Below are 57671 nucleotides of genomic sequence, written 5' to 3'. Positions count from 1 at the left end.
AACCCGGAGCCGGTCACGCAGGCGGGCGTCAAGGTTGGAGAGCGGTTCGTCGAGCATGAGCACGCTGGGCCGCATGACCAGGCTGCGTGCCAGGGCCACGCGCTGCATCTGGCCACCGCTGAGCAGGCTGGCGCCGCGGTCGGCGTAGGGCTCCAGGCCGACCAGCGTGAGCGCCTCCATGACGCGCTCATCGATTTCGCTCTTGGAGAGTTTTTTCTGCTTGAGCGAATAGGCAACGTTCTGGGCAACCGTCATGTGCGGCCATACCGCGTAGGACTGGAAGACCATGCCGACGTTGCGCTTGTTCGGGGGCAGGTTGATGCCCTTTTCGGAGTCGAAGACCACAACGTCGTCGATGATGATCCGCCCCGAGGTGGGCTCCTCCAGGCCGGCGATGCAGCGCATCGTGCTGGTCTTGCCGCAGCCCGACTGGCCCAGGAGGACCAGTGCCTCGCCGTCTTCAATGTCGAGGTTGAGGTTTTCGATGGCAGTGAAGCTTCCGTACTTCAGCTGCAGGTTTTGAATGCTGATTTTCATGGCTGATTCCTTGGGCTGGGTTTTCCTGTAGGGGTTTCTTCAGTCACTTGGCACCAGGATGGTGCTTTCGCTGATGACGCGGGCCGAGCGTTGAAAGGAGACTTCAGCGGGATCGGCTGCATCCAATGCCAGCGCCGTCTTGCCTTTCAGTAAGTGGATAAAGAGTCCGGCCTCCGCCGCCGGAACCACGTTGCGCTGCACCACGCTGCCTGCGGTCCCCGAAGCAGCCGCGACGGCGACCGCGCTGGTGAGGCCGATGGCGGGGTGCAACGCGCTCATCGAGATCATCCGGACCGAAACGCCGGTTGCGCCTGCGGGCGGAGGCCCCACGACGCCAACCTTCGGAATGGAGCTGAGGTTCTGCGGCAGCCCCATCCGGCGGGCGGCCGCAGCGCGCAACTGCGGAGCGATCCGGACCAGTGCCTCCAAGGCTTCCTCGCTGGCGGTTGCGTCCAGCCCCAGGTCCTGTGCGGCAAAGAGTGCAGCCGGGGCGCCCGCGTCGATCAGTGTCGCCTGGTACCGCTTCCCGTCGACCTCGATGTCATCCGTGGCGTTGCCTGTGGGGAACTGTGCACCGTAGCTGGACCAGGAGTACTTCTGGAAGATGACGTCGATGGGGACGCCGGGGTAGTGCTGGCCGTCGAGGCGCCGCCCGCCGTAGGCCGGTACCTGCGCCCCCGGTGTGGGGATCTCGCAAACGAGGCGCAGCCCGGTCACGGTGTTCAGGATGGGGACCCGGGTGACTTCCCCGGTGGGAGCGACCAGCCCGGCATGGAGCGCGTAGAGGCCCAGCGCTGTTGCGCAGTTGCCGCAGTTGCTGGCCCACTCGACTGCCGGCTTGTCGATGGCCACCTGGGCGAACCGGTAGCGGACCGTTCCGTCCCGGTCGGTGCCGGCCACGGTGATCGCCTTGCTGGTGGTCGACGAGGCGCCGCCTACTCCGTCGATCTGGCGGAGATCCGGCGAACCGAAGGTGCGGATGAGGAGACGGTCCGTCTCCAGGGCGTCAGCCGGAAGGTCCTTGTCCCGGAATATCCAGCACTTGCTGGTGCCGCCACGGACGAGGGTGGCCGGCACCGGGGTGACCGGGAGGGTGCCGGCGTGCGGCTCTTCCCTGAATAGAAGCGTCATTGGTTCTCCTGAAAAACCCCGGGCTACCGTGTGCAGCCGCCGGATGAATGTTCAAAGCTGAGCAAACCAGAATCCGGTTATTACCCTGCTGTATGGCGTTGGTCACAAACGGTATACCGTTCATATGACTTAAGCAACAGTCTTCAAAAGATGAATACCGAAAGGGGAGTGTGGGTGCCTGGTGCTTTTGGGAGAGTGTGCGAAATATCGGCACGGTGTTCACAGCCCGCCGGAACGGTATGCAGTGCGCTAGAATTACGGCTAAAGGTATGGCGCCGGCGCGTCCTGCCGCTTGTTTGCATGAAGACCGGAGGCCGCCCGTGGCGTCGCAACCAGAGACAAGCCCCTACCTGATGATCAGGAACGCCATCATCTCGCAGGAGCTGCCTCCCCGTGCCCAGCTCGTTGAAAGCGCCCTGGCCAAGAAGTACAACGTCTCCCGGACGCCCATCAGGGAAGCCTTGCGGCGCCTCGAAACCGAGGGGCTCGTGGAGCGCTACGGTTCACGCATGCAGGTGCGGGAGTACCGCCCGGAGGAGATGCTGGACCTCTATGAGGTGCGGACCTTCCTGGAGGAGGCGGCCGCAAAAACTGCGGCTCTCCGGCACACGGACATGGACCTGATGCTGATCGACCGCGCGCACCAGGCCATGGTCACCCTTGATTTCGATGCTGCCACTCCGGCTGAACTGGCCGCCGCCAACCGCACCTTCCATGAGCGCATCTGGGCCGCCAGCCACAGCGCCGCCCTCCTTGACCTGCTCGACCGGATCCTGGTCCACTTCATCCGCTACCCCGGCACCACGCTCTCCACCAAGGAGCGCTGGGACCGCGTGCTGAAGGAGCACGAGGAGCTGCTGGTTGCCATCCGCGCACGGAACGCGGAGGAGGCCGGCCGCATCGCCAGCGCCCACATGGACGAAGCAAAGAACATCCGCATCCAGATGTACATCGACGCCCAGGAAATCAGCCACCCGCGCCTGGGGTAGCCACCACCTCCGGCACTCACCCTCTCCTGCCATGCCCCCAAGCATGTGCCGCCACCCCATTGCATGCGACGGCATACTTATGTATACAATCGTGTACAGCGATGGAGCTGAGGAGATTGATGATGATCAAGAGCGACGTTTTGGTAGTGGGCGGCGGCAACGCCGGATTTGCGGCAGCACTTGCAGCCGCCGAGCGTGGACGCAAAGTTGTCCTGCTGGAAAAGGCGCGGGAAGCCGCCTCGGGCGGCAACAGCTTCTACACCGCCGGTGCCACGCGCATCTCCCACGACGGGCTCCAGGAGCTCATCGAATTCGTGGAACCGGATGAGCGGCACGCCGCCAGCGAAGTCCCCGCGTACACCGCTGCCGAATACCTTGCCGATCTGTCCAAGGTCTCTGAAGGGCGCAACGACCCCGAACTGTCCGCGGTCCTGGTCAACGAAAGCAACCCGACCTTGCGCTGGCTTCAGGGCATGGGACTCAAATACCGCCTGATGTACGAACGCCAGGCGTACCGGACCCAGGACGGCGGGTATCTGTTCTGGGGCGGACTGCACGTGGGCAACGTGGGCGGCGGCAAGGGACTCATGGCCGACCACCGCGCCGCCGCGGAGCGCATGGGCGTGGAGGTCATCTACGACTGCGCAGCCACCGGCCTCATCCAGGAGGACGGCCGCGTGCGCGGCGTCCGGTACCGCACGTCAACCGGGGAAGGCGAGCTCCGGGCCGAGTCGGTCATCCTCGCCTCGGGAGGTTTTGAAGCCTCACCTGAACTGCGCCGCCAACACCTGGGGGAGGGCTGGCAGAACGCGAAAGTACGCGGCACGCCGGGCAACACGGGGGAGATGATCCTGGCCGCCCTCGACGCCGGGGCGGCCAGGGGCGGCGACTGGTCCACGTGCCACAGCGTGGCCTGGGACGCCTGGCACCCGGAGAACGAGAGCAACCTGGCGCTCACCAACCAGCTCACCCGCGGCGGGTACCCGCTGGGCATCGTGGTGAACAGCGACGGGAAGCGGTTCGTGGACGAGGGCGCCGACTACCGCAACTACACCTACGCGAAGTACGGCCGGGACATCCTTGCCCAGCCGGGCTCGGCCGCCTTCCAAATCTTTGACGCTTCTTCCCGCCCCATGCTGCGCGCCGAGGAGTACGACATGCCGGGCGTCTCGGTGGTCACCGCTCCAACCCTCGCCGAGCTGGCCCAAAAGGCCGGTATCAGCCCCGAGGGTTTGGAGGAGACGGTGCACAACTTCAATGCTTCGATCACCGGCAGCTCGCCCTTCGACCCCAACGTCAAGGACGGACGCCGGGCCGACACCCAGCCGCCGAAGAGCAACTGGGCCCGCAGCATCGCCACCGGCCCGTTCTACGCTTTCCCGGTGACCTGCGGCATCACCTTCACATTCGGTGGCCTCAAGACGGACACGTGGGGCCGCGTGCTCACGGAAGACGCGGAGCCGCTCGAAGGGCTGTATTCCTGCGGGGAAGCGCTGGGCGGACTGTTCAGAGGAAACTACCCCGGCGGCTCCGGGCTTGCGGCGGGCGCCGTCTTCGGCCGCCGTGCCGGCTCCATCGCCTAGGCAAGACAGCAGCCCCCACCAGCAACGGAAAAGAGGAAAAAGTGGCCAGTCCCATCCATCAGCGGCTCCGCGAGGACGTTCTCGCGAGCGTCTTTGCCCCTGACGAGCCGCTCACGGAGGCCAAGCTCACCGAGCGCTACGGGGCTTCCCGGACACCGGTGCGGGAGGCGCTGCAGCGGCTGGAGCAGGACGGGCTGGTGGAACGGCGCGGCAAGGCGGTGGTGGTCCGCACGCATTCGGCCGAGGAGATCATCGACATCTACGAGTCGAGGATCATCCTGGAGCAGGCCGCGGCTGCCAAGGCCGCCGTCAAGGCAACCGCCCTGGACCGCCAGCTGCTCGCGGGGCTGCTGACGCAGATGCAGCAGCTGGACCCCAGCGACGGCCGGGCGCTCGCCGAAACCAACCGCGCCTTCCATGCCCAGCTGTGGCACGCCACCCACAGCCCGTCGCTGATCGGACTGCTGGAACGCCTTGACCAGCAGGTGCGCCGGTACACCCTCACCACCCTGACCTACCCGGGGCGGTGGCCGGTGGTGCTGGCGGACTACGCCGAGCTGCTGGCCGCCATCGGGGACGGCGACTCCGAACGTGCGGGTGAGATCGCCGCCCGCCACATGTCCGACGCCTTGAACATCAGGCTGAAGATGTACGCCGACGATCCCAGGACGCTCTAGGCCGCCGGCGACCGCGGGCGTCCGCACCAGACCCGCCGGCAGATGTTCCTGCATACTCCATCGCAACAGGAAACCCGAAAGTCGGGCGCAGGGCGTCAGCCGGTGCAAAGAGGCGGGGCAGGCTCCAATGGGCCTGCCCCGCCTCGCTTTTCCGCGCCTTATGCGCCGGGCCGGCTTCGCTGGAAGGGACGACGACGGCGGCGGGTTACGTGCCGCCGTCGTACTATCTGCGGGGCTGGTTTCCTGCAGGGAAGCGCGCGTCCGGACGCACAGGAACGGCACAGCAGCAACCGGCCCACGACATAGCCCCGTGCGGTTTCCTTGCATCATGACCACTTCACGCACACCCCGCCAGCCCGACCTTGACCAGCCGCACCCCGACCACGACCGGGGGCTGGAGTTCGACTTGAACACCCTGGTAAGCCGCAGGTCCCTGGGACTGTTCCTGGGCGCAGGCGGTGCTGTGGCCGCGCTCGCCGCCTGCACGCCGGCCGGAACCTCTGGCTCTGTCTCCCCGGCATCAAGCACGGCGGCGGCCGCCACATCCTCCGCGTCTGCCACGACCACTGACTCCGCCGTCACTCCGACGCTGACCCGGGCCATCGCCGAGTGCGGCGTGGAAATCCCGCAGGAGACCGCAGGCCCCTATCCGGGGGATGGCTCCAACGGACCGAATGTCCTGGAGGCATCCGGGGTGGTGCGGAAGGACATCACGTCGAGCTTCGGGACTGCCTCCGCAAAGGCGGAGGGCGTTCCGCTGACCTTCATCCTGACCCTCCTGGACAACGCCAAGGGCTGCACCCCGATGGCCGGTGCCGCGGTGTACGCCTGGCACTGCGACCGGGACGGAAAATACTCGATGTACGACTCGAGCCTGAAGAACGAGAACTACCTGCGCGGCGTGCAGGAAGCCGACGCCAACGGGCAGGTCACGTTCACGTCGATCTTCCCGGCCGCCTACTCCGGGCGCTGGCCGCACATCCACTTCGAAGTGTTTGAGTCCATGAACAATGCCACCGCCGCCGGGCAGGTATTGGCCGTCTCCCAGATCGCGCTGCCGCAGGCGGCCTGCGACGACGTCTACGCCACCCCCGGATACGAGAAGAGCATCACCAACATGACCCGCACCACCCTGAAATCGGACAACGTCTTTGGGGACGACGGCGGCATCTACCAGCTGGCAACAATGAGCGGTTCAGCCGCTGCCGGCTACACAGCGGGACTCAACGTGACCATCTAGGCTGCCCGCAGCTCCCCGTTCCGAGCCACTGCCTCCGGTTTCGTCATGTGGGCCTGGTAGTAAGGGACAATCGAGAGGTCAACACCTGAGGAGCGTGCGGATCGATGGGGCTGGGTATGGGGCGCACCCGCGGGAGCGTGGCTGTTGCCTGCCTGCGTTTGTTCGTTGCCTCGCTCTGCGCAGCGGCGGTGCTGGCCAGCGGTGCTGGCAGTGCGGTGGCCCCTTCCCTGCTGCAGCCCCATGACCGGGTTTCCAGCCAGCCGCGGGTGGTGCCGATGCCACCGCCATTGTCGGACATGCTGGATCAGCCGGCCGCTGTCCCTGGCGGGTACCCGATGGCCTTGACGGCCCAGGTGGGAAACCACCACGTCCATGCGTCCTGGACCTACGTTGACGGGCTGCCCGCCTTCAACGCCCGGATTGACTCGTGGCTGCTGGGACTTCTGGATGCGGCGGCTCCGGCGGGTGGCCGCTACCGGCCCGCGATGGCACTGAACGCCGGCCAGCACCAGGGCCGGGAAATGGTCATTTCGGCCAAACCCGTCCAGGCCAAGGGCAATGTGCTCGTGGTCCGTCAAAGAGTGTCGGACGCCGGGCCGGACGGAGTCAGTGCGATGGCGGCCGCCACCGTTTATATCGACCTGGCCTCCGGCGCGGTCCGGAGCGGCACCGACCTGCTAAGGCCTGAGTCCATCCCCGCCATCCAGGCACGCGCGACGGGCATCCCTGCCGACATCGCCGCCCGCGCCCCTCAAGGAATCCCGACCGACCTTGTCCTCAGTCCGGAAGGCGAACTAACCGTCTCCGCAGGGCAGCCCGGCATGCCCGGCCGGGAGGTGACGGCCACGATGAATGCCGCAGACACGGCGGCTGCCCTCAGCGATTACGGCCGCCAAGTGCTGGGGCAGCTGAACGCCGCCGCAGCACCGCGCCCGGCAAGCGCCCCGGCCCATAGGCACGTGAACTGCGATATTGTCCCCTGCGCTGCACTGACCTACGACGACGGGCCCGACCCCCGCACCACGCCCCAGTTACTGGACATCCTGAAGGCCAACGACGCGCAGGCCACGTTCTTCATGACCGGGTCCAACACCACCGCCAACCCGGCCACCGCCAGGCAGGTTGCCGAGACCGGGTACGCAATCGGCAACCACACCTTCAGCCACCCCTACCTGACCAAGCTGTCACCGCCCGCGATCAGGAAAGAGATGGACCGGACGGATGCCGCGATCCTGGCCGCCACGGGTTCCACACCGGCCCTGATGCGTCCGCCGTACGGCGCGGCCGATGCAGCGGTCCAGGCGGCAGTGGGCAAACCATTGATGATCTGGGCAGTGGACTCGCTGGACTGGCAGAGCAAGAATCCGGCGGCCTTCGTGCCCAAGGTGCTGAAGGAGATCACGCCCGGCGCGATGGTGCTCATGCATGACGTCCAGCCCTCGACAATATCCGGGCAGCAGGAACTGATTGCGGGCCTGCAGGGGCAGGGCTACAAGCTGGTGTCCGTCCCCCAGCTCTTCGAGGGGATTCCGCTGCTGCCCGGGCACGTTTACCGGTCCCGGCCGGCGCGGCCGTAGGGCTGCGGCGGCCGGGCTGGCTGCTCAAGCCGGCTTTTGCCGCGAACCACCGGTGGGCGATGGCGCGCGGTCAGGAGGCGCTGGCCCTGGAACTGCGCCGACGCCGGCCAGGCGCCGACCCAGCCAAAATCCCTCCGCCCACTGGGCCCACGTTCGCACGCCTGTCCCGCTGGCGGCGGAAGGCGACACAGGCCTGACGTACCGGGCTGCCTTTGCTGGAAGGTTCGACGACGGCAGCGGGTGATTTCCGCCGTCGACCATTGCTGCGGGTGCTTTTCTCCGGGGCCATCAGCCTGCAGCTGACGGTACGGGGGAGTCCTTCCAGGGCTGGACCCTGCAGGCCTTTAGCGCGCGACCGGGGCGGTAACGGGCGCGCAGCTGTTGCGCGGCAGGTAGTCCGCTTTGACTTCGATGCGGCGGGCACCCTCCGGGAGCTTCCCCTGCATCCGTCCGAGCACCAGCTCGATGGCGTGAACGGCGAGCATGTCGAGCGGCTGGCGGATGACGCTCAGCGGGGGAGAGGTAAGTTCAGTCCAGGGATTGTCGTCAAAGACAATGAGCGAAAGCTGATCGGGGATGTCAGTGCCCATCTGGACGAGCCTGCGGACTGAACTTTGCACCTGTGCCGTGTTGGCAACGATGAGTGCTGTTGGCGGCTGGCGCATCGCAAGCAGCGATCCTACGGCGTCCCCGCCCGCGTCCCCGCGAAAAGGTACGTCACGTATCAGCGTGGGGTCTACTGGCAGGGAGGCGTTCCGGTGTGCAGCCCTGTAGCCGTTCAACCTCGCACTCCCGGTGGAGGTGGTTAGCGGGCCCGTGATCAGCCCGATCCGGGTATGGCCCAGGCTGATGAGATGCTCGGTTGAGCGTTGTCCCGAGTCAAAGTTTTCGATGCTGACAACATCGACATCTTCGAGTTCTTCGATGGCACGGTCGATGAAGACGACATTGACGCCGAGGTCGCGCAGGCGCCTCCATTTTTCGATGTTGCCCCCGGTGGGAGTGGCAATGACGCCACTGACCGACCGGTCCAGCAACGTATCCAGGGAGTCCGCCTCCAGGTGCGGATCCTCCTGCGTGGTCATCAACACCACCTGCACGCCATGGCTGCGCGCCTCCCAGACGATCCTGTCCGCCAGGCGGGCGAAGAACGGATTGGAGAGATCGGTGACCACCAGGCCGATGGTGAGGGCATGCCCGGCGCTGAGTTCACGCGCTGCCGCCCTGGGCCGGTAACCCAGTTCATCGATGACCCTCAAGACCTCTTGCCTCTTTGCGGGTGCGACCGGTCCCGACTCCGGGTTCAGTACCCGTGAGACCACAGAGACGGATACTCCCGCAGCAGACGCTACGTCGCGAATGGTAGGCGCTTTGCGCACCGCTCCTCCTTGAGACACAAGACCTTCGTGGTTATGACCTACGCGATTTCTTTCAGCCGTTTGCTTCATGACGCCGGGCTGGAAGGTGATCGTTGACACAGCTTATCAGCAGCTGGTACAAAAGTGGAACCGGTTCCACTCCGGACGGTTTTCCCACAAAACGCGACAAAGAAGTTGTGCCATCCGGCAAGCCGGAGGTGCTTTTCTTTGGCCAAGCACCCCCTAGAGAGATTCCCGTGAACCTTCATAAACTCCTCAGCGAGCGTGAGCAGCAGTCCCGTCCCATCCGCGTTGGACTGATCGGCGCCGGCCGCTACGGGACCATGTACCTGGCGCAGGCCAACAACATCCCCGGCATCCACGTTGTTGCCATTGCCGACATCAACGTCAAGCGGGCGCAGGGGGCCTTCGAGCTGGTGGACTGGCCTGCCTCCCAGGTAGCTCCCGATATCGCTACGGCGCTGAAGGACCGCTCCACCGCCATCGTCGCCAACGCTGACGAACTGTTCGACGTGGACATCGACGTCATTGTCGAAGCCACCGGTAACCCGATCGTCGGCATCAAGCACGCCCTGAAGGCAATCGAAACCAAGAAGCACATCATCATGGTGACCGTCGAAGCTGATGCCCTTGCCGGCCCTGCGCTGGCCAAGCGGGCCGAGGAAGCAGGCGTGGTCTACTCCATGGCCTACGGGGACCAGCCGGCCCTCATCATGGAACTCGTCGACTGGGCCCGCACCAGCGGCTTTGATGTGGTTTGCGCCGGCAAGGGCGCAAAATACCTGGAGCACTACCACGAGATGAACCCGGACAACGTCTGGGAGAACTGGGAGTTCTCCAAGGAATTGACCGACTCCGGCCAGCTCAACCCCTACATGCACACCTCGTTCCGCGACGGCACCAAGGCCGCCATCGAAATGGCGGCGGTGGCCAACGGCGCGGGGCTGGCCCCCTCCGATTCCGGCCTGAGCTTCACACCGGGCAACGTTGAAGAGATCGCCACCATCTGCCGCCCCGCATCCGTCGGTGGATCCCTGGCCCACGAAGGAAGCGTCGACGTCATGTCCAGCGTCAACCGCGACGGCAGCTGGATCAGCCACAACACCCAGGAGGGCGTCTTCGTCGTCGTCAAGGCAACCAACAATTACGTTTCCGGCTGCTTCAACGAATACCCCTGGCACCCGGACCCCACCGGCCAGTACGCCGCCCTGTACCGCCCCTACCACTACGTAGGCCTCGAACTGAACATGTCCATCGCCAACGCAGCCCTCCGCGGCATCCCCACCGGCGGGCCCGTCGGCTTCTATGGCGATGTGGTCGCTACCGCCAAGAAAGACCTCAAGGCCGGTGAATTCCTCGACGGCGAAGGCGGCTTCACGGTGTGGGGCAAGCTGGTTTCCGCCAAGCACTCGGTCTCCACCGGCGCCCTCCCCGTCGCCCTGGCCCACCACGTGGAGCTGCGTAACGATGTGCCCAAGGGAGCGATCGTTGGTTGGGACGATGTCATCATTGATGACTCCCTGTCCCAAGCGCTGGAACTCCGCCGCGAAACCGAAGCGCTGATTTCCGCCCCCGTCACCGTCTCCTGAACCAGTACCACCGCATCCTTCCAATGAAGAAAGGCATCGAATGAACCTCAAGACCCGCGCCATCACCGGGGTACTGGCAACCAGCCTGGCCGCCGCCCTGCTGTCCGGCTGTGCAGGCGGAACCCCCGCCGGCCAAAGCGCCCCGGTGGCCAAGATCCAGCTCTCCATCCCCGATCCGCTGACGTCCTCCGTCGGCGTCACCGCCCAGCACTTCGCCGACCAGGTCAAGAAGACCTCCAACGGTTCCGTCCAGGTCACCGTGGTACCCAACGGCACGAGCTTCAGCGGGGACCAGAACGCCGCCGTCACCCGGCTGCAGGGCGGATCACTCGACGGACTCATCCTGTCCACCTCCGTCTACGCCTCGGTGGTGCCGGAAATGAACGGCATCAGCATCCCCTACCTCTTCTCGGACACCAAGGAAGAGGCAAAGTTCCTGGCCGGAGAACCTGGAAAGGTCCTGAAGGACAAGCTGGCGGCAAAGGACACCGTGGCACTCGCCTTCCTGACCCGGACCGGCCGCGAGATCACCAACTCCGTGCGCCCGATTGAACAGCCGTCCGACCTGAAGGGGCTGAAGATCCGGGTGCCGGGCAACACCCTGTGGACCGACTTCTTCGGCAAGCTGGGCGCAAGCCCCACCACCATGGCCTTCTCGGAAGTCTTTACCGGCCTGCAGACCGGAACGATCGACGGCCAGGAAAACCCGATTGAGGTCCCTTGGACGAACAAGTTCTCCGAGGTGCAGAAATACGTCTCAATGACCAACCACATCAACGACGCCTGGGTCCTGGCACTGTCATCGAAGAAGTGGGATTCCCTCACGGAGGACCAGAAGAAGGCACTCACCGCCGCTTCAGAGGAAACGGCAACCTTCAAAACCGGTTATGACGAGGAACAGTCCAAGAAGCAGCTGGATGAGCTGGCGGCCAAGGGCATGAAGGCCAACGAGCTCAGCGCGTCCGGGCTCGCCGAGTTCAAGGCGACCTCCCAAAGCCTCTACCCGGAGTTCTCCAAGCTCATCGGCAAGGAGTTCTTCGATCAGGCCATCGCCTTCGCCGGCAAGAAGTAGCAAGGACGGGTGGGAGCCCACAAGGCGGCTCCCACCCGTACCACCACCCCACTCCCCACACACACACATCCCGCTCTCAATGTCGACAGTCTGGAAAACCATGAAACCCACCGTTGCTCCCCAGGACTACGAGGAAGTCCTTCCCCTCGAAGCGGAGGAAATCCTTCACCACGACCACGTGCCAGACCGCTGGAGCGGCGCAGCTTGGCTCGACAAGACGCTCGAAGGGATTGTGGGAGCGGCGATTCTCGCGGAACTCGTGGTCATCCTCCTGAACATCACCGTCCGCCTCATTACCGGTGATTCAGTGCTCTGGACACAGGAAGTGTCCGAGATTGCCCTGCTGACCATTGCCTTCATCGGCGGCGCCATCGCCTACCCGAAAGGCGCACACATGTCCGTCCAGGCGCTCATCATGCGCCTGCCCGCAACCTGGAAGCCGTACCTCGCGGCGCTGGTCGACTGGCTCGTCTTTGTCATGAGCGCCGGCGCGCTTGCCCTGTTCGTGCCCACCCTCGTCCAGCAGGTCGAGGAAAAGACTCCAATCCTTCAGCTGCCTGTGTTCTGGGTCAACCTGCCCTTCTCGGTGGGCATGGTCCTCATCGCCTGGTTTGCCTTGGTCAAGCTTCGGCGCCAGGCCTGGCGTCCCGCCGTCGTCGGTGCCGGAATCGCAGCCGCCCTCGTCGCCGTCGTCCTGATTTCCCCGCCGCTGTTCTACTACGCCTCACCTAACGTCCTGCTCGTGGTGGTCCTCGTGGCCCTGTTCGGCCTGCTGTTCCTGGGACTGCCCATTGCGTTTGTCCTGGCCCTCGCCTCCGGCATCTACCTGTACCTCGGCGGCATTTCCGACGTAAGCGCCATCCCCATCGGCATGGCGTCCGGAGCCAAGGGATTCGTCCTGCTGGCCATCCCGTTCTTCATCCTGGCCGGCACGGTCATGAACTCGGCCGGCCTTACCCTGCCGCTGGCCAAGCTCGTCGATGCGCTGATCGGGCATCTCCGCGGAGGCCTGCTGCAGGTGGTGGTGGTGACGATGTACATCTTCTCCGGTATTTCCGGCTCCAAGGTCGCCGATGTCGCAGCAGTGGGCACCACCATGCGCGGCATGCTCGAAGAGCGTAAGTACCCGCGCGGCGAAGTGGTCGCCGTGCTGTCGGCGTCGGCCATTATGGGCGAAACCATCCCGCCCAGCATCGTCCTGCTCATCCTGGGCTCCATCACCACCATCTCGACCACCACCCTCTTCCTTGCAGGCTTCGTGCCGGCAGCCTTCCTGGCCCTGGTGGTCATGGCACTGGTGTTCCTGAGGGCGCGCAAGCAGGGCGGCGTGCCAAGCGCCAAGGCCACGTGGCGGGCCCGGGGCTCAGCCACGTTCTTCGCCCTGCCGACGCTCCTGCTGCCCGTAGGCATGGTGGTGGGGATCCTCAGCGGATTCGCCACCCCCACGGAAGTTTCCTCGGTCGCCGTCGCCTACGCCTTCGTGCTCGCGGCAGCCTACCGCCGCGCCAGCCGGCGCCTGCTGGGCGACACCCTGCGTGAAACAACCACGACGGCGGGCATGGTGCTGTTCATCATCGCCGCGGCGTCGCCCCTGGCGCAGACTCTCGCCCTGGCCGGCGTTTCGCAGCAGATCCACGACCTGATGTCCGGGCTGGGCGATTCCCCCATCCTGTTCATGCTCTTCACGGTGGTGCTGCTGATCATCATGGGCCAGCTCCTCGAAGGCCTGCCAGCGGTGCTCATCTTCGCGCCCCTGCTGCTGCCGATCGCCACCGACTTCGGCGTCAACCCCGTGCAGTACGCCATGGTCCTCATCATCTCCATGGGCATCGGATCCTTCGCCCCGCCGGCAGGGGTTGGCTTCTACGTCGCCTGCGCCACCGCCCGCGAAACCGTGGAAAACAGCCTCAAACACTTCTGGCCGTACCTGGTGGCGGTGTTTGTCGGCCTCCTCGTCCTCGCCGCCGTGCCCTGGTTCAGCACCTTCCTTCCCGCCCTCGCCGGCCTGATCCCCTTCTAACCGATGACAGAAACCAAACCTCCCTCGCCGCTCGATCCCGGTGTCTCCGTCTCGCTGCTCGGCACCGGTCCCATGGGAGCCCCCATCGCCCGGAACATCATCAACGCCGGGGTAGCCCTGACGCTGTGGAACCGCACCCTCCAGAAAGCCGAAGCCATCGAAGGGGGGACAGTAGCGCTCCGGCCGGCGGATGCCGCGGCGGATGTGGTCCTCACCGTTCTGCCGGACCTGCCCCAGGTCGAAGCACTCCTGGAAGGCGAGGACGGCCTGCTCGCGGGGTGGGCGCGGGCAGGCGTGGCTGAACCTGTCCTGGTCATCCACGGCACCGTGTCCCCCACGGCGGTCACCGCCTTCGCAGCCCACTGCAAGTCCCGTTACGGGGTGGTGGTCATCGACGCACCGCTCAGCGGCGGGACCATCGGGGCGGAGCAGGGGCGGCTGAGCATCATGACCGGCGGCCCCCGGAGTTCGGTCGAGTGGCTCACTCCGCTTTTCAAGCTCTACAGTTCCACCGTCATGTGGTTCGGGGAGTCCGGGGCCGGGGCCATCGTGAAAGCCTGCAACCAGATCGTGGTGGCGGCAACGGTTACCGCCCTGTCGGAATCCATGGCGCTGGCGAAGGCGTCCGGCCTGGACCTGGAAAAGGTCCAAGCCATCCTCAAAGGCGGGCTGGCCAACTCCGAAGTCCTCCGGCAAAAAGGCAGCCGCTGGATCACGGGGGACTTCCACGGCGGTGGCTCTGCCAAGAACCAGCTCAAAGACCTGCGCTTTGTCACGGAGGCGGCCGCGGAGGCCGGACTCGCACTGCCGGTCGCCAACACCCTCACATCGGCATTCCAAACAATGGTCACCGAGGGCCTCGGGGACCTTGACCACACAGGCATTTATCTGAGCATCACCAGCAATCGAGTAAAGGAACCATCATGACCATCGTCGTCACTGCAGTCTTCACGCCCAACGACGGCGCCCGCGACCAGGTTGCCGCGGCCCTCAAGCCCGCCATCGCCGAGGTCCACGAAGAACCCGGATGCCTCCTGTACGCCATCCACGATGCGCCCAACGGCCAGATCGTCATGATTGAGAAATGGGAGAGCGCCGAGCTGCTCGACGCCCACGGAGTGGGGGACGCCGTCAAGAGGCTCAACGCCTCCCTCGAAGGACTCCTGGCCGAACCCGTCGAGGTCACCCGCCTGACGCCCATTCCCGCCGGCACCCCCCGGCAGGGCGCCCTGTAATGCCCCAGAGCATCGTGGTGATGGGGGTCTCCGGTGCAGGGAAATCCTCCGTGGGCCAGGCGCTCGCCACCCGGCTCGGCGCCAGTTTCGTCGATGGCGACACCCTGCATCCGGAAGCAAACGTCAGGAAAATGGCTTCGGGCGTTCCCCTCACGGACGATGACCGATGGCCGTGGCTGCACCTGGTGGGTACCAAGCTGTCCGCCAGCACCGAAAAACCAACCATTGTTGCCTGCTCAGCACTGAAGCGAAGCTACCGGGACGCCATCCGGACGGCCGCGCCTGCCACCACGTTCATCCTGCTGAAAGCCGACAGGCCGGCACTGCAGGACCGCCTCACCCAACGCCCCGGACATTTCATGCCGGCCTCGCTGCTCACGTCCCAGCTGGAAACCCTGGAGGAGCTGCAGACCGACGAATCCGGCCTGATGGTCGAGTCAACAGGGGGCATCGACCCAACCGTCGAACGCATCCGACGGCTGCTGGAGCAATCAGCAGCGGACTGAGCCTCCCCTTGCTGGAAGGTACGACGACGGCGGCGGGTGAGTGCCGCCGTCGAACCTTCCAGCGGGGTGCTTTTCTCGGGGACCGTCAGCCTGCAGCTGACGGTGTGGGGGAGTCCTGCCGCTGGGTGACACGCTGGATGAACTCGACCGTCTCGCGCTCTGTCTCTGCGCGGGTGGTGGGTTCGTTGTGCACTTCATGCCGGACGCCGGGGAAGACGCGGGTGCGGACGTCCGCGTGGCCTGAATCGGCAAGGCGGTTTGCCACGTGGTAGGCGCCTTCGCCGTAGTTGGTCACGGGGTCCTGGTCGCCGGCGAGGATCAGCACGGGGAGGTCCGCGGGGAGCTGTTTGTACCAGTCGTCCGAGGTGACCTGATCGTAGAGGTCCACGAAGCCCTGCAGGAACCGTGCGCTCAGGGGTGCGCCGAATTTGTTGAAGGGGTCCCTACCGTGGTCCGTGACGACGCCGGCGTCCAGCGCCACCCAGGCGGTGGGGCCGGCGTTTTCTCCCAGGCGGCCCAGGAAGCCGTCGAACAACTGGCCCACCAGTTCCTCGGGCGCGGGGTCCGCGGCGCGCTCGCCGGAGGCAAGCCGTGCCAGTTCCGGCCGGTCGACCATTTTCTCGATGCCCCGCATCTGGGCGGCGATGCCGCAGAGGACCAGGCCGGAGAGCTGCGCTTGCGGGTCGGTGGCCATGCCGCGGGCGATCATGGAGCCCCAGCTGTGGCCGAACACCACGTACGGAAGCTGGGGGAGTGCCTCCCTGGCTTTGGCCTGGAGGGTGACCTCGTCCGCCACCACCACGCTGGCTGCGTCCTCACCGGCATCGCCCCACGTGCCCTGCTGCATCGCGGTGCGCCCGTGCCCGGAATGGTCGCCTGCCACCACGATGAATCCCGCGTCCACCAGGGTGGAGATGAGGTGGAGGTAGCGGCGGGAGTGCTCGCCGAGCCCGTGGATCAGCTGCACGATGGCCTTGGGTTGGCCGATGGGCTCGTAGACCCACGCCTGGATTTTGTCGCGGCCGTTGGCGGACGTGAATTCGATTTCCTGCAATGACATGTATTCCTCCTGTGGCGGCGCCGTCGCTGGCTCGTGGTGAGCCTAACGCCTTGATGGACGGCGCCGTCAAGGTTGTCTTTGCATGCGGCGCCGGGCCGTGGGACATGTTGGTTCATGCTGTGGTTGAGCGCCTAGTCTGAACACCAGCCACGTCCCCGGATCCTGGAGGAAGCCATGCCGCAGCCCGACCGTCCTTTGCGCAAGCTGGGCTTCCTCACCATTGGGCTGTTCGATCCGCTTGATCCAGCCGCGGGGCATGAGTCCACGTTGCAGATCATCGAGCTGGGGGAGCGTTTGGGATTCGACAGTGCCTGGCTGCGCCACCGGCACCTGCAGTTCGGGATTTCCTCTCCCGTGGCAGTGATGGCGGCGGCGAGCCAGCGCACCTCCCGGATTGAGCTTGGCACTGCCGTGACGCCCCTGGGCTGGGAGAACCCGCTGCGCCTGGCGGAGGATCTGGCCACCGTGGACCTGCTCGCGGGAGGGCGCATCAACCCCGGGATGAGCGTGGGGGAGCCGATGCACTTCGACACGGTGAAGCATGAGCTGTACCCCGATACGGCGGACGTGGAGGACTTCAGCTACGCGCGGGTGGAGCGGTTTGCGCGGTTGGTTGCCGGGGAGCCGGTGCGGGAATTCTCCGGCAAACAGGTCGTGGTGGAGGAATTCTCCAACCGGGTGGAGCCGCACTCGCCCGGGCTGCGGGACCGGCTTTGGTATGGGGCGGGCAGCACGAAGTCAGCTGTATGGGCTGGTTCGAACGGCTTCAATCTGCTGTCCAGCAGCGTGATCTTTCCGGACAAGGACCAGGATCCGGACTTCGCCCTGGTGCAGCAGTCGCAGATCCGGGCGTTCCGCGATGCGGCTGATGCTGCCGGCCACGCTGGGTCTCGGGTGTCGCAGGGACTGGTGGTGATCCCCACCGATTCGGCGACTGCTGCCCAGCGGGAGAAGTACCAGCGGTACGTGGACGAACGCACTCCACGGACCGCTGCGCCGCAGGGGCCGAGGGGCATGATGTTCGCGGCTGATCTCATCGGCACCAGCGAGGAGATCGCCGAGCAGCTGTACGCCCATGCCGGTTTCCAAGAGGTGGATGAGGTGGCGTTCGCGCTGCCCTTCAGCTTCGACCACGAGGATTACGTCCAGATCTTGACGGACATTGCGGGGAAGCTGGGGCCGGTTCTTGGTTGGGCTCCGTAAATCAACCAGCCTCTCTTTAACACAAGGAGCCAAGTTTCGGGGCGCAGTTCATTGCCGGGCTGATCATGCCGGCCATGACGTTCATCGGGAACCTGGTGTACGTAGGGATCGCGGTGGTGGGTGGGTTGCAGGTGGCGTCCGGTGCGATGCAGCTGGGCGACGTGCAGGCGTTCATCCAGTACTCGCGGCAGTTCACCCTGCCGCTGGCGCAGCTGGGGTCCATGGCGAACGTGCTGCAGTCCGGGGTGGCGTCCGCGGAGCGGGTGTTTGAGTTGCTGGATAAGGACGAGGAGTCTGTGGAGCCGGCGCCGTCTACGGGTCCTGTGTTTGGACGTGTCCCTCTCGTACTCGCCGGACAAGCCGCTGATCTCCGGGCTGTCCCTGGTGGCGGAGCCGGGCCAGACGGTAGCGATTGTGGGGCCCACCGGTGCCGGGAAGACCACGCTGGTGAACCTGATGATGCGGTTCTACGAGCTGGATGCCGGGCGGATAACGCTCGACGGCGTGGACGTCACCTCGGTGCCGCGGCGCGAGCTGCGCTCACGGCTGGGCATGGTGCTGCAGGATACGTGGCTGTTCGGCGGGACCATCCGGGACAACATCGCATATGGGCGGCCTGGGGCTACGGAGGACGACATTCTGGAGGCGGCCCGGGCGACGTATGTGGACCGGTTCGTACGGTCACTGCCCGACGGGTACGACACCGTGCTGGACGACGAGGGCGCCAACGTGTCCGCGGGGGAGAAACAGCTGCTGACGATTGCCCGGGCGTTCCTGGCCCGGCCGTCGGTTTTGATCCTGGATGAGGCGACGTCTCGGTGGATGCCCGGACTGAGGTGCTGGTGCAGAAGGCGATGAGTGCGCTGCGGTCCGACCGGACGTCCTTCGTGATCGCCCACCGCCTCTCCACCATCCGCGACGCTGACCTCATCCTGGTGATGGAGGCCGGCCAGATCGTGGAGCAGGGGACGCATGCTTCACTGCTGGCCGCAGGTGGGGCTTATGCGCGGCTGTATGAGGCGCAGTTCGCAGCGCCGGCGGCGGAGGTTTAGCCGCCTTGAAGAGGGTATCGTCGGAGGCTAGGTGGTCCTTCGACGTCTTGATGTTCCGGAACAGCGAGACATGACGGCGTATTTGCCGTTGGGGTCTAGTAATGGACCTAGGAGCGGGCAAACCTTGAATAGCTATTGTGGTCAGCGGCAGCAAAGGGAGTCAGGGGTGGCTAAATACATCGTAGGAACAGTGGAATATACATCGAAGAAGCAGCTCAAGCAGGAGCTCTCGAATGCCAAGCTCGAGAAAGAACATCTTTCGGTGGTAACTGATCCGGTTATCGTAGAGACCCTAACGGCCTTACTTGAGCTTCATCCAGACGCCGATGACAAGATTGGAGATGGCATCGACCACTGGGTGGTTTTTGATAACAGTGTCGACACCGCTTACACAAGCACAGGATTTCGACCAGTAAGGGTGGACGGCAGCGGTCCCATCAAGTTTAGTTATACCGACGTAATCGATAAACCCAGCCACAAGCAGCTTGTACAAGAAGCGCTCACCCTGGAAGCACTGCCCATTACGCTGGACTACCGTAAATCCAGGTTTGGCAACGGACCAGTCGTGTGCTGTAGAACCGGCGAAGAAATCTACGACTACAAAGATGCCCAAGCTGTTCATCTTGACCCCCCGAGGCGAATCTTGCATGCCGACTTTTTGAAGCGGGTGGGACTTAGCTATGGCGAAGTGGCCTTAGAAAAGCATCCAACGGACTCCGGATATCGTCTCCGCGACCGTGTACTCGCCGAGCGATGGTGCGATTACCAGGCACACCACCTTGATGGCATGGCTATTGCCAAGCTTCAGCGGCGCGCACCGGCCAAAGGACAGTGAGTGCTGTGTGATGGGATCGAATGAAAAATCTGCTTCAGATGCTTTGCGGTGACGAGAGCTTCACTAGATACTGGGCGTCGGCTGCTCGTGGCTTCGAACCTAGGGCAGCGGCGTCAAGCATGATAAATCGACGGCTGCGATTGCGCTGAAGCATACGACAGCAGCGGCCAAAAAAGGCGCGCGGAAGTGGGCAGGTGTACCGGAACCTGACGCGGCACCTTCCCCGGGCAACTCGAACTCGTCGCTTTGGATAGGCGCGCAAAGCCGGAGGAACAAGCACGGCCGTGCCAAGAGGAATTTGCCGCATCCCGGGCGACTACCCCCGCCAACGAAACGCAAGTCCGGGGACGGGCAGTCGCGGAATGCAGCGATGGCACCCACATGGAGGCTGTCTCCATGGACAAAGGGGCAGCTAAAGCCCGCAAGTCTCGAAGAGGTGCAGCGGTGGGCGCGGAACATGGCAGCACCAGGCTGAGTCGTTAGCGGACTATGCTGCGTACCGCCCAAGTACCTACGACGGGTGCCCGGAGTGAGCGCGCTTCTGTAAGTCGTCTAGCACCGACGGAACTGCTGGGATTTAATCGAAGAGGCCTCGCCATAGCCGCCTGAACCAAGTTGGACGTATAGGCGCACGATGTTCTTCGAGGGAACGGTAGTCGGCGTCGCGCGCATGCACAGTTTCGTTGGGTGTGAGCTTGCGGCGCCAGTCGACTTCCCCGCGAGTGATGAAGTAGTGGGAGTTGCAGGGCAAAGCGATAGCCCCCACAGAGGGTGAAAGGGATATCTGCCCGTCGTAAATGACCCGCCACCTAACGGGGGAGAGCTTGGTGACGACCTCATTCCCGCACCCGCAGGCGCATGAATGTCCAGCCATGGAGTACTTCGTGGAAACGTAAAGGGTTCCCGGTTCCATAGGTGTGGGAAACGAGTCGACAAACGCAGGACTGTACCGCCGGGAACCGGTCATGCGAAGCCACCGTTTCGTATTTCGTTGAGGAAGAGTTTGTACACGATCTCCGATGCAGGCGCGTGGGAGGCGTAGTAGCCAAGGTGCCGTTTCCAGGCAATTACGGCCATGAGCGCGTTCAGTGCGTTCAGGTCCGCTACTTGGATGTTGCTGCTGTAGTCGTCCTCACCCGGTGGCGCGGCGGGCTCGGTCGGGGGGACTATCCCGTTGCCGGGCAGGTACGCCATGGTCTTGAGCAGGCCGGTCAGACCAGTTTCTGCTTGGCTGAGTCCAAGGCCGACGTCGATGAAAGGGATTCCCCGTTCGCGCAGCCAGGCCATGATCTGCGGGCGTTCCTGTGCGTCGGCTGCGGCGAGGAAGACGAAAGTCGCGTCTGCGATGAGGTGCAGGTTGTCGGCCCGAAGGCTAACTGGTTGAGCTGTTATGCCGGTGTGCATGCGGGAGTATTCAGCGGCGAAATACTGAGCCTTGTTCGGTCGGGTCTGCAGGCTTTCAAGCGAAGCAGCTCCAGGGGCGCGAAATGCGTTGTGGTTTTCGAACTCGTCTCCGTCGACCAGTATGATGCGGTCAACCCAGGTCTTCGCGACCTGATCGAGGACGTAGCTGCCGGTTCCCCCGACCCCAACGATGGCTATCGTGTGACCGCGGAAGACGTTGTTGAGTGCGGTCAGACCGGCGCGGGTTGTGTTCGTGTCCCGATACACGAACGGAAGACCGTCCTCCACGGCCTGGAAAGCCGCGCCTGGGGTCGCGGATGCGTAGGAGTCCAGTTGCTGCGCGGCCCTACAGAGGATCCGTGCGTAACTACTGACCTTCTCGTATAGCCCCGGGTAGTGGCCGCTGGGTGGCTTGAATGAGAGCGTCCATGACACAGTACCGATCCCGATGATGTCCCGGGGGGCGCCGAAACCGAGCGGCGTTCCGTGCTCGTCGCGTGGTTCTTCCCCGGCAAACCAAATGGTGTGATCGCCGATGACGTCGGTAATGGTCCCCGCGCTGTCATTGACCGGCAGTACCAGCCGCCCATCGGCACGTAGGCCGCCGTCCGGGGCGATGTAGGGGACGCGACGCACGGACAGGTGCCCGTGGCTGAGGATTAGGTCACAGCCCTCCGCCAAGAGTCTTCCTACCGGGCTTTCAGGAGCGAACTGCGGGTTCGGCATCGAAGATCATTCCTTCCTTGACGGTAACGCTCTCGCCCTGGCGGAGGGAATGGTCTGCCCCTTGGCCGCGACTGTACTCCACGCTCGTTGCCGCCGCGTCGTAGGGCTGGCCCGGGAAAGCAAGTCCCAGAATCTGCTCGAAAGTGATCTTCTTCTCGTTCCACACGAAGGGGCGAGTGTTGATGATGATCGTGGCCGTGAACCCATGGCCCTTGCCTGGTGCCGCCATTGCTGTTGTCTGATCAGTCATGTCTGGTCATCCCTTCGTCTGAGGGGCAGCGGATCCGTCCCTCGTTGTTTGTCGACCTTCCGACACGAAAAGCCTACGCGTTATCGCCCTTGGGTGCAAGGGTGATAAGCAGATGCAAGTTTTCGAGATAGGAGTATGATTGAAGCCATAGAACGAACGTGTTGTAGCCTGATGTCACACCAGGGGTGAAGGACGGCTGCAGGATGAGGTTGGAGTACGAGGACGAGGAGCTCCGGTGCCTTGCCTACGACCCTCACCATCGCACTTCCCGCTGGTCCCCAGACGTGACAAGGGCCTATCGCAGAAGAATTCAACAGCTACAGGCTGCGCCTACTGATCAGGCCTTGAGAGCTCTGAAGTCCCTCCACCTTGAGAAGTTGAAGGGTGACCGGGCCGGCACGTGGTCGATCCGGATAGACATGAAATACAGACTGATTCTTCGATTCCAAACCGCCGAAGATGGCCGAGTTGCGATTGTCGTTGAAGCTGTTAACTACCACTGAAGGAGTGATAACCATGGCCCCCGAGCTCGCTGAAGCCTTCCCTCCCGGAGATTTTCTGACCGAGGAGCTCGAAGCGCGCCATTGGTCTCAGGGTGACTTTGCGCAGATTCTTGGGCGCCCCGCTCAGTTCGTCTCGGAGATACTTTCTGGCAAAAAGGAAATTACTCGCGAATCAGCGGCGCAAATTGGCGCCGCTCTAGGCACGGGTCCCGAGTACTGGCTAAACCTGCAGAACGCATACCTTCTGTGGTCACAGTCCAAAAGCGATGCGACGCGGAAGGAACTGGACGACGTCCGCTTAAGAGCAAGAATGAATGAACTTGCTCCTGTTTCCTTGTTGCGTAAACGTGGTCTGCTCAAGGGCGATACTCTCGCCCAGCAATCTGCAGAACTGGTTGACCTGTTTCAGATCGCACACATCGATGACACTCCACGTTTCCTGGCAGCTGCGAGGCGTTCCAACGGGGAAGAAGAACCCACGCCCACTCAAAAGGCATGGTTAGCTTGTTCCCGAAAATTGGCCCAGCAGTTGAGCGTTTCAAAGTACGACCCTGCGGGCCTTCAACAGCTCGCCGAGGAGCTATCTCGGCTCCTCGCGGATCCAGCAGCCTTCAAAACCCTCCCGGACAGGTTCGCCGCTGTGGGTGTCCGTCTGGTCTACGTAGAAGCTTTCCCAGGAAGCAAGATCAATGGAGCATCCTTTCTGCTCGACGGAGACCATCACCAGCCGGTTATTGCGCTTTCGGGCCGCAGTAAGCGACTAGACATTGTGCTCTTCACATTGCTCCACGAAGTTGCGCACATCGTTCTAGGGCATGTGTCCTCCACACATCTCGTGATAGATGAGGATTCATCGGACGATGAGCCTTCGGAAAAGGCGGCTGATGAGAAAGCCAGCGCTTGGCAGATTCCGGGCGGTCTTCCCAAACCACCTTCATCAGTTCGCAAGGGTTGGATAGAAACACATGCAGCCCGTATTGGCGTGCATCCTGTAGTAGTTCTCGGACGGCTTCAACGCGACAAGGCGCTAGATTACCGCACCGCACTCGCCAAGAACGCACCCACTGTCACCAGTTACTTGGAAAGTTGGACCAAGAACTGAATCCCGTGTAGTGCTCGTGGATATTATCGCCAAGAAAAGTGGTCGGCGCTAACTGACCTGATAAGCACAGGGTGTACTCCCATGCTTAGGAATCTGTTTTCCTGCTTATCCCACAATGCCAACCAGCCGAAGATGAAATGGAGTCGGGGTACGCCGGGATAGGCTCTACTGACAGGAAGATCTACGCAACTGGGTGCACGATCGGACATCGAACGCTTCAACTCGGGTGAGCAACAACCACGCAAGTCACCCCCGTCGTAGTACACGGACACACAGCGCAATGTTCCGGCCCCCAGACGTAACCTGTTTAGATGCCTCGTTTTGCGCTTGATACTGAGTCCGTGCCCCGCCCTGCCCGTTCGCAGGAGCTCCTGGACGCCGTGAACCACAGGGTGGTCATTGCGGACGGCGCCATGGGCACCATGCTCCAGGGCCGTGACCTGCAGCTGGACACGGACTTCCAGAATCTCGAGGGCTGCAACGAGATCCTCAACGACACCCGCCCGGACGTCATCGCGGACATCCACGACGCCTACTTCGCCACCGGCATCGACGCCGTCGAGACCAACACCTTCGGCGCCAACTGGTCCAACCTGTCTGACTACGGCATTGACGACCGGATCGAGGAACTGGCAAGAAAAGGCGCCAAGATCGCCCGCGAACGCGCTGAAGCGGCAGAAAAAACAGACGGCCGCATGCGCTGGGTCCTCGGCTCGATGGGACCCGGCACGAAGCTTCCCAGCCTCGGCCACACCAGCTACGACTACCTCAAGCAGACCTTCGCCCTGCAGGCCGAGGGCCTGATCGACGGCGGCGCGGACGCCTTCCTCATCGAAACCAGCCAGGACCTCCTGCAGACCAAGGCCGCCGTCAACGGTTGCAAGCAGGCCATCGTCTCCCGCGGCGTCCGGCTCCCCATCTTCGTGGAGGTGACGGTGGAAACCACCGGAACCATGCTCATGGGCTCCGAAATCGGCGCCGCGCTCACTGCCCTCGAACCGCTCGGCGTGGACGCCATCGGCCTGAACTGCGCCACCGGCCCGGACGAGATGAGCGAGCACCTGCGCCACCTCTCCAAGCAGTCCTCCGTCGCCATCGCCTGCATGCCCAACGCCGGCCTGCCTGTCCTCGGCGCCAACGGCGCCCACTACCCGCTCTCACCCTCCGAACTCGCCACCGCGCACGAGCAGTTCGTGCGCGAATTCGGCCTGGGCCTGGTGGGCGGCTGCTGCGGTACGACGCCGGAGCACATGGCCGCCGTCGTCGAACGTCTTGCCCCCTTCCGCACCAAAGCCGTGGAGACCAAGGTAGACAACGCGCCGGCGAGAATCCCCGAAGAACGCGAGGCCGGCGTCGCCTCCCTCTACCAGCACGTCAACTTCGACCAGGAGTCCGCGTATCTGGCCATCGGCGAACGTACCAACGCGAACGGCTCCAAGGCCTTCCGCCAGGCCATGCTCGAGGAACGCTGGGACGACTGCGTGGATATCGCCCGCGAACAGATCCGCGTCGGCGCCCACCTGCTGGACGTCTGCGTCGACTACGTGGGCCGCGACGGCGTCGCGGACATCAAAGAGGTCGTCAGCCGCTTCGCCTCCGCCTCCACCCTCCCGCTGGTCATCGACTCCACGGAGCCGCCCGTCCTGCAGGCCGGCCTGGAACTCATCGGCGGCCGCCCCGTGGTCAACTCCGTCAACTACGAGGACGGCGACGGACCCAACAGCCGCTTCGCCCGCATCATGCCTCTGGTCAAGGAACACGGCACCGCCGTCATCGCCCTGACCATCAACGAAGAGGGCCAGGCCCGCACCACCGAAGGCAAGGTGGCCATCGCCTCCCGCCTGGTGGACGCCCTGGTGGGCGAATGGGGCATGCGCGTCGAGGACATCATCGTCGACTGCCTCACCTTCCCCGTGGCCACCGGCCAGGAGGAAACCCGCCGGGACGGCATCGAAACCATCGAGGCCATCCGCCAGATCACCGCCAAGTACCCCGGCATCAACACCACCCTCGGCGTCTCCAACGTCTCCTTCGGCCTGAACCCCGCAGCGCGCATCGTCCTGAACTCCGTGTTCCTGCACGAAGCCGTCCAGGCCGGCCTGACCAGCGGCATCATCGACGCCGCCAAGATCGTCCCGCTCGCCTCACTGCCGGAAGAGCAGCGCAAGGTGGCCCTGGACCTGGTCTGGGACCGCCGCGAATACGACGCCGACGGCAACGTCACCTATGACCCCCTGGCCAGCATGCTGGACCTCTTCGCCGGCGTCGACACCGCAGCGCTCAAGGACCAGCGCGCCGCCGAACTCGCCGCGCTGCCCACCGGCGCGCGCCTGGAGCGGCGCATCATCGACGGCGAAGGCAAGGGCCTGGAAGAGGACCTGGACCTGGCCCGCAGCGAGGGCATGACCCCGCTGGGCATCATCAACGACCACCTGCTCGAGGGCATGAAGGTGGTGGGCGAACGCTTCGGCGCCGGCGAGATGCAGCTGCCGTTCGTACTGCAGTCCGCCGAGGTGATGAAGAACGCCGTCGCCCTGCTCGAACCGCACATGGAGAAATCGGACTCCTCCGGCAAGGGCACCATGGTGATCGCCACCGTCCGCGGTGACGTGCACGACATCGGCAAGAACCTGGTGGACATCATCCTCACCAACAACGGCTACAAGGTCATCAACATCGGCATCAAGCAGGGCATCGCCGAGATCATCGCCGCAGCCGAGCAGCACAACGCCGACGTGATCGGCATGTCCGGCCTGCTGGTGAAGTCCACCGTGGTGATGAAGGAAAACCTCGCGGAGCTGCAGTCCCGCGGTCTGGCCAAGAAATGGCCGGTCATCCTGGGCGGCGCAGCCCTCACCCGTGCCTACGTGGAACAGGACCTGGCGGAGCAGTTCGACGGCGTGGTCCGCTACGCCAAGGACGCCTTCGAAGGACTGTCCCTCATGGAGCCGCTGGTGCGCGTGGCCCGCGGTGAATCACCGGACGACGTCGGCCTGCCGCCTTTGAAGAAGCGCATCCACAAGGGCGGCGCGAAGTTCACGGTGACCGAGCCCGAGGCCATGCCCGGCCGGTCCGACGTCGCCACCGACAACCCCGTCCCCGTGCCGCCGTTCTGGGGCACCCGCATTGTCCGCGGCGTCTCGCTCCACGAGTACGCCGCGTTCCTCGACGAGCGCGCCACCTTCATGGGGCAGTGGGGCCTCAAGCCCGGCCGCGGCGAGGACGGTGCCTCCTACGAGGAACTGGTGGAACGCGAGGGCCGGCCGCGCCTGCGCTACTGGCTGGACCGCATCCTGGGCGAGGGCATGCTGGACGCGTCCGTCGCCTACGGCTACTTCCCGGTGGTTTCCGAAGGGGAGCAGGTGGTGGTGCTTCACCACGGCGAGGATCCCGACGGCGTCCTGGGCCAGGCCGGTCTGCTCGCCCCGGACGGCGGTTCAGGCGGCCCGATCGGCACCGACCGCCTGCGCTTCGACTTCCCACGGCAGCGCCGCGACCGCCACCTGTGCCTGGCCGACTTCGTGAAGTCCCGCGAGTCCGGGCAGATCGACGTGCTGCCGGTGCAGCTGGTCACCGCCGGCTCCAAGATCGAAGAGTTCACGTCCAAGATGTTCGCGGCCAACCAGTACCGCGACTACTACGAACTCAACGGCCTGGTCATGCAGCTCACCGAGGCGCTGGCAGAGTTCTGGCACGCGCGGATCCGCAAGGAGCTGGGCTTCGCGTCCGAGGAGCCCAAGGACACGGCAGGGTACTTCAAGCTGGACTACCGCGGTGCCCGGTTCTCGCTGGGCTACCCCGCCTGCCCGGACATGGAGGACCGCCGCAAGGTCACCGAGCTGCTGAAGCCCGAACGGATGGGCGTGGTCCTCAGTGATGAGCTGATGCTGCACCCCGAGCAGTCCACCGACGCGTTCGTGTTCCACCACCCGGAGGCCAAGTACTTCAAGGTGTGAGGTCGGCGGCTGACGGCCACGGCCTCCTGTCATTCCGCGCCAGGCAGCGAGGCCAGCTCCGTCAACGACCCGTCGCGTCCCATGCCGAGGATGAGGTCCAGGTCCAACCGGTCCAGGAAGGCGTCATCGTGGCTGACCACGATGACGGCGCCGCCGTAGGCCCCGAGCGACTCCACCAGCTGGTCAACGCTCCGGATGTCCAGATTGTTGGTTGGCTCATCCAGGATCAGGACTTGAGGCGGCGGGTCGGCGAAAAGCAGCCGGGCCAGGGAAACCCTGAACCGCTCACCGCCTGAGAGTGTGTGCACCGGCCGGTTCACGCTGTCGCCGCGGAGGAGGAACCGGGCCAGCTGGTTGCGGATATCACCCGCAGGCACGTCCGGTGCGGCGTCCTGCACGTTTTCGAGGGTTGTTGCTTCTTCCCGCAGCCCGTCGAGCCGTTGACGCAGGTAGCCGGCGCGGTCCGTCAGCAGGCTTCCACCGGTTTCGCCCTCGATGCACGGGACACCGCCCATCAAGCGTTCCAGGAGTGTGGTCTTGCCGGCCCCGTTGGGTCCGGTGATGGCCACCTTCTCCGGGCCCTGCACCACGAAGGAGCGGTTGGTGCCCCGCAGTTCCGCGATCCGCCGGCCGCGCGGAACGTCCGGGTCGGGAAGGTTCAGGGATATCCGCTCCTGGTCCCGCACCCTCGCTGCGGCGGCGTCCAGGGCCGCTTGCGCGGCCTGCACTTTGGCGTCCATGCCGGAACGCATTCGTCCGGCTGAGACCTGGGCATCAGAGGCCCGCTGGTTCATCAGGATCTTGGATCCCTTCTTATTGTCGTAGCTGTCCTGGCCCGTCCTGGCCCGTTGGGCGAGCTTCGATTCGGCCTCCTGCTTTTGCCGCTTTTCCTTCTTCACCAGTTGCTCAGCGGCACGGGTTGCCTGCGCGGCTGCGGCTTGCTGGCTGTCCAGGTACGCCTGCCACTCGCTGTAGGGGCCGCCGAACACCGTGAGCCCTCCCTCATACAGTTCGGCCGTGCTGTCCATGAGTTCCAGCAGTGCCAGGTCGTGGCTGACCACCACCAGGCTGCCCGGCCAGTCGGCCAGCATGCGTCCGAGCGCCGAGCGTGCCCGGCGGTCCAGGTTGTTCGTCGGTTCATCCAGCAAGGTGATGGGGGTGCGCCGGATCCGGAGCCCGGAGATGGCGGCCAGCATGGCTTCCCCGCCGGACAGTTCGCCCACGCGCCGGTCCAGCCCGACACCGGTCAGGCCGATCCCCTCCAGCGCCTCGTCCGCACGGGCCTCGATGTCCCAGTCGTCGCCCAGCACATCGAAGTGCTCCACCGCCGCGTCGCCGGATTCGATAGCCCGCAGGGCACGGACTTTTTCCTTGATCCCGAGCAGCTCCATCAGGGTGGCATCGTCGTGCAGCGTCAGGGTCTGCGGAAGGTAGCCCACGTCGGCTCCCGTGCTGATATTGCCGGCCGTCGGTGTGAGGGTCCCGGCCACGAGTCGCAGCAGCGTTGACTTTCCGGAGCCATTCGTTCCGACGAGCCCGGTTTTCCCGGGCCCGAAGCTCCCGGAGATCCCGGACAACGCCGGGGAGCCGTCCGGCCACCGGAAATGCACGTCCGTGAGGACGATGGATGGATTTTTTGTTGCAGGCATGGTGCTCCCAAGACAGGATGTTGGGCGGCTGGGCCGCGGTTCGCCAAGGTCAGGTCCGAAAGGCGCGGGTCCTAAGGCGGACGGGACGTGGCGGTGGGCGGCCACGGCGGCCCGGAGAATGGGCAGGCGTACGCTGCGGGGCAGGAAATCAGTGCAGGGGAAAGAAAGCCGTGGATCGGCATCGGGCTCCGGGTGGTTTCAGCGGGTGAAGCGCTGAACTTGCCGGCCCTTGGGGCAGCAGGGAAGTGTCAGCGCGCGGACTGCGTCGCGAAACCTGAAATGCCCGTCAAAACATTGCCTAACACTGGGGAACAGAGGACAACAGTGTCACAAATTCGTCTGCTGGAGGCAACCCGCCGGCCTGCGTCAAGGTGTGAGCTGGCGCCGGTCCCGGGCGGGTGGGGACGGTGTATGGGCCCGGTGGCCGGCCGCGCCGGAACCCGCACCGGAGACCGGCTTCACCCGCCGCAGCGCGGCGAGGATGGCGCGGCCCACCACGGCGATCCCGATCACCGTGGTGACGGCGCGCAGGGTGTCCCAGCCCGCCGTCGACGTCAACAGCGAGTAGAGCAGGAAGCTGCTGAGGTTGGTGGCCAGCGGCGCGCCGGGCACGTAGGAGATGCCGGTGCCGGTGCCCACCGCGAAGGGCCAGAACCACAGGTTGGTCAGCAGGCCGAACACATAGGACGCCACCACGCCGTAGCCTGCCAGCATCCACAGCTCGGCCCTGCCCCGCACCCGGCGGGGGAGCAGCCCGGCCCCGGCGCCCACCCAGGCGCAGGCGAAGATCTGGAAGGGCGTCCACGGCCCAACGCCACCCCACAGCACACTGGAGACTGCGATGGTGGCCGCGCCGAGGAGCAGGCCAAACCGGGCGCCGAACGCCCGTCCGGCCAGGATCAGCAGGATGAAGACCGCCTCCACGCCGCCGACGCCGGTGCTCGCCACCCGGACAGCGGAACCGACGGCCGCCAGCACGCCCAGCAGTGCCACCGTGTGTGCCGAGCGGACCGACCCGTCCAGGGACACCACGACGGCGACCGCGGCCACGGGTGCGATGGCCAGCGCAGCGTAGGGGAGGGCAGCGGTGGCATCCTGCGGCACGGCGGCGGCGAGCAGCGGCCAGGAGAAGGCCGCGAGGGCCAGCAGGTTTGCGGCCGCGAGGACTGCCAGTTCGAGCGCCCGCGGCATCCGGGGGCGCCGGGGCTTTGCAGCGTCCCGTGGGCCTGCCTGCTCGTTGAGGGTCGCTGGCTGTGGCCTCGTTGCTGCTGGCCGCGATGGGAGGACAAGCGGTTCGGGGCTGATGGCTGCTTTGGCTGCAGGCGCCACGCCGTCCCGCATCGGCAGGATCCGGGCGCCCAGGCCGCGGGCAAACTCAAGGTCGTGGGTGGCAATCAGGACTGCGGCGCCGTCATCCGCCGCCGCCCGCAAAGCCGCCGAGACAGCCGTCCGCGCCGCGGGATCCAGGCCGCGCGTGGGCTCATCGATCAGGAGGACCTGCGGGCTGTCCATGGTCTGCAGCGCGATGGCGAGGATCCTGCGCTCACCGGCAGAGAGGTCCCGGGGATGCTCGTGGCCAATGGGAATCTGCACGCCTCCCCGCAGCCGGGCCAGGCGTGCCGCCGCAAAGCCGGGGGCGGGCTGTCCGCCCTTCTTCCCACGGGCACCACTCTTCCCACGAGCGCCACTCTTTCCACGGGCCAGGCGCCGCTCGGCCGCACGGAGCTCTCCGGACACGGTGTCGCTGGTGAAGAGGTCGTCCGACGCGTCCGGCACCAGGGCCACCCGGCCGCCGTCGAGCACTCCTTCGTCAGCAGCTCCCTCACCCAGGGTCAGCGCCACCAGGAGGGAGGACTTGCCGGCTCCGTTCGGCCCCACCAGTGCCACCACTTCACCGGGGTGGAGGGCCAGGGACGCGTCGCGCACCAGCGGCGTACCTTTGTGGTGCACGGCGAGGTGGGCCGCCGTCAGCACCGGCACGGAGCCGGCCACCTCCCGCGCCGGACTGTCACCGGAAGGCACCGGCGCCGCGGGCGGCGCAGAACCCTGCACCAGCGCGCCACCATCAATGGTCCACCATGCATCGGCGACGGGGGCGAGTGCTGACGCCCGGTGCTCCGCCACGATGACGCAGACGCCGTCGCCGGCGAGTGCGTTGAGCACTGCGATGACGCGTGCGCGGGCTGCCGTATCAAGATCCGCCAGGGGCTCGTCCGCCAGGAGAAGCTTTGGATGGTCCACGACGGCGGCGGCGATGGCCACCAGCGTCGCCTCACCGGCCGAGAGGGTGCTGACATTCCGGTCCAACAGTGCCGGGATTCCGATCCGCCCGGCCACCTCCAGCACCCGCGCCTGCGCAGCGGCGGTCGGCACGCCGCGCAGCTCAAGGGCCAGGGCAATTTCATCCCGGACCCGGGTGGTGGCGAAGGCAGCCCGGGGATTCTGGAGCACGGTGCCGATGAGGCGGGCGGTGTCCCGCGGCGGTGTGGCGGCGCGGTCCAGTCCGCCGGCGAGAACGGTGCCGGAAACCGCTCCGCCGTCAACGTGGGAGAGCAGGCCGGCGATGCCCCGCAGGATGGTGGACTTTCCGGAACCCGTGGGCCCGGTGATCACGGTGACGGAGCCGGGCATCGGCGCGAACCCGTCAACCCTTACGCAGGTGTCCCCAATCCGGAACTGTGCGTTCCGGACGATAAGCGGCAGGCCGCCGTCGAGCCCTGGCTGGTGCGCTGCCCGGCTCCCGAAACCGCGCAGCTCCAAAGCTGCGGCAACCCGCCCGGCGTGCTCCAGGGTGCGCTCCAGTATGGGGACCAGGGCGCGGGGGCCGAAGCGTTCGCCCCGCAGCCGGAACGCCAGGCGCACGGAGGCGACGGCGTCGGACAGGGCGGGGAGGGCCGCCCATGCCACCACCAGCATCCGGGCCACGCCCTGCAGCGGGCCGCCGCGGGCCAGCCGCACGAAGCCGCGGGACACATCAACCCACGCGTTGAGCAGGCCGAAGCCGAGGATGGTCGCCGCAATGGGCAGGGCGGACAGCACCGCCTGCCAGAGGCCCGGCGCGGTGACCGGACCGAGGAAGACTACATGGGCATACGGGGCGGGAAGCCGCAGCGGCGGCAGGTCGAGCAGGACCGGGCTGCCGGTGCCCGCCCCATTGAAAAGGACGCGGTAAATGACCCGCGCCGCGATGAACACAGCGGCGAGGACTGCCGCTGCGCGCAACGGCGCGGGCCGGAAGGTCATGCCGCGGGCGCGGCCGGCTCGCCGTCGACCGTGAAGAGCAGTTCCAGGCTCTCACCGGGGCTCACCTTCAAGGTGGCGAGGCCTTCCTGTGCGTAGGCCCATTCACCGGAGGCGGGCTTGACCCAGAGACCCCAGTAGGCGAAAGCGGCGGGCATGCCCTTGCACTCTTCGCGGTAGGTGCCGTCCTTGTGCTTGATGTCGAAGTCGGCGGCGGGCACGCCGTTCACGCGGCACACGATTTCGTTGGGGTACTGGGTGGTGCCCTCGGTCTTGACCTTTGCCTCGTCGAGCACCTTGGACGCCACGGTGGGTCCGTCCACGGACACGCAGGTGGAGGTGTCCGCAGCGGCCTGCTTCAGGGCGCCGGAATCGACGATGACCTTAACCCCGGCGCAGGGGCCGGCTGTGGTGGACGCGGCGCTGGCAGAAGCTGGGGAAGCGGGCGCAGAGGCGCTTGGCTGGGTGGCGGCCGGGGTGGAACAGCCGGCGAGGGTCAACAGGAGACCGGCGGCGGCGAGGGAGCCCGCGGCGGCGGTACGAATCTTAGTCAAAGTCACCTGTCAAGGGTAGGGCGTTGCCGCTCCGGATCAGGAGGCCGCTTCCTTGTGTGACGACCGGCCTCAACATGGCGGTGGCCGGAGGCGCAGAAAAGGCCGACGACGGCACTCACGTGAGTGCCGCCGTCGGCCCCTTCCTTTGTATGCGCTGCTGCAGCGGACCCTGCTGCAGCAGCAGCCCTATGGCACCTGCACGTCCACCAGGTGGTGCTCCCCGGAAGCGGCGCGTGTGGCGCTCGACGACGGGTGGGCAGCCACGGCTGCGGCGTGCTCGGCCAGTACCCCTGTCTGGTGGCGGATCTTCAGGCGGTAGAGGAGGGTCCCGCCAATGATGACGGCGGCCACGAACATCACGCCGCCCCACTGCAGGTACCACTCGAACGGGGGCACCGAGTTGTAGATTTCCGGGCGGGGCCACACCAGGTTCACCGTCATGGCAGCGCCCCACAGGACGGCCAGGATGTTCACGGGAACGCCCCACTTGCCCATGCAGAACCCGGGCTCGGAAACGTCATCAGCCAGCGGCCATTTCCTCAGGAACCGCTTGCGCAGCAGGGGAACCGTGACCAGGAGGTAGGACAGGTAGATCAGCACGATGCTGATGCTGGACAGGATGGTGAAGATGGCCGGCTGCATCACGTTGACCAGCAGCGGGATGACGGCCATGATTCCGATGACGATGGCGGCGACAGTGGGGGTCCGGCGGACCGGATCCACCTTGCTGAGCTGCCGGCTGAAGGGCAGGTTGTTGTCGCGGGCCATGGCGAACATCATGCGGATGGCGGCGGCGTGGACGGCCAGGGTGCAGACCACCACGGCCACCACGATGCAGGCCAGGAAGGCCTTGCCGAACGGGCCGCCCAGGACGGAGAGCACGATGTGCTGCAGCCCGCCGTCGGCCGCTCCCACCTGGGGGTCGCCGAGGTCCGGCGCGGCCAGGATGCCGAAGAGCAGGATTCCCCCGCCCAGCAGGAACGATGCCGTAACGGCGCGCAGGATGGCCTTGGGAGCGGTCTTCTTGGGATCCTTGGTTTCCTCGCCCAGCGAACTGGCAGTGTCGAAGCCGTACATGACGTAGCCGGAGGCCATGGCGCCGATCAGGAAGACGCCGAAGAAGCCCAGGTCGTGGCCTTCGCCGAAGCCGTTGGTCTGGAAGAAGACCTCCGGGCCGCGCACCACATGCCAGCCCAGCGCGAGGATCAGCAGCACGGCCGCGATCAGCTCCACGAAGACACCGATGCTGTTGATCCTGGTCATCAGCTTCACGCCGAACGCGTTGATGAGGGTGGAGATGGTGATCATGATGGTGGCCAGCACCACGCCGTTCATGGCGAAGTCGTAGGGGCCCGTGCCGTCACCAACGAACTGGAAGCCGGACCAGAGCTGGGGCAGGGTGATCTGCAGGGCAAGCGCCACGGAGCCCAGCGCCATGATGGAGGACAACAGCAGCAGCCAGCCGGCCAGCCAGGACGAGGTCCCGGACGCCAGGCGCTTGGCCCAGTTGTAGACCGAACCCGCCACAGGGTAGCGGCCGGCCAGTTCGGCAAAACACAGCGCCACCATCAGCTGGCCGACGAACACGATGGGCCAGGACCAGGCGTACGCCGGGCCGGCCATGGAAAAACCAAAGTAGAACAGTTGGAAAACACCGGTGAGGATGGAGATATAGCTGACCCCTGCGGCGAAGCTGGCAAACTTGCCGATGCTTCGGTCAAGGGTCTGGGTGTAGCCGAATTCGTCCATGCCGCTTGAATCAATACTCTTGCTGGGTTCCAATATGGACTCCTAGATCAGAAAAGCACGATGGGACCGGCCGCCCTGGGGTGCGGCGGAATAACGAGGGTGGGGGGCGCCGCTGTTGGGGAAGTGCGGCCCCCTAAGACCTGCCGCTCAGGCGAGGGATGTGGTGAGCTCCTTTTCTTCCATGGCGTCTTCGACCGTGCGGTCCGCGCGGATCAGATCGGCACAGCGCTCGCCGATCATCATGACGGTGATGTTGGGGTTGACGGTGACGTGTTCGGGCATGACGGACGCATCGGCGACGCGGAGGCCGGTGACGCCCTTGACCCGCAGCCCGGGATCCAGCGGCGACATGTCGTCGTCGGCCGGGCCCATGCGGACGGTGCCCACCGGGTGGTAAACGGTGTTGTGGGTCTTGCGGATGTAGTCCTGCAGCTCTTCATCCGTCTGCGCCTCGATGCCGGGCGACAGTTCCCGGCCGGTCCATTCCGCCATGGCGGGCTGGCCGGCGATTTCACGGGCCTTGCGGATGCCGGCCACCATGACGCGCATGTCGTGGCCGTCGGGGTCCGTGAAGTAGCGGGGGTCCACCATCGGCTTGTCGCGGAAGTCGCGGCTGCGCAGCCGGACGGTGCCGCGGGAGCGGGCGTGCGTGACGTTGGGGGTGAGGCTGAAGCCGTTCTCCGTGGTGGGGTAGCCGTGCCGCAGCGTGTTCATGTCGAACGGGACGGAACCGTAGTGCATCATCAGGTCGGGGCGGTCCAGGCCGTCCTCGGTGGGAGTGAAGATCCCGATCTCCCACCACTGCGTTGAGGTCTGCACCATGGGCTGTTTTGCCTCGAACTGGACCACGCCCTCGGGGTGGTCCTGCAGGTGCTCGCCCACGCCGGGGGAGTCCACCAGGACCTCGATCCCGTGGTGGGCGAGGTGCGCTGCGGGGCCGATGCCGGAGAGCATCAGCAGCTTGGGGGAGTCGATGGCGCCGGTGGACAGGATGACCTCGCGGTGCGCGGAGAGCCGGTGGGTCCGGCCGAACGCCGAGTCCACCACGTCCACGCCGGTGCAGCGCTTGGCCGCGTCGAATACCAGCTGGCGGGCGCGGAGGCCGGTCAGGAGCGTGAAGTTTTCGCGCTCGATAATCGGGTGGATGTAGGAGACCGAGCTGGAGGACCGGGTGCCGTCCGCGCGGCGGTTGATCTGGAAGAAGTTGGCGCCGTTGACCACGGTGGTCCCGGTGTTGAACTTGGCGCGGGGAATGCCGGCCTGTTCGCAGGCATCGAGGAGCGCGACGCCGGCAGGATCCGCCGGGGGCACGTTCATCAGGTGCACGGGGCCGGAGTCCCCGTGGTGCGGGGCGTCCGGGCCGGCGTCCTCGTTGGTTTCCAGGCGCCGGTACAGCGGCCAGGCCGCGTCGGCGTTCCAGCCGGCGGCGCCGTACTTGGACTCCCACTCGTCCAGGTCCTCCCGTGGAGCCCAGAAGGCGATGCACGAGTTGTGGCTGGAGCAGCCGCCCATGACCTTGGCGCGGGCGTGGCGCATGAAGGAGTTGCCGTTTTCCTGCGGTTCCACCGGGTAGTCCCAGTCGTAGCCGGATTCCAGCAGCTCCATCCAGCGGTCCAGCTGCAGGATCTCGGGGATGTTGCGGTCGTCCGGGCCGGCCTCCACGAGGGCCACGGTCACGTCCGGGTCCTCGCTCAGCCGGGCGGCAACCGCGGCGCCCGCGGATCCGCCGCCGATGACGATGTAATCGAATGAGCGCTCGCTGAGGTCCTCGATGTTGTCGAAGTGCATCTAGTTCTCCTTGCCGTGGTCAGCGAACCAGCCGGTGACCTGCGGGCTTGTGTTCTGGTAGATGTGCTTGGCTTCCTGGTACTCCGCCAGGCCCGTGGGGCCGAGCTCGCGGCCGACGCCGGACTGGCCGAAGCCGCCCCACTCGGCCTGGGGGAGGTAGGGGTGGTAGTCGTTGATCCAGATGGTGCCGTGCCGCAGCCGGCCTGCCACGCGCTGCGCCTTGCCGGCGTCCTGGGTCCAGACGGCGCCGGCCAGGCCGTAGATGGTGTCGTTGGCGGTGGCCACGGCTTCGTCCTCGGTGCGGAAGGTTTCCACTGTCACCACGGGACCGAACGCCTCGTCGGTGACCACGGACATGCCGCGCTGCACCTGGTCCAGGATGGTCGGCTGGTAGTAGAACCCGCCGTCGTACTTCTCCCCGGAAGGTGCCGCGCCGCCGGTGCGGAGCCGCGCGCCCTCCTGGATTCCGCGCTGGACGTACGCGTGCACCTTGTCCCGGTGGGCGGCGGAGATCAGCGGGCCCGTCTCGGCGGCATCGTCAAAGGGGCCGCCGAGCCGGATGCCCTGGGCGCGGCGGACCAGCTCGTCCACGAAGCGTTCGGCGATGGATTCCTCCACCAGCAGCCGGGCGCCTGCCGAGCAGACCTGCCCGGAGTGGACGAAGGCACCGTTGAGGGCGTTGTCCACGGCGGCGTCGAAGTCCGCGTCGGCAAAGACCACGTTGGGGTTCTTGCCGCCCAGCTCCAGCGCCACCTTCTTGACGGTGGCTGCGGCGGCGGCGGCGATCCGCTTGCCGGTTTCCAGGCCGCCGGTGAAGGAAACGAGGTCGACGGCGGGGTGTTCCGAGAGCGGTGCGCCCGCCTCGGCGCCGGGTCCGGTGACCAGGTTGGCCACGCCGGCGGGCAGGCCAAGGTCCTTCAACAGCTGCATGGCCATGATGCTGGTGGAAGGGGTCAGCTCGGACGGCTTAAGGACGAAGGTGCAGCCGGCGGCCAGCGCGGGGGCGATCTTCCACGCCGCCTGGAGCAGGGGGTAGTTCCATGGTGTGATCAGGCCGCAGACGCCAACGGGTTCGTAGACGATCCTGCTCACGACGCCGGGGTCCCCGGCGTCCACCACCCGGCCGGCCTGCTGCCCTGCGAGCCTGCCAAAGTACTCAAAGCAGGCGGCGATGTCGTCCATGTCGATGCGGCTCTCGACCATGCGCTTTCCGGTGTCAAGGGACTCGGCCCGGGCGAACTCTTCCCGCCGTTCCCGCAGCCCGGCAGCGACCTTGAGGAGGAAGGACCCGCGCTCTGGTGCCGGGACGGAGGACCAGGCGCCGGAGTCGAAGGCGGCGCGGGCCGCGGCAATGGCGCGTTCGGCGTCTTCCCGGCCGGCCTCGGAGACCGTGGCCACCAGCTCGCCGTCTGCCGGGTTGCGGATCTGGCGCACGGCGCCGGATGCCGCCGGCTCCCACGCGCCGTTGATGAACAGGGAGGACGCTGCGTCCGTTGTGGTGCTCTCGACGGCGTCCAGGGTTGGTGTGGCGTATGTCATAGGAAGGACAGTAATGCACGTTGAACGAGTGTTCAATACTTTTTTGAACACTCGTTCAATGTTACTTTCGGGCCGTCTGCGCCCGGGAGCAGGCGGGTTAGCGCGGGCTGGGCTCCTGCCCGCCGGCCCCTTCATCCTGGACCGGCGCGAAGGCAATCTGTTCCGTGCGCTGGATACTTCGCTGGATGGCGGCATTGTCCACCCCGAGCAGTGCGGTCAGCCACATGCCGTTCTGGATGACCACGATGTCCGATGCGCGCTCCCGGCATGCCTCCCAGGAGAGCCCTGGCCTGGCGCTGGATACCAGTGCTGCGAGCCCGTCGATGTAGCGGTCGAAGGCGGCGGCGTTGATCTGGGCGTAGTCCTCGTCGGCCTGGGCGAGGGCCCAAAGGTGGAGGCGCAGGGACAGGTAGCGCGTGGTCAGCAGGTCGGCGCCGGCAACCCGCCGCAGGGCCTTGCGCAGCTGTTCATCCGGGGGCATGGACGGATCGGGGGCGACGAGCAGAAGGTCATGCTCATCCACCCGGCGCAGGGCTGCCCGGATCAGGGTGGTTTTGTCGTCGTAGTAGTAGTTGACCAGGCCCAGCGCCACGCCGGCTTCCCGCGCCACGGACCGCATGCTCACTCCGGAAATGCCGTGCCGGGACAGCAGGTCCATGGCCGCCTCGAGTATGCGCGTCTGCCTGTCCACTTGTTCGCCGGAGTTAACGGCACTGGTCCCCATCTGGCCAGACTATTGCCTAACCGGCCGGGAGCGCACTTTCGCGGATCCCGGCCAGCGGGCGGGCGGCACGGTATCAGGGTTGGGCGTGGTCGGCGCGCTCCAGCAGGCGGGACACCCCATAGCCAATCACCAGGCCCCAGAACGCCGCATGGACATTGAAGAGGTTCATGCCGGAGATGGTCACCACGAAGGTCACAAGGGAGCCCAGGGTGAAGCTGGTGGCGAAGGCCGTGACGAAGGCCTGCTGAAGGGCCCGGAGCATCGCGATGCCACCCAGCGCCAGGACGAACTCCTTGGGCGCCGCCAGCATCAGCCGGGTCAGTGTGGGGGCAAACGCTGCGAACACCAAGGCCAGCACGCCGTAGGCCACGGCGGCCGTGTATTGGCGCTGACGGCTCCCGGACGAGGTCAACAGGGCGTTGGTGGGGCCTGTAACGCATGCTGAAACGGCGCCAAACCCGGCGTTCAGTACCGAGAACGCGCCGGAGGTCATGGCGAAGGCATTCACGGGCGGCCGGTGACCGGCAGCGCGGAGGACGGCGATACCCTGGCCGTTTTGGACGAACAGCACGGTGACGGCCAGCGGAACTACGAGCTCCAGCTGCGCGGCCCACGTGAATTCAGGGGCGGTGAAAACCGGGGTGGCCAGGAGCGGTCCGCCGGGCGCCAGGTTGAACTGGCCGCTAACGGCCACGGCGATGCCGCCTGCCATCAGGGTGCCCAGAACCGGCGGCAGGAACCTGCCAAGCGTGGGAACTGCGGTGAGGACCAGGAACGCAGCCACCATCGGAGCAGCCACGGCCGGATTGTCCTGGGTGGAGGCAACAATGTCCGTGCCGAACTTCAGGAACACCGCGGCCACCATGGCCATCACGAGCGGCATGGGTACCAGCGCCATGGCTTTTCGCACCACGCCGGTGGCGCCCAGGGCGAGGATCAGCACGCCGGAGGTGAAGAAGGCCCCGACGACTTCGGGAAAGGAAAGGTGCTGCAGGGACGGTCCCAGGAGCACTGTGCCGGGGATGGACCAGGCGAAGCCCAGGGGCTGCCGGTAAATGAGCGACATCAGCAGCGTGGCCGCGCCGCCCGAAAACAGAATGCCAAAAACCCAGGACGAGAGCTGGCCCTGGGTAAGGCCGCCGGCCGTTCCGACGGCCAGGGTGACGGCGATGGGCCCGGATGCCGCGAAAATGAGCCCAATAGCGCCGTTCGAGACATAGGACAGACCCAGGTCGCGAAGAATCCGGCGGGGGCCTGCAGGCCGGACCCCCGGACGTTCCAGCAGGGGCTCAGGCACAGGCTGGGCTGCCTCAACGGAGCTGGCGGTCGGATGTGGGCGGGGATGGCTCATCGGGGCTCCTGGCTGGGGCGGAAAAACCGGAGGCGCTCCGAAGCATCAGCTCCGGAGCGCCTCCGTGCGGGGGTATCTCCCAGTTTGCGTGCTACTTCTTCTGGCCCTGCTTGGCCAGGACGTAGTCATAAACTACTTCCTCGCCCTTGCCGTCGGAACGGGGGCGGGGGTCCAGCATCAGTTCGGGCTTCACTGCCGAGGCGATGTCGTCAGCGTTGTGGGGATCGCCGGGGAAGTAGAGCTGCTGGGTGACCGGCTCGTAGCCCGGTGCGGACACCTTGATGTGGATGTGCGCCGGACGCCAGGCGTGCCAGCCCGCGGCGCTGATCAGCTGCCCGCAGGCGCCGTCCGTGGGGATCTGGTACGGCGCCGGACGCATCGTGTTGATCTCGAACCGGCCATCGTCCGAGGCCTTGACGGTGGCGCGGAAGAGCCACTCGGGCAGGCCAGGGGCGTACTGGGAGTAGAAGCCGGCGGCGTCCGCGTGCCAGATCTCCACCTGGGCGCCCTGGATGGGGTTGCCGTCGGTGTCGGTGAACTGGCCGCTGAAGCGCAGCGGGGTGCCTTCTTCGCCGTCGCGCATTTCAACCGTGGCGGGCGTCTGGAGTTCCGGGGAGTTGGGAACGTAGTAGGGGCCTTCGATGGTGCCCACGGTGCCGGGGCGGTCCTGGGAGTTGACGTCCTCAACGGTGTGCTCAAGCCAGACGTCGAGGAACAGCGGCCATTCACCGTCCGTCCCAACCTTGATCAGCCACGCTTTGAGCGCGTTGTATTCCTCGTAGGTGACCTGGTGCTCCTCGACGATGTCGTTGGCGGCCTTGATCAGCGCGCCGGCCAGCAGGCTCACCCGTTCCTTGGATACATCCACCTTGGAGAGCTTGCCCGACGCTGCGAACCGCTCGGTTGCCTTGGTGCCTGCTTCGACGGCGGTGCCTTCGTTTTCCGTGCGGCTGTCCGTTGGGGTTTGGGTCATGACGATGTCCACCTTCTTCATTGAATGGGACAGGAAGGGCTCCTGCTCCCCACGCGGCCTGCGGGGCGGAAAGTTTCGCCTGCGTTGCTCGGCCTGCGTGATCTCGGTCTCAATCGTAGGCCCGCAGATAAGGACGCTACAAATATCAACTAGGCGTCTTTTGAGTCATTATCAGTACATAAAGACACCCTTGGTGGAACCTAGGTATTTGCCTGATGTGAGGCCAATCACGAGCGGCAAGAATTGCTGGACAACGTCCGCCGCCGAAGCCTCTTCCCGAGTGGACCTCCGCCCATCCGTCCAGCAATCTCCAATGAAGGAGCACGCCATGACCGAGAACCTGATCCATGCCCGCGAGGTCCTTGCCGACGCCGTGATCGACGACCGCGAGAACGGCGTCATCCGGGCCAAGCGCGAGATCTTCACCGACCAGGAGATCTTCGAACTCGAGATGAAGCACATCTTCGAAGGCAACTGGGTGTACCTCGCCCACGAGTCGCAGATCCCCAACGTGGGCGACTACTTCACCACCTATATCGGCCGCACCCCCGTGATGATCACCCGGGACAAGGACGGGAAGCTGAACTGCCTGGTCAACGCCTGTTCGCACCGCGGTGCCATGCTGTGCCGCCGCAAGACGGACAACCGCACCACCTTCACCTGCCCGTTCCACGGCTGGACCTTCAAGAACTCCGGGGAACTGCTGAAGGTCAAGGACTCACGGAACGCCGGCTACCCCGAGACCTTCAACAAGGAAGGCTCGCACGACCTCACCAAGGTGGCCCGCTTCGAGTCCTACCGCGGCTTCCTGTTCGGCTCGCTGAAGGCTGACGTCCTCCCGCTCGAGGAACACCTTGGCGATGCCACCAAGGTCATCGACTCCATCGTCGACCAGTCGCCCGAAGGCCTGGAAGTCCTGCGCGGCTCGTCCACCTACACCTACGACGGCAACTGGAAGGTCCAGGCCGAGAACGGCGCCGACGGCTACCACGTCACGGCCGTGCACTGGAACTACGCAGCCACCACCGCCCGCCGCAGCGCCGGAGACTCCGCCAATAAGACCAAGGCCATGGACGCCGGTAAGTGGGGCAAGGTCAAGGGTGGGTTCTACTCCTACGACCACGGGCACCTGCTGCTGTGGCAGGAATGGACCAACCCCCAGGACCGCCCGCTCTGGGACCGCCGCGACGAGCTTGTGGCCAAGTACGGCGAGGAAATGGCCAACTTCATGATCAACATCTCGCGCAACCTCTGCCTGTACCCGAACGTCTACATCATGGACCAGTTCTCCTCGCAGATCCGCCACTTCCGGCCGATCTCCGCGGACCAGACCGAGGTGACCATCTACTGCATCGCCCCCAAGGGTGAGTCCCAGGAGAACCGTTCCAAGCGCATCCGCCAGTACGAGGACTTCTTCAACGCCACGGGCATGGCCACGCCGGACGACCTCGAGGAATTCCGCTCCTGCAACAAGACCTACTGGGCCACCAGCGCCCCGTGGAACGACATGACCCGCGGCTCCACCCACGAGATCACCGGTCCGGACGAGCAGGCGCGGGCCCTGGGCATGACCAGGGTGATCGCCTCCGGCGTGCGCACCGAAGACGAAGGGCTCTACCCCATCCAGCACGGGTACTGGAAGGAAGTCATGGACCGGGCCCTGGCGGAGGAAGAGGAGCGTTCCGCCCTGGATTCCGTTCCCGTCACCGCCTGAGAGAGCCCGCCGGAACCACAGAGAGCGCAGAACCCATGACCAATCTGACCCACACCGCCCCGGTCCTGAAGACCGCGGAGGAGATCACAACCCTTGAAACCGTCCGGGCGTTCCTGTACCGGGAAGCCCGCCTGCTGGATGACCGCCGGTTCGATGAATGGCTTGAGTGCTACCACCCGGACTCCGAATTCTGGATGCCGGCCTGGGATGTGGACGACCAGCTGACGCAGGACCCCCTCAACGAGATCTCCCTGATTTACTACGACAACCGGGGCGGCATCGAGGACCGGGTATTCCGGATCAAGACCGACAGGTCGTCCGCCACCTCCCTCCCCGAGCCGCGAACGGGCCACAACGTCACGGACGTCGAAGTGTTGTCGAACGACGGCAGCAAGGTGGAGGTGCGCTTCAACTGGTTCACCTTGTACTTCCGCTACAACACGACGGACACGTACTTCGGCACCAGCTTCTACACGATCGACCTTTCCGGCCCGCAGCCGGTGATCCTGAAGAAGAAAGTCGTCCTGAAGAACGACTACATCCACCACGTGGTGGACGTCTACATGATCTGACCTGTCCCGCGCGGGCGCCCGGACCAACCGGGCGCCGCACGGCCTGTCCCATTCCGTGCCCGCCGGGCACGCCCAACTTTTTCCCCGGACGCGACGACGCGCCCGCCCAGTCAGGAGGACCCCATGGGCCACAAAGTAGCCCTCAGCTTCGAAGACGGCGTTACCAAAGTCATCAAGGTCGGCGACTATGAGACCGTCATGGACGCGGCCTACAAGGCGCGGATCAACATTCCGTCGGACTGCCGCGACGGCGCGTGCGGCACCTGCAAGGCGTTCTGCGACTCAGGCTCCTTCGACCCGGGCGACTTCATCGATGACGCCATGACCGAAGAGGAGCTCGAAAAGGGCTACATGCTGACGTGCCAGGCCGTCCCGGAGTCCGACCTGGCCATCCAGATCCCGGCCACGTCCGAGTCGGCAAAGACGGCGGCCGCCACCTTCAGCTCCACCATCAAGGAACTCAACCGGCACACCGACACCACGGTCTCCTTCACCCTCGAGGTGGAGAACCGGGATGCACTGGCGTTCCTGCCGGGCCAGTACGTCAACCTCAAGGTCCCCGGTACCGACGCCGAGCGCTCCTACTCCTTCAGCAGCGGCCCCGAGGTGGACGATGCGTCCTTCATGGTCCGCGTGACCCCGCAGGGTGCCATGTCCGAGTACCTGCGCGACCGCGCTGCGGTAGGCGACGCCATCGAATTCACCGGCCCCTACGGATCCTTCTTCCTCCGCGAGCCCAAACGGCCCCTGCTGCTCCTGGCCGGCGGCACCGGCCTGGCACCGCTGCTGTCCATCCTCGAGAAGCTTTCCGAGAACCCGCCGTCCAGCCCGGTGCACCTCATCTACGGGCTCACCCGCGAGGCGGACATCGTGGGCCTGGACTGGCTCTGCGCCTACGAGGCGAAACTGCCCGGCTTCACCTGGGACTACATCGCCTCCGAGCCCGGCACCTCCGCACCGCACACCGGCTACGTCACGCAGATCATCGAACCGAAGCACCTCAACGACGGCGACGTGGACATCTACCTCTGCGGGCCGCCGCCCATGGTCAACGCCGTCTCCAAGTGGCTGGATACCGAAGGCATCAAGCCCGCCAACTTCTACTTCGAACGTTTCGCGCCGAAGGAGACCACCGGAGGCGACGCCGAAACCGGGGCCCCGGCACCGGCCGGGAAGATCCAGGCCGAAGGCGACACCATGAGCCGGGGCGAGGCCGTGTCCTCGCTGGAGACCGGCCGGCTGGATTTCCGCAAGGAGGACAGCTTCGCCCAGCTGGACGCCCGCATGGGCCTGGAGCTTGCGGTCAGCGAACTGCTGCTGGGAAGGCTCAGCGAACAGCAACTTCGCCAGTTCCGCCGGCTCGCGGAAGCCACCACCGGCTCGGTGCAGGACGGGAACATCACCGACCCCGAGGAATTCGCGCGCACCAACGAAGAATTCCATGAGTACCTCTTCATGGTCTGCGACAACCCGATGCTGCTGGAGTCGTACCGGCGCCTGGATGTCCACGCCCAGATGGCCGCGGCGTTCGAAGCCGGGACGCCGATCTTCGAACGCGTCACGCAGGACCACCTTGAGATCGTGAACGCCTTCGAACGCGGCGACAAGGACCACCTGCGCGCCGTCATCACCGCCCATGCCCAGGACGCGAAGGACACCATGGCCGGGGCCATCGACGCCAAGGCCACCCGCTGATGGCTGCGCCGTACGCCGGGCAATACGTGACGCCGGGCAGGTTCGGCGGCAAGGTCGCCGTCGTCACCGGTGCCGCCCAGGGGATCGGCCAGAAGGTGGCCGAGCGCATCGGCGCCGAAGGCGGCGTGGTGGTCCTGGTGGACCGCGCGGATCTGGTCCACGACGTTGCCCGCGGCATCGACGAGGCCGCCAAGGCGTCGGGTTCGGGCGGGGCGGCCACGTCCGTCACCGCGGACCTGGAGACCTTCGCCGGCGCCACCCAGGCCATCAAGGCAGCGCTCGCAGCCCACGGCCGCGTGGACGTGCTGGTCAACAACGTGGGCGGCACCATCTGGGCCCGCCCCTACCAGGAGTACGACGAGGACAAGATCGAGAAGGAAATCCGCCGCTCGCTCTTTCCCACGCTCTGGACCTGCCGGGCAGTCCTGCCGGCCATGATGGAGCAGGGTTCGGGCACGATCGTGAACGTCTCCTCGGTGGCCACCCGGGGAATGCACCGGGTGCCCTATGCCGCGGCGAAAGGTGGCGTGAACGCCCTGACCCAGTCGCTGGCCATGGAGGTGGCCGGGCACGGCATCCGCGTGGTGGCCACCGCCCCGGGCGGCACCGAAGCCCCGCCGCGGAAGGTCAAGCGCGGGCCGGAAGCCGAGTCCGCCACCGAGAAGGACTGGTACCAAACCATCGTTGACCAGACGGTGGAGTCCTCGTTCATGAAGCGCTACGGCACCCTGGACGAGCAGGCGGCGCCCATCGTGTTCCTTGCCTCGGACGAGGCGTCCTACCTGACCGGGAGCATCCTTCCGGTGGCCGGCGGCGACCTGGGCTAGTGCATCTGATGGATGCACGCCATGGGGGGCGCCCAGGCCGCTCCGGTAGGATTGCAGCCATGACGGCGGGCTCCACCCAGGGCGACACGGCTGAGGATTTCCCGCTGGCGGGCCGCGCCGGCGTCTTCGAGCAGCTGCTTGAAACCCTCCGGACCGTTCGCAAAGGCAAGGTGGGGACCGTTGTGCTCTCCGGCCCGTCCGGATCCGGGAAAACGGCACTCCTGGAGCTCTTCCTTGAGCACTGCCGCACGGCCGCCCGAGGCGTCCGCGTGCTGTCCGCCATGGGGGACGACTGGGAGGCGCAGTTCGCCCTGGCAGGCTACTCCCAGCTCATGCGGACCCTGCCGCTCCGTACGGCAAAGGATTACGACGGCGGCCCGGCCCTGGCGCCGGGGCCCGTCGCCTCCCTGACCCCGGACCAGGTGGTCAACTACGCCTCCACCCTCAGCACCCATCTCGAAGGCCTGCAGACGCACGGCAGCGTGGTGGTCGCCGTCGACGACGTCCACAAGCTCGACGAGGCGAGCCTGCGCATCCTCACCTTTGTCATGCGGAGGCTGCATGACAAACGGGTCCTGTTCCTGCTGACCCTCAACCCTGTAGACGCGCCCCGTGTCCCGGCCGGCGTGCTCGACTTCCTCACCGGCCACCAGGTGGCCCGGATTCCGCTGGAGCCCCTGTCGCCGCAGCAGGTCCAGGACCTGGCACGGAGCCTGTTCGGCCTGGACCTCAGTGCAACAGCGGCGCACGGCCTGGTGACGCACACCGGCGGGATTGCCCAGTCCATCGTGGAGCTGCTCCGCGAGCTGCCGCCGGAAACCTGGCAGTCCTGGTTTCCGTCCCTGCCGCCCACCTCCCGGGTGCGCGCCAGGGTCCGCAGCGTCCTGGCCGCCGCGTCCCCCGCCCTGGTCACCGCCGCGGAGGCCGCAGCGGTGCTCGGCCCCGGCGCCGGCCTGGCGGAGGTGGCCAGGGTGGGCGGACTGGAATCCGTCCTGGCGGCACTCGATGAGGGACACCGTGCGGGGCTGCTGCGACTGTCCGTGGACCAGTCCCGCTCCGCCGTCGCCTTCCTGGAACCCGGCACCGCGGAAGCGGTCTACGAGCAGATCGTCCCCAGCCGGCGCATTGCCCTGCACCGGAAGGCCGCCGAGGCTGTCCAGTCCGAGGGCGAACAGCTGGGCCACCGCGTTGCCGCCACCCCGGCCGCAGACGAAACCCTGGCCGCGGAGCTGGAAGAGTTCGCGCGGCGGCAGGCCACGGTTGGCGCATGGCAGGATGCCTCCACCGCACTGTTCTCCGCCTCACGGCTGTCCCCCGATATCCGCGCCCGGAACCTCCGGCTCCTGAAAGCCGTCGACGCCTTGGTGGGCTCCGGCAATGTTGCCCAGGCGCAGGCCTGGGCGGGGGCGGTGGATGCCCTGCCGCCGTCGCCCCTGCGCTCCTCGGTGCTGGGGTACCTGTCCACGGTGTCCGGCCAGAATGACAGCGCCCAAAGCCAACTGGAGATGGCCTGGCGAACCAGCAATCCGCAACATGAACCCGCCGCGGCAGCGCAGGTGGCCCAGCGTTTCGTCCTCCACGGGGTGGCCTCGTGGGACGGTCCGATGATCACCGGCTGGGCCGAACGCGCGATGGCTCTGACCGAACCCGGAACTCCGGCTCACATCGAGTCGGAGGCCATCTACGGCCTGGGCCTCTATGCCCAGGGCCGCATATCGGACGCCGAGGCCTCCTACCAGCGGGCCTCCGCCCACGCGGCCGAGAATGCCCAGAAGCAGCGCGTGCAGATGGGCGCCGGGTGGCTGGCCCTGCGCCTGGACAACGCAGAATCCGCGCTGGTGAATTTTGAGTCGGCCGCCCCCACCGAGTACCGCGGGGGATCGCTGCGGATCTCCCTGTGGGCCGAGGCCTGGCTTGCCCGCACCCACCTCGTGCTGGGCAACTGGGACGCGGCCGCGGCCACCGTCTCCCGGGCAAGCGTCCGGCTGGAGACCTCGCGGATGCCGCTGATCCGGCCGCTGCTGTACTGGACGGCCGCCGAGCTGTGGTCCATGCGGGGCGACTGGGACCGGGCACGCTACTACGTTTCACAGGCCGCGGTGCAGCCGGGAACTTACCGGGCCATGCAGGTCCCGGCAAGCCTGGCGCGCGCCCGCTTCCACGAGGCACGGGCAGACTACGAAAGTGCCCTGGCCGCCCTGCAGCCGCTGGCGGAACTGGACCCTTGGACCGATCAACGGGTGTCCTTCTGGCCGTGGCAGGACACCTACGTCAACGCGCTGGTCATGACCGACAAACTCGATGCCGCAGAGACGTTCCTTACCGCTTTTGAAGGAGTGCATCGCGAGCGGGAAGTCCCCTCGGATCTGGCCCGCGTGGCGTGGGCCAGGGGCCGGCTGCTGGCCGCGCAGGGGGACCCGGACACGGCAAGGGAGTACTTCGAGGCGGCGCTGGGGCACCTTCGCGGGCTCAACCGCCCCTATCTGCGGGCGCGGATCAGTTTCGCGTTCGGGCAAAGCATGCGCCGGGCCGGAAAGCGGCGCCTGGCGTCATCGGTGCTGCGGGCGGCGCGGGACCTGTATGACACCCTTGGCGCGGCCACCTATGTGGAACGGTGCGACCGCGAGCTGAAGGCAACTGGCCTGGACGTGGGGAACCTGCCGGACCCGGCGGACCCGGTGCTCTCCTCTGTGGGCGGCCACCATCAACAGCTCACGGCCCAGGAACAGGCCGTGGCCGAGCTGGTGGCTGCGGGCGCCACCAACAAGGAAGCGGCCCGGGCCCTGTTCCTGGCCGAAAAGACGGTGCAGTACCACCTCACGCGGCTGTACCGGAAGATGGGAATCCGGTCCCGCAGCGAACTCGCGGCGGCGTTCCGGGCCAAGGACTGACCCGGCTACTTTACATCCGAAGGGTGCTTGGCCAGCGGGACCACAGTGATGTCCATGTACGGGAACAGCGGAAGGTCCTGCAGGATGCCGTGGAGCTCGTCGTTCGATTCGACGTCGAAGATGGAGTAGTTGGCGTATTCGCCCACCACGCGCCAGATCTCAGGCCATTTGCCGGAGCGCTGCAGTTCCTGGGAGTAGGCCTTCTCCTTTGCCTTGATCCCGGCGGCTTCGTCGGCGGGCATGCCGTCGGGCAGGTTGACGTCCATATGGACCAGGTACTTCATGGTGACCTCTCGGTGGAAGGGATGGAATGTCAGTCGATGCGGTAGTGGGCGAGCTTGTCGTCGTCCACGTCGGTGCCCGCGCCGGGGCCCTCGGGAACGTGGATTCGGCCGTCCGTGATGGCCAGTGGCCGGGCCAGCAGGTCATCGGTCATATCCAGGTAGTTGGACAGCTCCGCCGCGCGCTTGGCCGTGTGGGCGAAGGCTGCCCCGAATACGACCGACGCCACGGTGCCCACCTGGGTGTCGATCTGGTTGCCGATGTAGACGTCGATGCCCATGCCCTCGGCCATGCCAACAATCTTGGCGGCTTCGGTGAAGCCGGACCGGGCGGTCTTGACGGACAGGAGGTTGGCCCCGCCGGTGAGGATTTCGCGGGCCGCCTCGCCCAGGTTGGCGGCGGATTCGTCGGCGGCAATGGGGATGGGGGAGTTGGTGACCAGCCGGCGGCGGCCCAGGACTTCGCGGGCGTCGTCCGGTTCCTCAAGGAACTGCAGGCCGAGGTCGGCGGTGCGGCGCAGCACCTCGGCGGCTTCGTTGGCTGTCCAGCCGCGGTTGGCGTCCATGTACAGCTCGGCGTCTTCGCCCAGGCCTTCCCGCAGCACTTTGGCGGCCTCGATGTCCAGGTTCAGCGGACGGCGGCCGGTCTTCAGCTTGAAGGTGTTGATGCCGTAGGTTTCCCGGAACTCCAGGGCCACGGCCAGGAGTTCCGGGGCGGGTTTGAATCCGAGCATGTGGGAGACACGCAGCGAGTCGGTGTAGCCGCCCAGCAGCTTGGTCACGGGCTGCCCCAGGGTCTTGCCGATAACGTCCCAGACGGCAATGTCCACCGCGCCCTTGGCCGTCTGGTTGTGGATGGTCCGCGCCATCACGGCCTGGATCTTTTCCCGGTCAAAGACGTCAACGCCCACCAGCTGCGGGGCGAAGACATCCTGCACCACCGCGACGATGGACTTCTGCGTCTCACCGTAGGTGTACGGGCGGGGCGGGGTGTCCGCGGTTCCCACCAGGCCGTCGTCGGTGTGGACGCGGACCAGGACGTGGTCGGCCTCGTGCACGGAGCCGGAGGCGAAATGGAGCGGGTGGCGGTACGGGATCGAGTAGGGGATCGCCTCGATGGCTGCGATCTTCATGATGGGAGGAGCCTTTCATCAGCGGGAGCGGGGGTGGCGGCATCAGCGGTTGCCGTGGCCACGATGTCCAGGAAGTTTTGCAGCAGGGCGGACCGGTGGCCGCGCAGGCAGGCGACGGCGAGTTCCACCGGGGGAGCATTGTCGATCTCCCGGTATGCGACGCCTTCGAGCTGGAAGGCGCGCACGCTGGACGGCATGACGGCGATGCCGCCGCCAGCGGCCACGAACGCCAGCATGGTGGAGGTCTCACCAACCACTTGCGTGATCCGTGGCTGGAAACCTGCCTGCCGGCAGAGGTCCGAGGTAATGCGGTTCAGCACGGACTCCGGTGCGTAGGCGATGAAGTCCTGGTCCTGCAGTTCGTGCATGGCCACGGGCCGGTCCACCGCCAGCGCGCTGAAGGAGGGAAGCGCGACGACGAGTGGCTCCTGGGTGACCACGCGGTAGTCGATTTCCTCGGAGGCAACGGGGGGACGCAGCAGTGCCGCGTCCAGGGTCCCGTTCCGCAGCCCCGCTTCCATGGACGGCGTCAGCATCTCTCCGTTCAGCGCCAGCGACAGGCCGGGAAGGACCTGTTTGGTGAGCCGGGCGATCCGGGGCATGACGCCGTAGGTTGCCGAGCCGGAGAACCCCACCCGGAGGACGCCGGTGGCGCCCTTGCCCACCTGGTAGACATCCGCGCGGAGCGTTTCGACGTCGTTGACGATCTGGCGGCCGCGGTCCAGCAGGAGCTGGCCCGCCGCTGTCAGGTCCACCCGGCGGGTGGTGCGGTTGAGGAGCTGGACGCCCAGCTGGTCTTCCAGCTGGCGGATCTGCTGGGACAGGGGCGGCTGCGCCATGTGGAGGCGCTTTGCCGCCCTGCCGAAGTGCCGCTCCTCCGCCACCGCGATGAAGTAGTTAAGCTGGCGGATTTCCATCCGGTGCCACCTTTCCAGCGGGTCGGGGGAGGCGCGGAGCGGCCTCATTGATTCATAGAGTAACCATAAAAAGCCTTACTTAGATACTTTTTCGACGTAATCTTTCCGCTCTTCGGCCCGGGGGAGGGCTTCTTCCAGCTTGTGCTGGCGGGGTACCAGGATGGTGACGGCGCCGCCAAGCAGGGCCACCGCGCCGTAGATGTAGAAGGCTGTTGCCCCGCCGATCCCCGCCGCTGCCAGCCAGCCGCCGATGATCGGACCCAGGACCCCGCCCAGCCGGCCCACGCTGGCGCACCAGGCGACCCCGGCTGCACGGGCATTGGTAGTGAAGTAGTTGGACTGGAAACCGTAGACCAGCACCTGGGTGCCCAAGGTTCCCACCCCGGCGGTGGCGATGAAGGTGAAGAGCAGCGGCAGCGGGAAGCTGAAGGTCATCAGTCCCAGGGAAATGGTGGCGAGGGCAAACGTGGCAGCGATAACCCGCTGCGGTCCGTTCCGGTCGGCCATCCGGGAGGCGACCAGACCGCCCACCACGGCACCGAGGTTCAGTGCCAGCGGGAAGAAGAGGGCGTAGGTGCGTCCGTAGCCATAGCCCTCCATGATCTTGGGCAGCCAGGTGTTGAGCCCGTAGGTGAGGAGGAGCCCGCAGAAGGACATCAGGCCCAGCAGGATGGATGCCACGGCGAACTGGCGGGAAAAGACGGCGGCGAACCCGGACTTCTGGGGGGCGGCGCCGGCCTCCCGGATTACTTGCTCTTCGGCGAGCGGCACCCCGGTGCGCCAGGCAGCGGCCAGCGCTTCCTCTTCCCGGCCCCGGGCCAGCAGCCACCGCGGGGATTCCGGAAGCTTCCGCCAGGCAACGGGCAGGATGACCAGGAGGGGCAGGGAGCCTATGACGAAGAGGCCGCGCCAACCGATGCTGTCCAGGAACGCGATACCCAGGACGGACGCCAGCACGCCGCCCGCGGGGACTCCGGAGTACACGATCGCGTTGTAGAACTGCCGCCGTCCCGCAGGTGCGAACTCGGCCATCGTGGCGCCGGCGCTGGCGATGACGACGCCCAGGCCCAGGCCCGTGGCAAACCGGAGGGCGCCGAAGGCGGTGACATCCGTGGCCAGGGCGGTGGCGAACATGCCCAGGGAGAACCAGGCGATGCCCGCGAGCATCAGCCGGCGGCGGCCGAAGAAGTCACCGATGGCACCGCATGCCAGCGACCCCACCAGCACGCCAATGAGGGCCCAGGACCCCAGGAGCCCGGCCGTGGCCGCATCGAAATGACCGATTTGGCCCGCGTCCGCGAGCAGTCCCGGAAGGACGGTGCCGTAGACCACCAGGTCGTACCCATCGAAAAGGAGCGCGGCGCAGATGACGAAAGCCACCCAGTTGGCTGTCCGGGTCTCCTTTCCCGGGTTTCCGGAGATTGTTGATTGGTGGTGCGGCAGCGTCATGGCGCAGGTCCTTTCAGGGGGGCGGGTGTGGAGGCGTTGCGGCATCCGGATGGATCCGCGCCGGGGCCTCGGCAACCCAGCCTGACAGGCAATGTGACGCACGGCATATGAGGGGAATCCCCGGTTTCGCGCCCGGGGTGCATTGGGCAGTTTCCGCATATCAAAGGGGCTGTATTTGCGATGGATCCGGCGGAACAGGCCCAATGCGCCCGGCGGCAGCGGCTTTCCGGCGGTGGCTGGCGGGCCGGTCTTAGTCCATACGCGGCCGGTATGAACCAGGAGGCCCGTAACCATGGCCGGGGTCATGGCGCCCCGGTTAGGCTGGCGGAATGATCAATCCAGCACGGCTGCACTCAGACCTGTCCCGCCTGGGCCGGGAGACGGACATGTTCCTTGCCACGGTCTCCTCCTTGTCCGATGAAGAACTGGCTGCCGCTTCGCTGTGTGAAGGGTGGACCCGTGCCCAGGTCATCGCGCACGTCGCATCCAGCGGACGTGCCCTGGTTGGGCTGATCGACTGGGCCACGTCCGGGGAGGAACGCCAGCTGTACGCGTCCCCTGAAGCGCGCTCGCAGGCCATTGCCGCCCTTGCGGCCCTGCCGCGGGAGGAACTCCTGGCTGAAGTGCGGGACTCGGCCGCCGCTTTCGCCGGTGAAGCCCAGCGGTTGACCGGGGATCTTGTGGCACCGGAAGTAAAGGTGGGTGGCCGGGAGTTGCCGGCAACCTCCATTGTGGCGCTGCGGATTGCCGAGGTGGTGGTGCACCACTATGATCTGGACACCGCGTGGACCATCGAGGAAGCCGACCCCGATTCGCTGTTGAACGCCATCGAGACCGTGGTACGCGCCATGCGGGCCAAGGGCGCGCCCGGGATGACGCTGGTTACCGAGGAACGCGACGAGTGGGTAATCGGTGACGGCGGCCTGCGGGTCGAGTCGGACCGGGAGGGCCTCCTGAAATGGCTGGCACGCGGCGACGCCGAAGATGTTGAGGCGGCCGGCCCGGTGCCCGTGCTGCCGGCCTGGTAAAGCCAAAGAAGAATCCCCGCCGGGCACCAGCGGATTGCTGGGGATGCCCGGCGGGGATTCCTTCGTCGGCAGGCTGCCTTATTTCTTGGGCAGGCCCGCCGGGTTCAGCTCGGACTTCTGGATGGCCTCGGAGGAGAGGCCCCAGCGGTCCAGGATTTTCGAATAGGTGCCGTCCTCGATCAGGTGGTTCAGCGCAGCCTGGGCGGCCACCGCCAGGCCGTTGCCCTTCTTGGTGGTGAAGGCGATCTGTGCCGTCAGCGGCCAGCCGCCGTTCAACGTGCCCACCTGCTTGGTCTTTCCGTCCTGCGCTGCCTTGTAGGCGGCAGCCGCGTTGGGGCCGAACGTCAGGTCCGCACGGCCCGACTGAAGGGCCAGGCTCGAGGCGGAGTCGTCGTCGTAATACTGGAACTGGACCGGCGCCAAACCGTTCTTCTTGTTCTCCTCGTCCCAGCGCACCAGGATGGCTTCCTGGTTGGTGCCGGAGCCCACGATGATCCTCTTGCCGGCCACGTCCTTGGCTTCCTTGATGTCACCGATGCCGGAATCGCTCTTGGCGTAGAAGCCCAGCAGGTCATTGCGGTAGGTGGCGAAATCGAACTTCTCCTTCCGCGCCTCGGTGACGGTCACGTTGGAAAGCACGGCCTCGTACTTGGCAGACTCCACGCCCAGCGGCCAGTCTGCCCACGCCACAGGCAGGACCTCCACGTCCAGGCCCAGCGCCTCGCCCACCGCGTAGGCGATGTCCACCTCGCTGCCAATCAGGGTCTTGTTGTCCGTGGCGAACAGGCTGAGCGGCGCCGCCCCGCCGGTGGTCACTACGGTCAGCTTGCCGTCCGCTTTGATGGCCTCGGGGACCAGTGCGGCAGCGGCGGGGTCGGCAGAGACTTTGAAGCGGTCCTGCTCCGGGGACAGGTTGAAGGTCTTGCCGGCAGAGCTGGTGGCCGACGACGACGGTACTGTCGCCGCCGAAGCGCCGGGGTCAGAGCAGGCAGACAGTCCCAGCAGTGCTGAAACGGTAAGGGCCACGACGGCGGCCGGCCTGGTGGTGATGGCCATGGTTCCTCCTTGGAACGAGGGTGGAAGATGCAGCGGGATGTGCGCGTTGCAGGCCACTATCCGGCAGCCTCCGCGGTGGAATCAAAGGCCGCGAAACCCGGGGATACAGGGAGTAACGGCGGTTAACCGGAGGACCGCGGCAGTCATATTCACCCCGGCCCGGGCCACTACCCCCCATGGCGCGTCACGGATCCATCAGAAAACGAGTACCCGGCCGGAAAAGACAGGTGGTGACTACGCGTGTTCTCCGCCGATGGCGGACTCTACGGTTGGGCCATGAGGCGGCCAGAGTTGGCCGCCGCAATGGTCTCAACAGGAGCTCGCATGCGCACTTCCCCGTCCAAGTCCCCCCTTTCCCGGCGCCTGGCCGCCGCCGTTGTCCTGCCCGGGCTGCTCACCACCAGCATGGTTCTGGTCCAGCCTGCCGTTGCCGCTACAACCTCCACCACCGGCATGTGCAACGGCGTGGTCAACCAGCTGGCGCACCGTGGCGCCGTCCAGGAGAACCTTCTTAAGGCAGCCGCCAAGAAGAACGCAGACGCGATCGCTGCCTTGCAGGCCGACAAGGCCAAACTGCAGGCCCAGGCGGATGCCTTGGCAGCGCAGAAAGCCGACGCGGAGAAGGCGCTGGCTGACCTCGCTGCCCAGGAGACGCAGCTGGACAGCCAGGCAACGGCAGCGCAGGCAGAACTGGACAGGGTGACCGCTGAGCAGGAAGGCCTCACCACGCAGGTAGCGGCGGCGAAAACGGCCATCACCGACCTTCAGGGCAAGAAGGCAGACGTGGAGAGCCAGCTGGCACCGCTGCAGGAGGAACTGGCAACTGCAAAGGCCGCCTCCGCGGACCTTCAGGCCCAGGCCGACCAGGTGGCAGCAGCCCTGGTGGCCAACAGCCAGGCCATCGCAGCCGCCCAGACGGAGCTCTCCGCGCTGCAGCAGGCCGCGGACCAGGCAGCTTCTGACCTGGCCACCAAGGAAATCCAGATCCAGCAGGCCCAGGATCAGTTGACAGCCCTGGCCGCGCAGGCGCTGCAGGCCGCCGCTGCCGTGGACGATGCGCAGCAGGCCGTCGCCAACGCCGAAACCCAGCTGAACGCGCTGGTGGCAGCCGGAAACACTGCGGCAGCAGAGCTGCAGGCCCAGCAGGACAAGGTGGATACTGCGAAGGCGACACTGGCCGGGCTGCAGGAAACCGCTGCAGCCGCCAACGCTGCCGTCACCGGCAAAAAGGACCAGATCGCCACGGCACAGGCCGAGCTCACTACCCTGCAGTCCACAGCCACCACTGCCAAGGCGGCCCTCGATGCCAAGAACGCCGAGATCGCCAAAGCCCAGACGGACCTGCAGACCCTCCAGACCAATGCGGCGGCCGCAGCAAAGGCTGTCAGCGACAACACCGCCAAGATTGCCGCGGTTAATGCCGGCATCACCAGCCTCCAGGGCCAGATTGCCACGGTGAACAGCCAGATCGCCTCGAAGCAGGCCGAGCTGGCCCAAGCCCAGAACGACCTGACTGCACTGCAGACACAGCAGGCCGATCTCACGAGGCAGATCGCTGACCTGGACAGTCAAATTGCCGCCATCAATGGAAATTCCATCAAGAAACGAACTCTCCAGGCCCAACGCGATGGCCTCCAGGTCCAGTTGAATGGCGTGAACAGCCAGATCGCCGATAAGAGCGCCACCATCTCCGGCCTTCAGGGCGACCTGGCTACCCTCCAAAAGCAGGTGGACAGCCTGAACTCCCAGCTGCTGGCCAAGCAGCAGGAAAGCAGCACCCTGCAGCAGAACGCTGCGCCGCTGCAGGCAGCACTGGATGCAGCGAATGCAGCGGTGACGGCAAAACAGAACGACATTGCCACCCTTAAGGCCCAGGTGCCGGCACTCCAGGATGCCGTGAACCAGGCCAACGCGGCTGTCACCACCAAACAGGGGGAGCTCACCACCCTGCAGGGCCAGCTTCCGGCCCTGGAGCAGGCAGCGAAGGATGCTGCTGACGCGGTGACGGCCCAGCAGCAGGTGGTGGCGGGCCTCGAAGCGGCCCTGCCCACCCTCACCGAAAACGTGGCGCAGGCCCAACAGGCCATCACGGACCAGCGGGCAATCCTCGACGGTTTGAATGGCACCTTGGCCCAGGCAAAGGATGTGCTGGCGGCGGCCAACGGCGCGGTGGACGGCAAGAACGCTGAGATTTCAGCGCTTCAGGCTCAGCTTCCGGCACTGCAGGCCACCCTGGACGCCGCCAACACCGCGGTTGGCACCAAAACGGCGGAGATCGCATCGCTCAACAAGATCGGGGACGACCTGGTGGCCCGGATTTCGTCGCTCAATGCCCAGATCGCCGAAGCCGAAGCCAACGTTCTTGACCTGCAGGGACGGGTCAAGCCTTTGCTGGACCAGCTCAGCAGTCTCAACGGGGAGATCAGCGCGGCGGAAGCAAACCTCGCAGCCCTCCAAAGCCGGCTGAGCACGGTGGACGCCCAGGTTACCGCTGCCCAGGACACTCTTCGGGCCCTCCAAGCCAAGAAGGGGAACTACGCGGATCCGATCAAGGTGCAGAAGCTCCTGGTAGCCAGCCTGCAAACCCAGCTGGCGGACATCCAGAAGCAGATCATGGCCATCGATCCCACGATTGGGAACGGGGGCTGCGCCGTCTGACCAGGGGGTCGTCTGAAGGCCGGCGCCCAATGACGCGCGCCGCAAGGAGGGGACCAGCTCATTGCGAACTGGTCCCCTCTTTTATGGCCGTTTGTGCTTGCTGAACTAGCTCAGTGCAGCCAGGACTTCCTTGGCCACGTCCTCGCTGGACTGCGGGTTCTGCCCGGTGATGAGGTTGCCGTCGCGGACCACGTTGGAGGACCAGGCGGCACCGTTTTCGATCACCGCGCCCTTCTCCTTCAGCGCATCCTCCACCA

The 57671-nt window shown here is 66.0% G+C and carries 45 protein-coding genes and 1 pseudogene (2 of these 46 only partly in view); 24 read left to right on the top strand and 22 right to left on the bottom strand.

What is annotated here, in order from left to right; all coding sequences use genetic code 11:
- Positions 1-537: the start of an ABC transporter ATP-binding protein gene (locus tag ACEN9K_RS20745; protein ID WP_223992978.1), read on the bottom strand. 561 nt of this gene lie to the left of the window's left edge; the window shows 537 of its 1098 coding nt (coding positions 1-537); its start codon is at positions 535-537; the stop codon falls past the left edge of the window.
- Positions 538-576: 39 nt separating this feature from the next.
- Positions 577-1668, bottom strand: a complete 1092-nt coding sequence (locus tag ACEN9K_RS20740; protein ID WP_223992976.1) for a PrpF domain-containing protein — start codon at positions 1666-1668, stop codon at positions 577-579.
- Between the two features lie 320 nt (positions 1669-1988).
- Between ACEN9K_RS20740 and ACEN9K_RS20735 the strand changes: the two genes are divergently transcribed.
- From ACEN9K_RS20735 to ACEN9K_RS20715, 5 genes are all read left to right on the top strand, one after another.
- The gene (locus ACEN9K_RS20735) at positions 1989-2657 is read left to right on the top strand and encodes a GntR family transcriptional regulator (RefSeq protein ID WP_223992974.1); all 669 of its coding nucleotides are present in this window, start codon (positions 1989-1991) and stop codon (positions 2655-2657) included.
- A 119-nt stretch (positions 2658-2776) separates the two neighbouring features.
- Positions 2777-4240, top strand: a complete 1464-nt coding sequence (gene tcuA / locus ACEN9K_RS20730) for an FAD-dependent tricarballylate dehydrogenase TcuA (protein WP_495634985.1) — start codon at positions 2777-2779, stop codon at positions 4238-4240.
- A 41-nt stretch (positions 4241-4281) separates the two neighbouring features.
- Complete coding sequence (locus ACEN9K_RS20725; RefSeq protein ID WP_347886994.1) at positions 4282-4917, top strand: GntR family transcriptional regulator; 636 nt, start codon at positions 4282-4284, stop codon at positions 4915-4917.
- A 328-nt stretch (positions 4918-5245) separates the two neighbouring features.
- Positions 5246-6157: an intradiol ring-cleavage dioxygenase gene (locus ACEN9K_RS20720; RefSeq protein ID WP_495634984.1), complete on the top strand. Its 912-nt coding sequence runs from the start codon at positions 5246-5248 to the stop codon at positions 6155-6157.
- A gap of 116 nt (positions 6158-6273) precedes the next feature.
- Positions 6274-7734 (top strand): polysaccharide deacetylase family protein, encoded by a 1461-nt coding sequence (locus ACEN9K_RS20715; RefSeq protein ID WP_495634983.1) that lies wholly within the window; start codon positions 6274-6276, stop codon positions 7732-7734.
- Positions 7735-8078: 344 nt separating this feature from the next.
- Here ACEN9K_RS20715 and ACEN9K_RS20710 read toward each other — a convergent pair whose 3' ends face one another.
- Positions 8079-9182, bottom strand: a complete 1104-nt coding sequence (locus ACEN9K_RS20710) for a LacI family DNA-binding transcriptional regulator (RefSeq protein ID WP_223995313.1) — start codon at positions 9180-9182, stop codon at positions 8079-8081.
- Positions 9183-9349: 167 nt separating this feature from the next.
- Here ACEN9K_RS20710 and ACEN9K_RS20705 point away from each other — a divergent pair, with 167 nt between their 5' ends.
- From ACEN9K_RS20705 to ACEN9K_RS20680, 6 genes are all read left to right on the top strand, one after another.
- Positions 9350-10702, top strand: a complete 1353-nt coding sequence (locus ACEN9K_RS20705) for an NAD(P)H-dependent oxidoreductase (RefSeq protein WP_268002151.1) — start codon at positions 9350-9352, stop codon at positions 10700-10702.
- 40 nt (positions 10703-10742) lie between these two features.
- Entirely contained in the window at positions 10743-11774 is a 1032-nt protein-coding gene (locus ACEN9K_RS20700) for a DctP family TRAP transporter solute-binding subunit (RefSeq protein ID WP_018769921.1), read from the top strand.
- Positions 11775-11874: 100 nt separating this feature from the next.
- A complete protein-coding gene (locus ACEN9K_RS20695; RefSeq protein WP_268002149.1) occupies positions 11875-13794 on the top strand; it encodes a TRAP transporter large permease in 1920 nt (639 codons plus the stop codon).
- 3 nt (positions 13795-13797) lie between these two features.
- Positions 13798-14721, top strand: a complete 924-nt coding sequence (locus ACEN9K_RS20690; RefSeq protein WP_495634982.1) for an NAD(P)-dependent oxidoreductase — start codon at positions 13798-13800, stop codon at positions 14719-14721.
- On the top strand, positions 14718-15029 hold the full coding sequence (locus ACEN9K_RS20685) for a putative quinol monooxygenase (RefSeq protein ID WP_495634981.1): 312 nt from the start codon (positions 14718-14720) through the stop codon (positions 15027-15029). The genes ACEN9K_RS20690 and ACEN9K_RS20685 overlap by 4 nt, the downstream gene beginning before the upstream one ends.
- Positions 15029-15535: a gluconokinase gene (locus ACEN9K_RS20680; RefSeq protein ID WP_268002147.1), complete on the top strand. Its 507-nt coding sequence runs from the start codon at positions 15029-15031 to the stop codon at positions 15533-15535. The genes ACEN9K_RS20685 and ACEN9K_RS20680 overlap by 1 nt, the downstream gene beginning before the upstream one ends.
- A gap of 85 nt (positions 15536-15620) precedes the next feature.
- Here ACEN9K_RS20680 and ACEN9K_RS20675 read toward each other — a convergent pair whose 3' ends face one another.
- Positions 15621-16595: an alpha/beta fold hydrolase gene (locus ACEN9K_RS20675; protein WP_495634980.1), complete on the bottom strand. Its 975-nt coding sequence runs from the start codon at positions 16593-16595 to the stop codon at positions 15621-15623.
- Positions 16596-16769: 174 nt separating this feature from the next.
- Between ACEN9K_RS20675 and ACEN9K_RS20670 the strand changes: the two genes are divergently transcribed.
- The 3 genes and pseudogenes from ACEN9K_RS20670 to ACEN9K_RS20660 all read left to right on the top strand — a co-directional run bounded on the left by ACEN9K_RS20670 (position 16770) and on the right by ACEN9K_RS20660 (position 19685).
- The gene (locus tag ACEN9K_RS20670) at positions 16770-17798 is read left to right on the top strand and encodes an LLM class flavin-dependent oxidoreductase (protein ID WP_495634979.1); all 1029 of its coding nucleotides are present in this window, start codon (positions 16770-16772) and stop codon (positions 17796-17798) included.
- Between the two features lie 26 nt (positions 17799-17824).
- Positions 17825-18850 (top strand): annotated as a pseudogene (locus ACEN9K_RS20665) (ABC transporter ATP-binding protein); the annotation flags it as partial.
- Positions 18851-19016: 166 nt separating this feature from the next.
- Positions 19017-19685 (top strand): DUF3223 domain-containing protein, encoded by a 669-nt coding sequence (locus tag ACEN9K_RS20660; protein ID WP_495634978.1) that lies wholly within the window; start codon positions 19017-19019, stop codon positions 19683-19685.
- A gap of 577 nt (positions 19686-20262) precedes the next feature.
- On the opposite strand, the gene ACEN9K_RS20655 is transcribed toward ACEN9K_RS20660, so the two are convergent.
- The 3 genes from ACEN9K_RS20655 to ACEN9K_RS20645 are packed head-to-tail and all read right to left on the bottom strand — an operon-like array spanning position 20263 to position 22065.
- Positions 20263-20652, bottom strand: coding sequence for a ubiquitination-like system serine protease family protein (locus ACEN9K_RS20655; protein WP_495634977.1), 390 nt, complete (start codon positions 20650-20652; stop codon positions 20263-20265).
- Complete coding sequence (locus tag ACEN9K_RS20650) at positions 20649-21815, bottom strand: ThiF family adenylyltransferase (protein ID WP_495634976.1); 1167 nt, start codon at positions 21813-21815, stop codon at positions 20649-20651. Before ACEN9K_RS20650 ends, ACEN9K_RS20655 begins: the two co-directional genes overlap by 4 nt.
- Positions 21790-22065 (bottom strand): multiubiquitin domain-containing protein, encoded by a 276-nt coding sequence (locus ACEN9K_RS20645; RefSeq protein ID WP_495634975.1) that lies wholly within the window; start codon positions 22063-22065, stop codon positions 21790-21792. The genes ACEN9K_RS20650 and ACEN9K_RS20645 overlap by 26 nt, the downstream gene beginning before the upstream one ends.
- 203 nt (positions 22066-22268) lie before the next feature.
- Between ACEN9K_RS20645 and ACEN9K_RS20640 the strand changes: the two genes are divergently transcribed.
- The 3 genes from ACEN9K_RS20640 (at position 22269) to metH (ending at position 27626) form a co-directional block, all read left to right on the top strand.
- The gene (locus ACEN9K_RS20640) at positions 22269-22568 is read left to right on the top strand and encodes a type II toxin-antitoxin system RelE/ParE family toxin (RefSeq protein WP_495634974.1); all 300 of its coding nucleotides are present in this window, start codon (positions 22269-22271) and stop codon (positions 22566-22568) included.
- Between the two features lie 13 nt (positions 22569-22581).
- Positions 22582-23670, top strand: a complete 1089-nt coding sequence (locus tag ACEN9K_RS20635; protein ID WP_495634973.1) for a HigA family addiction module antitoxin — start codon at positions 22582-22584, stop codon at positions 23668-23670.
- A 311-nt stretch (positions 23671-23981) separates the two neighbouring features.
- A complete protein-coding gene (gene metH, locus ACEN9K_RS20630; RefSeq protein WP_495634972.1) occupies positions 23982-27626 on the top strand; it encodes a methionine synthase in 3645 nt (1214 codons plus the stop codon).
- A 29-nt stretch (positions 27627-27655) separates the two neighbouring features.
- Here metH and ACEN9K_RS20625 read toward each other — a convergent pair whose 3' ends face one another.
- The 9 genes from ACEN9K_RS20625 to catA form a co-directional block, all read right to left on the bottom strand.
- The gene (locus ACEN9K_RS20625; protein ID WP_495634971.1) at positions 27656-29275 is read right to left on the bottom strand and encodes an ABC-F family ATP-binding cassette domain-containing protein; all 1620 of its coding nucleotides are present in this window, start codon (positions 29273-29275) and stop codon (positions 27656-27658) included.
- A 366-nt stretch (positions 29276-29641) separates the two neighbouring features.
- Positions 29642-32518: an ATP-binding cassette domain-containing protein gene (locus tag ACEN9K_RS20620; protein ID WP_495634970.1), complete on the bottom strand. Its 2877-nt coding sequence runs from the start codon at positions 32516-32518 to the stop codon at positions 29642-29644.
- A complete protein-coding gene (locus ACEN9K_RS20615) occupies positions 32515-33075 on the bottom strand; it encodes a hypothetical protein (protein WP_051081384.1) in 561 nt (186 codons plus the stop codon). Before ACEN9K_RS20615 ends, ACEN9K_RS20620 begins: the two co-directional genes overlap by 4 nt.
- A gap of 180 nt (positions 33076-33255) precedes the next feature.
- Positions 33256-34818, bottom strand: coding sequence for an APC family permease (locus ACEN9K_RS20610; protein WP_018769944.1), 1563 nt, complete (start codon positions 34816-34818; stop codon positions 33256-33258).
- A gap of 147 nt (positions 34819-34965) precedes the next feature.
- Complete coding sequence (locus ACEN9K_RS20605; protein ID WP_495634969.1) at positions 34966-36606, bottom strand: GMC family oxidoreductase; 1641 nt, start codon at positions 36604-36606, stop codon at positions 34966-34968.
- On the bottom strand, positions 36607-38145 hold the full coding sequence (locus ACEN9K_RS20600) for an aldehyde dehydrogenase family protein (RefSeq protein ID WP_495634968.1): 1539 nt from the start codon (positions 38143-38145) through the stop codon (positions 36607-36609).
- A 97-nt stretch (positions 38146-38242) separates the two neighbouring features.
- Entirely contained in the window at positions 38243-38869 is a 627-nt protein-coding gene (locus ACEN9K_RS20595; RefSeq protein ID WP_478222742.1) for a TetR/AcrR family transcriptional regulator, read from the bottom strand.
- 73 nt (positions 38870-38942) lie between these two features.
- Complete coding sequence (locus ACEN9K_RS20590) at positions 38943-40220, bottom strand: benzoate/H(+) symporter BenE family transporter (RefSeq protein ID WP_495634967.1); 1278 nt, start codon at positions 40218-40220, stop codon at positions 38943-38945.
- 91 nt (positions 40221-40311) lie between these two features.
- Positions 40312-41193, bottom strand: coding sequence for a catechol 1,2-dioxygenase (catA, locus tag ACEN9K_RS20585; RefSeq protein ID WP_495634966.1), 882 nt, complete (start codon positions 41191-41193; stop codon positions 40312-40314).
- 328 nt (positions 41194-41521) lie between these two features.
- Here catA and benA point away from each other — a divergent pair, with 328 nt between their 5' ends.
- The 5 genes from benA to ACEN9K_RS20560 all read left to right on the top strand — a co-directional run bounded on the left by benA (position 41522) and on the right by ACEN9K_RS20560 (position 48892).
- Entirely contained in the window at positions 41522-42907 is a 1386-nt protein-coding gene (benA, locus tag ACEN9K_RS20580) for a benzoate 1,2-dioxygenase large subunit (protein ID WP_495634965.1), read from the top strand.
- A 35-nt stretch (positions 42908-42942) separates the two neighbouring features.
- The gene (gene benB / locus ACEN9K_RS20575; RefSeq protein ID WP_488315461.1) at positions 42943-43479 is read left to right on the top strand and encodes a benzoate 1,2-dioxygenase small subunit; all 537 of its coding nucleotides are present in this window, start codon (positions 42943-42945) and stop codon (positions 43477-43479) included.
- A gap of 123 nt (positions 43480-43602) precedes the next feature.
- Entirely contained in the window at positions 43603-45174 is a 1572-nt protein-coding gene (gene benC / locus ACEN9K_RS20570) for a benzoate 1,2-dioxygenase electron transfer component BenC (RefSeq protein WP_495634964.1), read from the top strand.
- Positions 45174-46001 (top strand): 1,6-dihydroxycyclohexa-2,4-diene-1-carboxylate dehydrogenase, encoded by an 828-nt coding sequence (locus ACEN9K_RS20565; protein ID WP_488315463.1) that lies wholly within the window; start codon positions 45174-45176, stop codon positions 45999-46001. Before benC ends, ACEN9K_RS20565 begins: the two co-directional genes overlap by 1 nt.
- A 59-nt stretch (positions 46002-46060) precedes the next feature.
- On the top strand, positions 46061-48892 hold the full coding sequence (locus tag ACEN9K_RS20560; RefSeq protein ID WP_495634963.1) for an AAA family ATPase: 2832 nt from the start codon (positions 46061-46063) through the stop codon (positions 48890-48892).
- A gap of 5 nt (positions 48893-48897) precedes the next feature.
- Here the strand turns inward: ACEN9K_RS20560 and catC are convergent, their stop codons facing one another.
- The 4 genes from catC to ACEN9K_RS20540 form a co-directional block, all read right to left on the bottom strand.
- Entirely contained in the window at positions 48898-49176 is a 279-nt protein-coding gene (gene catC / locus ACEN9K_RS20555; RefSeq protein ID WP_488315465.1) for a muconolactone Delta-isomerase, read from the bottom strand.
- Between the two features lie 29 nt (positions 49177-49205).
- The gene (locus ACEN9K_RS20550) at positions 49206-50306 is read right to left on the bottom strand and encodes a mandelate racemase/muconate lactonizing enzyme family protein (RefSeq protein ID WP_495634962.1); all 1101 of its coding nucleotides are present in this window, start codon (positions 50304-50306) and stop codon (positions 49206-49208) included.
- The gene (locus ACEN9K_RS20545; RefSeq protein ID WP_495634961.1) at positions 50303-51223 is read right to left on the bottom strand and encodes a LysR substrate-binding domain-containing protein; all 921 of its coding nucleotides are present in this window, start codon (positions 51221-51223) and stop codon (positions 50303-50305) included. Before ACEN9K_RS20545 ends, ACEN9K_RS20550 begins: the two co-directional genes overlap by 4 nt.
- A gap of 75 nt (positions 51224-51298) precedes the next feature.
- Complete coding sequence (locus tag ACEN9K_RS20540; RefSeq protein ID WP_495634960.1) at positions 51299-52672, bottom strand: MFS transporter; 1374 nt, start codon at positions 52670-52672, stop codon at positions 51299-51301.
- 329 nt (positions 52673-53001) lie between these two features.
- Here ACEN9K_RS20540 and ACEN9K_RS20535 point away from each other — a divergent pair, with 329 nt between their 5' ends.
- Positions 53002-53700: a maleylpyruvate isomerase family mycothiol-dependent enzyme gene (locus ACEN9K_RS20535; protein ID WP_495634959.1), complete on the top strand. Its 699-nt coding sequence runs from the start codon at positions 53002-53004 to the stop codon at positions 53698-53700.
- 78 nt (positions 53701-53778) lie between these two features.
- On the opposite strand, the gene ACEN9K_RS20530 is transcribed toward ACEN9K_RS20535, so the two are convergent.
- The gene (locus ACEN9K_RS20530) at positions 53779-54756 is read right to left on the bottom strand and encodes an ABC transporter substrate-binding protein (protein WP_495634958.1); all 978 of its coding nucleotides are present in this window, start codon (positions 54754-54756) and stop codon (positions 53779-53781) included.
- A 324-nt stretch (positions 54757-55080) separates the two neighbouring features.
- On the opposite strand from ACEN9K_RS20530, the gene ACEN9K_RS20525 reads away from it, so the two are divergent.
- Positions 55081-57414, top strand: coding sequence for a coiled-coil domain-containing protein (locus ACEN9K_RS20525; RefSeq protein ID WP_495634957.1), 2334 nt, complete (start codon positions 55081-55083; stop codon positions 57412-57414).
- A gap of 105 nt (positions 57415-57519) precedes the next feature.
- Here ACEN9K_RS20525 and ACEN9K_RS20520 read toward each other — a convergent pair whose 3' ends face one another.
- On the bottom strand, positions 57520-57671 hold the final stretch of the coding sequence (locus ACEN9K_RS20520; protein WP_268002131.1) for a type 1 glutamine amidotransferase domain-containing protein. It continues 547 nt past the right edge of the window; the window shows 152 of its 699 coding nt (coding positions 548-699); its start codon lies off the right edge, out of view; the stop codon is at positions 57520-57522.

This window comes from Pseudarthrobacter sp. Pseusp20 (genome assembly GCF_059492155.1).
This window is presented reverse-complemented; position numbering and strand designations above follow the sequence as displayed.

Coding starts and splice junctions, on each gene's coding strand:
- ACEN9K_RS20590 (WP_495634967.1), bottom strand. CDS start 40,220: ATGAGCCATCCCCGCCCACATCCGACCGCCAGCTCCGTTGAGGCAGCC.
- ACEN9K_RS20540 (WP_495634960.1), bottom strand. CDS start 52,672: ATGACGCTGCCGCACCACCAATCAACAATCTCCGGAAACCCGGGAAAG.
- ACEN9K_RS20650 (WP_495634976.1), bottom strand. CDS start 21,815: ATGCCGAACCCGCAGTTCGCTCCTGAAAGCCCGGTAGGAAGACTCTTG.
- ACEN9K_RS20550 (WP_495634962.1), bottom strand. CDS start 50,306: ATGAAGATCGCAGCCATCGAGGCGATCCCCTACTCGATCCCGTACCGC.
- benB (WP_488315461.1), top strand. CDS start 42,943: ATGACCAATCTGACCCACACCGCCCCGGTCCTGAAGACCGCGGAGGAG.
- ACEN9K_RS20535 (WP_495634959.1), top strand. CDS start 53,002: ATGATCAATCCAGCACGGCTGCACTCAGACCTGTCCCGCCTGGGCCGG.
- ACEN9K_RS20530 (WP_495634958.1), bottom strand. CDS start 54,756: ATGGCCATCACCACCAGGCCGGCCGCCGTCGTGGCCCTTACCGTTTCA.
- ACEN9K_RS20690 (WP_495634982.1), top strand. CDS start 13,798: ATGACAGAAACCAAACCTCCCTCGCCGCTCGATCCCGGTGTCTCCGTC.
- ACEN9K_RS20610 (WP_018769944.1), bottom strand. CDS start 34,818: ATGGACGAATTCGGCTACACCCAGACCCTTGACCGAAGCATCGGCAAG.
- ACEN9K_RS20565 (WP_488315463.1), top strand. CDS start 45,174: ATGGCTGCGCCGTACGCCGGGCAATACGTGACGCCGGGCAGGTTCGGC.
- ACEN9K_RS20740 (WP_223992976.1), bottom strand. CDS start 1,668: ATGACGCTTCTATTCAGGGAAGAGCCGCACGCCGGCACCCTCCCGGTC.
- ACEN9K_RS20715 (WP_495634983.1), top strand. CDS start 6,274: ATGGGGCGCACCCGCGGGAGCGTGGCTGTTGCCTGCCTGCGTTTGTTC.
- ACEN9K_RS20675 (WP_495634980.1), bottom strand. CDS start 16,595: ATGTCATTGCAGGAAATCGAATTCACGTCCGCCAACGGCCGCGACAAA.
- tcuA (WP_495634985.1), top strand. CDS start 2,777: ATGATGATCAAGAGCGACGTTTTGGTAGTGGGCGGCGGCAACGCCGGA.
- ACEN9K_RS20720 (WP_495634984.1), top strand. CDS start 5,246: ATGACCACTTCACGCACACCCCGCCAGCCCGACCTTGACCAGCCGCAC.
- ACEN9K_RS20560 (WP_495634963.1), top strand. CDS start 46,061: ATGACGGCGGGCTCCACCCAGGGCGACACGGCTGAGGATTTCCCGCTG.
- metH (WP_495634972.1), top strand. CDS start 23,982: ATGCCTCGTTTTGCGCTTGATACTGAGTCCGTGCCCCGCCCTGCCCGT.
- ACEN9K_RS20695 (WP_268002149.1), top strand. CDS start 11,875: ATGAAACCCACCGTTGCTCCCCAGGACTACGAGGAAGTCCTTCCCCTC.
- ACEN9K_RS20635 (WP_495634973.1), top strand. CDS start 22,582: ATGGCCCCCGAGCTCGCTGAAGCCTTCCCTCCCGGAGATTTTCTGACC.
- ACEN9K_RS20655 (WP_495634977.1), bottom strand. CDS start 20,652: ATGACCGGTTCCCGGCGGTACAGTCCTGCGTTTGTCGACTCGTTTCCC.
- benA (WP_495634965.1), top strand. CDS start 41,522: ATGACCGAGAACCTGATCCATGCCCGCGAGGTCCTTGCCGACGCCGTG.
- ACEN9K_RS20525 (WP_495634957.1), top strand. CDS start 55,081: ATGCGCACTTCCCCGTCCAAGTCCCCCCTTTCCCGGCGCCTGGCCGCC.
- catA (WP_495634966.1), bottom strand. CDS start 41,193: ATGACCCAAACCCCAACGGACAGCCGCACGGAAAACGAAGGCACCGCC.
- ACEN9K_RS20625 (WP_495634971.1), bottom strand. CDS start 29,275: ATGCCTGCAACAAAAAATCCATCCATCGTCCTCACGGACGTGCATTTC.
- ACEN9K_RS20600 (WP_495634968.1), bottom strand. CDS start 38,145: ATGACATACGCCACACCAACCCTGGACGCCGTCGAGAGCACCACAACG.
- benC (WP_495634964.1), top strand. CDS start 43,603: ATGGGCCACAAAGTAGCCCTCAGCTTCGAAGACGGCGTTACCAAAGTC.
- catC (WP_488315465.1), bottom strand. CDS start 49,176: ATGAAGTACCTGGTCCATATGGACGTCAACCTGCCCGACGGCATGCCC.
- ACEN9K_RS20640 (WP_495634974.1), top strand. CDS start 22,269: ATGAGGTTGGAGTACGAGGACGAGGAGCTCCGGTGCCTTGCCTACGAC.
- ACEN9K_RS20700 (WP_018769921.1), top strand. CDS start 10,743: ATGAACCTCAAGACCCGCGCCATCACCGGGGTACTGGCAACCAGCCTG.
- ACEN9K_RS20545 (WP_495634961.1), bottom strand. CDS start 51,223: ATGGAAATCCGCCAGCTTAACTACTTCATCGCGGTGGCGGAGGAGCGG.
- ACEN9K_RS20670 (WP_495634979.1), top strand. CDS start 16,770: ATGCCGCAGCCCGACCGTCCTTTGCGCAAGCTGGGCTTCCTCACCATT.
- ACEN9K_RS20620 (WP_495634970.1), bottom strand. CDS start 32,518: ATGACCTTCCGGCCCGCGCCGTTGCGCGCAGCGGCAGTCCTCGCCGCT.
- ACEN9K_RS20710 (WP_223995313.1), bottom strand. CDS start 9,182: ATGAAGCAAACGGCTGAAAGAAATCGCGTAGGTCATAACCACGAAGGT.
- ACEN9K_RS20645 (WP_495634975.1), bottom strand. CDS start 22,065: ATGACTGATCAGACAACAGCAATGGCGGCACCAGGCAAGGGCCATGGG.
- ACEN9K_RS20595 (WP_478222742.1), bottom strand. CDS start 38,869: ATGGGGACCAGTGCCGTTAACTCCGGCGAACAAGTGGACAGGCAGACG.
- ACEN9K_RS20605 (WP_495634969.1), bottom strand. CDS start 36,606: ATGCACTTCGACAACATCGAGGACCTCAGCGAGCGCTCATTCGATTAC.
- ACEN9K_RS20685 (WP_495634981.1), top strand. CDS start 14,718: ATGACCATCGTCGTCACTGCAGTCTTCACGCCCAACGACGGCGCCCGC.
- ACEN9K_RS20680 (WP_268002147.1), top strand. CDS start 15,029: ATGCCCCAGAGCATCGTGGTGATGGGGGTCTCCGGTGCAGGGAAATCC.